The sequence below is a fragment of the Corynebacterium xerosis NBRC 16721 = ATCC 373 genome, from assembly GCF_001552415.1.
GTDB lineage: Bacteria > Actinomycetota > Actinomycetes > Mycobacteriales > Mycobacteriaceae > Corynebacterium > Corynebacterium xerosis.
In genome coordinates this window covers 1-55,419 of sequence record NZ_BCRD01000003.1, presented here as the reverse complement: position 1 = coordinate 55,419, position 55,419 = coordinate 1, and the positions used below count along the sequence as shown (strand labels likewise).

Here is a 55,419-nt window from a genome sequence, read left to right as displayed (position 1 = left end):
TTGATCTTGTTGGAGATGGAGGACAGTGCCTCCATGCCGGTCGCGCACGCCTGCTGGATGTCGTACGCCGGGGTGGTCGGGTCCAGGGCGGAGCCGAGCACGCACTCGCGCACGAGGTTGAAGTCGCGCGAGTGCTTGAGCACCGCGCCGGCGGCGACGGAGCCGAGGCGCTCGCCGGCCAGGCCGTAGCGGGCGACGAGGCCGTCGATGGCGGCGGTGAGCATGTCCTGGTTCGACGCGTTGCTGTATTCCTTGTTGGAGCGCGCGAACGGAATGCGGTTGCCGCCGACGATGACGGCGCGGCGCGGAGCGTTCTGAGTGGGCTGAGTCGTCATGTGACTGGTGCCTTCCTTGATCCCTATGTGTGATCTGAGTAACTAAATGTAGACATTATCCCGGATTGCGACGCATGTCACCCCGTTTCGTAAAACGCCGGGTGGATCGTGCCACCTCCGGTCACACCCGGGGTTAAGGATGCGGGCGTAAGAATGTCCGCGTGGAGATCATCCCCGCCCTTTCCCTGACGGGCCGCGCCGCGCAGGCCGCCGTCGTCGCCGTGCTGCTCGCCGCCCTGTTCCTCATGGCTCGTCCGCCGGCGGGCGCCGACATCGGCCGCCGCGCGCCCCGCGACGGCGGCGTCCTCACCTCCGTTCACCTGGACAACCCCGCCAGCGGATTCGCCGCCCGCGATGCGCAGGTCTACCTGCCCCCGGCGTACTTCGCGCACCCGCGCCCGAAACTGCCCGTCGTGGTCCTGGTGCCGGGGGTGCCCGGCTCCCCGGAGCAATGGTTCGCCGAAGGTCGGGCGGGGCAGGCCCTCGACGCTTTCGCGGAAGACCACCGCGGGCTGGCCCCCACCACCGTCGCCGTCGACGCCAACGGGACGGTGTTCAAGGACACCCTTTGCGTGGACTCCCCGGCCACGGGGGACAAGGTGATGACGTACCTGGCCGAAGACGTGCCGGCGGGCGTCGCAAAGCTCTTCGACGTCGACCCGGACCCCGCGGAAACGGTGGCCACGTACTTCCGCGGGGACGGGAAGGCCTACGACGCCATCGACCCGCTGAAGATCCTGGAAACCGCGCGCTTCGGCCGCGAACTGACCGCCGCAGCCCACGCCGCGGGCGTCGCCGTCGCCTACTCCGAGACGCCCGGCGCCCACACCTGGCGGGCCTGGGCCGCCGGCTTCGCGGAGTCCCTGCCGTGGCTGTCCGCCCGATTGGGGTTGACCGGGGAAGACTCCTAGCCCGGGGTCTATGCTCTATCCCCATGCGACCCGAACTTTCCGCGTACAGCCACCTGACGGCGGGCAAGGTCCGCGAGATCTACGAGATCGACGACGACACCCTTCTCATGGTCGTCTCCGATCGCATCTCCGCGTACGACCACATCCTGGACACGCCGATCCCCGACAAGGGCCGCGTGCTCACCGCGATGAGCGTCTTCTTCTTCGACGAGCTCGACTTCCCCAACCACCTCGCCGGCCCCGCCGACGACGAGCGCATCCCCGCCGAGTCCCTCGGCCGCGCCCTGGTGTGCAAGAAGCTGGAGATGCTGCCCTTCGAGTGCGTCGCCCGCGGCTACCTGACCGGCTCCGGCCTGGCCGAGTACCGTGAATCCGGCACCGTCTGCGGCATCGAGCTGCCGGAGGGACTGGTCGAGGGCTCCAAGCTGCCCGAGCCGATCTTCACCCCGGCCACCAAGGCCGAAATCGGCGACCACGACGAGAACGTGCCGTTCTCCCGCGTCGTCGCCTCGCTGGGCGAGCACCGCGCCAACGAGCTTCGCGACGCCACCCTGTCCATCTACTCCCGCGCCGCCGAGCTGGCGCTGGAGCGCGGCATCATCCTGGCGGACACGAAGTTCGAGTTCGGCCTCGACGCCGACGGCGGCCTGGTGCTCGCCGACGAGGTCCTCACCCCGGACTCCTCCCGCTACTGGCCTGCGGATTCCTACGTGGAGGGCCAGGTCAACCCGTCGTTCGACAAGCAGTACGTGCGCAACTGGCTGACGTCGCCGAAGTCCGGCTGGGACAAGAACGCCGGCACGCCCCCGCCGCCGCTGCCCGGCGGCGTGGTCGAGGCGACCCGCGAGCGCTACATCGAGGCCTACGAGCGCATCTCCGGCCGCCGCTTCTCCGACTGGATCGGCGACCCCGCTTGATGGCCGCGCCCATCGCCGCCCGCCGCCCGCACGTCCGCGCCCATCACGGCCGCGAGTTCGTCGATGACTACGAGTGGCTGCGGGACAAGACCGACCCGGAGGTCATCGCGCACCTCAACGCCGAAAACGCGTACACCGACGCGATGACCGCCGACCTGGGCGACCTGTCCGAGGCGATCTTCGGCGAGATCAAGTCCCGCGTGCAGGAGACCGACATGTCGGTGCCGGTGCGCTCGGGGGACTGGTGGTACTACTCGCGCACCCTGGAGGGGAAGTCCTACGGCCTGTCGTGCCGCATGCGCGCCGACGGCGACGACTGGACCCCGCCGGCGATCCCGGACGCCGCGCCGGGCGAGCCCGTGCCGGGGGAGGAGATCCTCCTCGACCTCAACGAGCTGGCGGAGGGCCACGAGTTCTTCTCGCTGGGCGCCGCGTCGGTCACGGTCGACGGCAATCTGCTCGCGTACTCCGTCGACGTCGTAGGCGACGAGCGCTACACCCTGCGGATCAAGGATCTGCGCACCGGTGAGCTGTACGACGACGTCATCGCCGACATTTCCGCCGGCGCCACCTGGGTGGGTTCGGACCACCTGTTCTATCAGCGCCTGGACGAGGCCTGGCGGCCGGATTCGGTCTGGCGCCATACCGTCGGAAAGCCCGCGTCCGAGGACGTGCGCGTTTTCCACGAACCCGACGAGGCCTACTGGGTCGGCGTGGGCACGACCCGCAGCGAGAAGTACCTGATTTTCGAGGCGGGGTCGAAGATCACGTCGGAGACCTGGTACCTGGAGTGCTCCGACCCGACCGGCGAGCCGGTGTGCGTGCGCCCCCGCGAGCGAGGCGTCGAGTACGACGTCGACCATGCTGTCATCGGCGGGCAGGACGTCTGGCTGGTCACGCACAACATGACGGGGCCGAATTTCGCTCTCGGCGCGGTGCCGGTGGGCACGTTCGATTCGTTCGATGACCTGCGCGAGCTCGTCGCCCATGACCCGAAGGTCCGCGTCGAGGGCATCGATTGCTTCGCCGGCCACCTGGTGCTGGCGTACCGGTCCGGCGGCATCGGCAGGCTCGCCCTGTCGGTGCTCGACGGTTCTCCGCTTGACGACGGTGCCGTGGAGTTTTCCGAGCTGGAGTTCCCGGAGGAGCTGTACACCGCGGCGTCGGCGGGCAACCCGGAGTGGGAGGCGCCGGTGCTGCGGTTCTCCTACGGGTCCTTCACCACGCCGACGGAGGTGTGGCAGCTCGACGTGGCCACGGGCGAGCGCGAGCTGCTCAAGCGCCAGCCGGTGCGCGGCGGCTACGAGCCGTCCGATTACGTGGCCACGCGCCGCTGGGTCGAAGCCCGCGACGGCGCGCTGGTGCCGGTGTCGCTGGTGCACCGCGCGGACCTCGACGTCACGCGCCCGAACCCGCTGCTGCTCTACGGTTACGGGTCCTACGAGGCCCCGATCGACCCGGGCTTCTCCGTCGCGCGCCTGTCGCTGATGGACCGCGGCATGATCTTCGCCATCGCCCACGTCCGCGGCGGCGGCGAAATGGGCCGCGCCTGGTGGGAGCAGGGCCGGGGGCTGACGAAGAAGAACACGTTCACCGACTTCATCGACGTCGCCGACGACCTGCTCGCAGCGGGCCTGACCACCCGGGACCAGATGGTCGCCGACGGCGGTTCGGCCGGCGGCATGCTCATGGGCGCCGTGGCGAACATGGCCGGCGACCGTTTCGCCGGCATCGAGGCCGTGGTCCCGTTCGTCGATCCGCTGACGTCGATGCTCATGCCCGAGCTGCCGCTGACGGTGGTGGAGTGGGACGAGTGGGGCGACCCCTTCCACGAGGAGGAGGTCTACGACTACATGGCCTCCTACGCCCCGTACGAGAACATCGAGGCGAAGAAGTACCCGCAGATCCTCGCGGTGACCAGCCTCAACGACACCCGCGTGCTCTACGTCGAGCCGGCGAAGTGGATAGCCAAGCTGCGCGAGGTCGCCGGCGGTGAGGAGGGTGGGACGAATGGCCCCTTCCTGCTGAAGACCGAGATGAGCGCCGGCCACGGCGGCGTCTCCGGCCGCTACGCCAAGTGGCGCGAGACCGCGTTCCAGTACGCGTGGCTGCTGCGCGTCGCCGGGGCGGCCTGACCGGAAGGGACGGCATGGACATCTACGAGGCCATCGGCCGCCGCCGAGACGTGCGCCGCGAGTTCAGCGGCGAGGTCATCGGCGACGACGCCCTGATGCGCATCCTCGCCGCCGGCCACGCCGCCCCGTCGGTGGGGCTGTCGCAGCCGTGGGATTTCCACGTGGTGCGCCGTCCCGAGCGCCTGCGCGCGTTCGCCGAGCACGTGGCCGGTTGCCGCGACGACTTCGCCGAATCGCTTCCCGACGACCGCCGGGACACCTTCAACCCGATCCGCATCGAGGGCATCGTGGAATCCGGCACCGGCGTCGTGGTGACGTACGACCCGACCCGCGGCGGCCCGAACATCCTCGGCCGGCACACGGTCGACGACACCGGCCTGATGTCCGTGGCGCTGGCCATCGAGAACATGTGGCTGGCGGCCACCGCCGAGGGCGCCGGGATCGGCTGGGTGAGCTTCTACCGGGAGGAATTCCTGGCGGAGTTCATCGGCGTCGAAAAGCCCGTGCGGCCCGTCGCGTGGCTGTGCTTGGGCCCGGTGACCCACCTGGCCGAGGTCCGGGACTTGGAGGCGTTCGGCTGGCGCAAGGGGCTGGAACTCGACGAGGTCGTGCACTGGGACTGAATCGGGTACCGGGGCCGAGCCGTCATCTGGCCTTGACCCGGTGTTCCATCGACCGTCACCGCGAATTCACCCCGTGATGTTCTGATGGCCGCATGACCGCCATCTCTCCCGCTCTCGTGGTGTCGGTGTCGGGTATCCGGGATGACCGGTTGCTCGACGCCGCACGCTTCATCGCCGCCCTCGAATTCCGGGGCATCACCCCGTCGCTGCTGGTCGCCCCGCATCTGGGCGCGGACTGGACCCTGCGCGATTCGCCGGCGGTGCTGGACTGGGTGCGGCGGCGGCGCGACGAGGGGTCGGAGATCCTGCTGGCCGGTTACGACCAATCGGATCGCGGTCGCCGCGGCGAATTCGCGGCGCTCGATTCCCACGAGGCGCGCCTGCGCCTGACGGCGGCCACCCGCCAGATGAAGGCGCTGGAGCTGGAGACCGACATCTTCGCCCCGCCGAAGTGGCTGATGTCGCCGGGCACGCTGGAGGTGCTGCCGGAACTGGGCTTCCGCATCGCCGCCGATCTGCACGGCGTCCACGACCTGGCCACCGGCGCCACCGACCCGACCCGCGTGCTGGCCGTCGGCGAAGGCTTCGGCGCGGCGCGCTGGTGGCGCCGGGCGATGCGCAACTCCGTCAACCGGGCCATCGCCGACGGCCGCCCGATCCGCATCTCGGTGTCGGCGGCCCGGCTGCGCGACGAGAAGGTGCGCCGCGACATCCTCCGCCTGCTCGATCTGGCCATGTCCGCCGGCGTCAGCCCTGCCGGTTACGGTGCGGTGCCCCTACGATGGGCGGCATGAGCGACAGCAACGGCACCCTGTACGACATCCCCGTCACCACCATCGACGGCCGCGAGACCACGCTGGCGGAGTGGGCGGGCCACGTCCTGCTCATCGTCAACGTCGCCAGCGAGTGCGGCCTGACGGAGCAGTACCGCGCCCTGCAGGAGCTGCAGGAGGAGTTCGCCATGCGCGGCTTCTTCGTCCTGGGCTTCCCCTGCAACCAGTTCGGTGGCCAGGAGCCCGGCACCGAGGAGCAGATCGCCGATTTCTGCGACGCCAACTACGGAGTGACGTTCCCCCTGTTCGCCAAGATCGACGTCAACGGCGAGAGTGCCCATCCGCTCTATCGGCGATTGACGCAGGTCGCCGACGCCGACGGCGAGGCCGGCGACGTCGCGTGGAACTTCGAGAAGTTCGTCATCGACGACTCCGGCGAGATCGTGGGCCGTTTCCGCCCCCGCACCGAGCCCGACGACGACGCGATCATCGACCTGATCGAGTAGCACTTGCCGGTGTGACGGTGGGGCGGGGGGCCGACCTCCGGGTCCGGTTCCTCGTCTTCGGGCACGTCGTCGGGATCCAGCGGATCATCCGCCCCGGCGCCCGCCGCTTCCGCCGCAGCCTCCGCCGCGGCCGGGTCCTCCAGCCGCCCGGTGGCGCCCCAGCCCATGATCCCCCCGCGATTGCGCAGGTTCATGCTGGCCAGGCCCACGCCGCCGAGCTCGTCGCCGCCGACGGTGACCACGTCGCCGTGCACGGCCACGACCATGTTGACGTGGTACCCGAACGGCCACGGGTAGTCGTAGAAGACCAGGTCGCCCACCTGCGGCGAAAACTCCGGATCCGCCTCCGCGTCGATGTACGCGCCGCGGTCGGCCATCGCACCGGCCAGCTCCAGCGTGTCGGCGACCAGCCACGCATCCGGGTTCCCCGGCTTCTCCGCGCGCACGGGCAGCCCGGCCTCGCTGAGCACCCACGACACGAATGCCGCGTCCCACGGACCATCGGGATCCGGGGCGGCCCCGTCCTTCGGCGGGATCCCGCTTTCCGACGGCCCGGCGCCCGCGTCCCCGCGCGTGAAGTACCTGGAGCCGTCCGGCTGGTCCTCGTGCTGGACGCGGGTGATCTCGACGATCTTCTGCTGGTACACGGGGCGCTCCGGATCCGGTGCGGGGAAGGTGCCCCCGCGCCAGGCCAGAAGATTGACCGGGCCCCACAGCGTCATCGCCGCCCCGAACACGAAAACGAAGGCCAATAGCAGAATCGGCCACGGCACGGGGCCGAAACGGCGGGGTTCGCGGGCGTCGGTCATGCCGACAGGATAGCGGCGGGTGGGGATCGCCCCGCCGCCTAGTAGAGTTGACCCCGGATATGCGTCCCGCGACCAGGCGGGGCTTCCCACCAAACAACAGGAGCACTTACGTGGCGCGTGTAGTTGTCAATGTGATGCCCAAGGCGGAGATCCTCGACCCGCAGGGCCAGGCCGTCCACCGGGCTCTGGGGCGCATCGGCGTCTCCGGGGTGTCCGACGTTCGCCAGGGCAAGCGATTCGAGCTCGAGGTCGACGATTCGGTCACCGACGAAGATCTCGGCCGGCTGGCGGAGACGCTGCTGGCCAACATGGTCATCGAAGATTTCGAGGTCGTGCGCGGGGAGGGCAAGTGACCGCCAAGATCGGCGTCATCACCTTCCCCGGCACGCTCGATGACGTCGACGCGCTGCGCGCCGCCCGCCTGGCCGGCGCCGAGCCGGTCGAGCTGTGGCACGCCGACGCCGACCTGAAGGGCGTCGACGCCGTCGTCATCCCGGGCGGCTTCTCCTACGGCGACTACCTGCGCACCGGCGCGATCTCGGCGCTGGCGCCCGTCATGCGCTCCGTCATCGACGCCGCCGGCAAGGGCATGCCCGTGCTGGGCATCTGCAACGGTTTCCAGGTGCTCACCGAGTCCGGCCTGCTGCCGGGCGCGCTGACCCGCAACGAGGGCCTGCACTTCGTGTGCCGCGACCTGCACCTGAAGGTCGAGAATTCCGACACCGCCTGGACGTCGTCGCTGTCGGCCGGCCAGGAGATCCTCATCCCCTCGAAGCACGGCGAGGGCCGCTTCCAGGCCGCCCCCGATACCATCCGCGAGCTGGAGGAGGAGGGCCGCGTGGTGTTCCGCTACGTCGAGAACCCCAACGGCTCCATCAACGACATCGCCGGCGTGTGCAGCGCCGACGGCCGCGTCGTGGGCCTCATGCCGCACCCGGAGCACGCCGTCGAGGCGCTGACCGGCCCGTCGCTCGACGGTCTCGAGCTGTTCCTGTCCGCCGTCTCCACCATCGGCGCGTAAAGGGAGGATCGCCATGACCGACATCAACGTCCACGACGACACCGTCGACAACGCCGCCGCCACTCCCGAGCTGGATCAGCCCTGGGCCGAGCTGGGACTGAAGGAGGACGAGTACGCCCGCATCCGCGAGATCCTCGGCCGCCGCCCCACCGACGCCGAGCTGGCCATGTACTCCGTCATGTGGTCCGAGCACTGCTCCTACAAGTCGTCGAAGGTGCACCTGCGCTACTTCGGCGAGACCACGACCGACGCGATGAAGGAGAAGATGCTCGCCGGCATCGGCGAGAACGCCGGCGTCGTCGACATCGGCGACGGCTGGGCCGTCACCTTCAAGGTCGAGTCCCACAACCACCCGTCCTACGTCGAGCCGTATCAGGGCGCCGCCACCGGCGTCGGCGGCATCGTCCGCGACATCATGGCCATGGGCGCCCGCCCGGTCGCCGTGATGGACCAGCTGCGCTTCGGCGCGGCCGACGCCCCGGACACGCAGCGCGTGCTGCCCGGCGTCGTCGCCGGCGTCGGCGGCTACGGCAACTGCCTGGGCCTGCCGAACATCGGCGGCGAGACCGTCTTCGACGAGTCCTACGCCGGCAACCCCCTGGTCAATGCGCTGTGCGTCGGCGTGCTGCCGGTCGAGGACCTGCACCTGGCGTTCGCGTCGGGCACCGGCAACCGCGTCGTGCTCTTCGGCTCCCGCACGGGCCTCGACGGCATCGGCGGCGTGTCGGTGCTGGCGTCGGACACCTTCGAGGAGGGCGCGGAGCGCAAGCTGCCGGCCGTCCAGGTCGGCGACCCGTTCGCCGAGAAGGTGCTCATCGAGTGCTGCCTCGACCTGTACAAGGCCGGCGTCGTCGTCGGCATCCAGGACCTCGGCGGCGCGGGACTGTCTTGCGCCGTGTCGGAGCTGGCGGCCGCCGGCGACGGCGGCATGGAGGTCAACCTGGACAACGTGCACCTGCGCGCGGAGAACATGACCGCCGCGGAGATCCTGTCGTCGGAGTCCCAGGAGCGCATGTGCGCCGTGGTGAAGCCGGAGGACATGGACGAGTTCATGGCCATCTGCGCCAAGTGGGACGTCATCGCGTCCGACATCGGCGTGGTCACCGACGGCACCAACCTGGTCATCACCCACGGCGGCAAGACGGTCGTCGACGCCCCGCCGAAGACCATCGCCGACGAGGGCCCGACCTACCACCGCCCGTACGCCCGCCCGGAGTGGCAGGACGCGCTGCAGGCGGACCCGGAGCTGGCCCGCCCGTCGTCGTCGGACGAGCTGCGCAAGACCGTGCTGGACCTCGCCGCCTCGCCGGCGTTGTGCTCGCGCGCGCACATCACCGAGCAGTACGACCGCTACGTGCGCGGCAACACCGTCGCCGCGAAGCACGCCGACGCCGGCGTGCTGCGCGTCAACGAGGAGACCGGCCGCGGCGTGGCCATCTCCACCGACGCGTCGGGCCGCTACACCAAGCTCGACCCGCGCACGGGCGTCCGACTGGCGCTGGCCGAGGCGCACCGCAACGTGTCCGTCACCGGCGCGATGCCGTACGCGGTGTCGAACTGCCTGAACTTCGGCTCGCCGGAGAACCCGGACGCCATGTGGCAGTTCGCCGAGGCCGTCCGCGGCCTGGCCGACGGCGCCGCCGAGCTGGACGTGCCCGTCACCGGCGGCAACGTGTCGTTCTACAACCAGACCGGCGACGAGCCGATCCTGCCGACCCCGGTCATCGCGGTGCTGGGCATCGTGGAGGACGTGGAAAAGATCATCGGCAACCGCCTCGCGCAGGACGGCGCCGACGACGAGGTCCTGTACCTCCTCGGCGACACCGCCGACGAGCTGGGCGGTTCGATCTGGCAGCAGGTCGCCCACGATGCGCTGGGCGGCATGCCGCCGGCCATCGACCTGGCCGACGAGGACAAGCTGACGCAGTTCTTCCACGGCACCATCGAGTCCCGCGGCGAGCACTTCGCCACCGCCGCGCGCGACCTGTCGGAGGGCGGCCTGTCGCAGGCCGTCGTCGAGGCCGCGGTCCAGTCGGGCGTCGGCATCGAGATTTCGCTTGACGACGTCTCGGCCGACCCGTTCGTGGCCCTGTTCTCCGAGTCGGCGTCCCGCGCCCTCGTGGCCGTCCGAGAGGCCGACGCCGCGGAGCTGGAGGCCCGCGCGGCCGAGGTGGGCGTGCCGTTCGCGAAGATCGGCCGCGTGCTGACGGGCGACGCCGAAAAGGTCATCCGCGTCTCCGGTGGCGAGATCTCCTTCGAGATCCCGCTCGCCGAGGCGGAGTCCGCCTGGCGCGACACCCTGCCGAACCTGTTCGCCCACGCCGTGGGTGCGAACTCGGTGGTCGAGGCGGAGTAGCGACGGCCGTTCGCCGAACCAGTGGGGCCATTCCCGTGAAGGGGGTGGCCCCACTTTCGTGCGCCCGTGGGATACCGTGGGGCGCATTCGAATGATGCAGCGGACGGCGGGGAGATGGCCGTCGCAAAGCAGTACCCGAGCAGTACCCGAGCAGTATCCGAGCAGACACGAAACCGGAGATCCCATGAGCGATACCCCGACCACTCGCCGCAGCAAGGCCGCGCCCGGGATGGTGCCGGCGGTGATCGCGCTGGTGGTGGTCGTTCTGCTGATCATCGGCGTCGGCGGATACATGATGTGGGGCGGCTCGGGATCGGGCTCCGGCTCTGGCTCGGCGAACAGCGCCGCGACCACCGATGCGGGCGGTGATGCGGCATCCGGCCAGGGCGGCACCCCGGATGCGGACGCCGGTTCGGGTGATGAGGGCCTGAGCTTCCTCGCCCGCCGCGACGCCGGCGACCGGATGGCCATGGGCGAGGTGAATGCGCCGGTCGTACTGGTCAATTATTCGGACTGGCGCTGTCCCTTCTGCGCGAAGTTCGCCCGCGACATGGAGCCGGCCCTGGTGCGGGACTACGTCGACACCGGCAAGCTGCGCATCGAGTGGCGCGACATGCCGATCTTCGGCGACGAGTCGATGGTCGCCGCACGTGCCGGCCGGGCCGCCGCAGAGCAGGACAAGTTCCAAGATTTCCACCGCGTCGTCATGGCCGCCGCCCCCGAGCGCGGGCATGCGGACCTCAACGAGCAGACGTTGATGGCCTTCGCCGAGCAGGCCGGCATCCCGGACCTGGAGAAGTTCCGCGGGGACATGCTGTCGGACCGTTTCGACGAGGCGATCGCCAAGGACGCCGAAGAGGGTTCGCTGTACGGCGTGAATTCGACGCCGACGTTCATCGTGGGCGCCGGCGTGATCGTGGGCGCGCAGCCGCTGGAGACGTTCGTCGAAGCCATCGAATCGCAGCTGCCGGAGCACCTGCGGACGCCGGTCGAGCCGGCGGAGTAGCCGCATGGGAGTGGGATCCATCGGCGTCGCGGGCGCATTCTTGGGCGGACTGCTGTCGCTGCTCAGCCCGTGCTCGGCGCTGCTGTTGCCATCGTTTTTCGCCTACGCCTTCGATGGCGTGGGAAAGCTCGTGCAGCGCACGGTCGTGTTTTACCTGGGCATGATCGCCGTGCTGGTGCCGATGGGCGCGGGCATCGGCGCGATCGGGTCGTTGCTGACCATTCATCGGGGGACGGTGACATTGATCGCTGGGCTGGTGGTGATCGCATTGGGCGTGTTCACGGCGCTCGGCGGAGGTTTCCGCGTCGGTGGCGGAGTCGACGGCGGCCGCGTCGGTGGCGCGGCCCGGGGGACCGGGATCCTCAACGTCGCGGTGCTCGGTGCGGTGTACGGGCTGGCGGGGTTCTGTTCGGGGCCGTTGCTCGGAGCGATCCTGACCGTCGCTTTGGCCGGTGGCTCGCCCGTGCAGGGTGGTTTGTTGATGGCCGTGTACGCATTGGGCATGGGGGCGCCCCTTCTGCTCATGGCTCTGCTGTGGGAGAAGTTCGACCTCGGGTCCCGGTCATGGTTGCGCCCGAAGCCCGTGCAGATCGGCCCGGTGCGCACGAATTCGCTGTCGCTCATTGCCGGTGTGGTGCTGGTGATGTTGGGTGTGCTGTTCATCGTCACCGGCGGTACCGCGGGGCTCGGTGGTGCGACGACGGTTGATCAACAATTCGCGATGCAGGAGTGGCTGACCAGCGTGTCGGGTGCGGTAACTGATCTGTGGGTGGTGTTGGGCGTGCTGGTTCTCGTTGCCATTGGTCTGGTCGTGTACCTGCTGCGGGGGAGTGTCTCATCGCGCTCGGCTCGCGAACCTCGGGCCTAGAAGGGGATGTCGGGGTGGGGGCCGAGCGGCGGGGGCGGCTCCGGTGCGGACCCCGGGTCTGCGTCGATCGTCGCACGCCGCCGGTGGGGGCGGCACACGGAGCGGGGGAGGCTGTCCGAGTGCGGATGAAACCTCGAATCGGAGACCGTTCCCGGTTGGGGTTCCGGTGCGGAGCCGGTTTCCGGCCCCACCCCCTCCCATTCGCCGGCGGCGCACTTTCGGTTCCATTCGGTCCATTCGTCGTCGATCATGTCGGGGTTCCTTTTCATCGGCGCACTTGCCCAGATGTCGTCGGTGGTGTCATCGGCGGCGTTTCGGCCATCGCGTCGTTTCATGTCCGAGGTCTCCTTGTCCGGATCCCAGGTCGGATCCCAGGTCGGATCCTCGACGCTCGGCCAACCGTCATCAGCTGCGTCCGCCAGTGCCCGGGCTTCCGCAGCGACTGCGGGATCGGCGGAGTTGAGCGGGCCGGCGGTGAACTCCGCGAGTTCCTCCTCGTACTTCGCGGTCTCGCGGGCATGCCTGCGCAGTGCCGCATCGATGTCCGCCTGCTCCATTGCCTTGGTGGCGTCGGCTTCGGCCTTCATCCGGCGCAGATTGTCGCCGTGGATCGTCGAGGCCAACCGCGTCGCCCGTTGGGCGAACGTCTGACGCTTGATGTGGGCGATCGGCCCGTGCGGCACCGTCGTCGCCTTCGCCTCACCGGTGTGGTCCGACCAGGTCACCGAGCCGTCGGGGTGCATCTGCGCATGCCAGTGCCGGGAAGTTTTGAGGTTGTGGTGGTGCTGGCACAAGCACTGCAAATTCCATGTCGCCGTCACGCCGAGGTTGTTCGCGTCATTGCCGGCGATATACCCCGCACCCGCGCCCTCTGCGGTGCGCATCCCGGGTGTCCCCTTCGGTTGGCCACCGCTCAGCCAATCCAGGTACACGCCCAGCGGAAGGAGGTGCCGGTCGTTGGCGTGGATCAGCGGGTTCTTCGCCGCATCGGGGTTGAAGTTGATCACGTGGTCGACCTGGCACCGGTGGGCGGGCACATCGCACCCCGGGAACCGGCACTGCCCGTCCCGGCCGCGCACACGGGCCTTCTGCGCCTCCGTCGGCGCGTAACCGCCCGTCTGCGAGTCGGCGGAGAGGCGGACAACTGCGGCACGTGCCAGCCATTCCTCGCTGACGTACTTCGGCAACCAGCCGGCGCCATCGAGCCACACTTGGACGTCGTCTTCGTCGGCGTCACCGTCGACGTAGATGTTCATGGTGACCTTGGCTCCCGCGAAGTCGCCACGGGACATCGCGATCATCGCATCGGTGTATGAGCAATCTTCCCCGGCCTTGACCTTGGCGTCCTTGATCGCCCGGACCGTGGCGTCGAATTCGGCCAAACGGTCCTTGCGCATGATGACCTCCATCGACCCGTGATCACCCGGGTACTCGTTGTCGACGCCGTAGGACTCGCCGGTGACGGGTTGGGGCTCATCCTCGTCGGGTGGGGTGGAGATGGGTTCGACGGATTCGACGATGCGGCGGAGCTCCCGGGCGAAGACCCGGGGCCCGGGCAACGCCTGAAAATCCTTCCTGGGGCGCAGGTACCGGAGGAACCTCTTCTCGACTTCCGGAAGGTTGTCGTCGGAGACGGCGACGATGGACTTGGCGATGGTCGACAACCTCTCATGCGGCAGTGCACCGGAGCGGCAGAACTCCAGGATGCGGGGCATGCGACGCAGCATCGTGCCGACATCGCAGTACGCCGTCGCCCGCCCCTTGCTCACGCCGATGCGGGTGCCGACGGAGTTGACGTGCGAATCGACGTCATCGTCGCCGGCGGGCGCGACCGCCAAAGACAAGTGGACGTCCATGATGTTGCGGTGGCGGCCGATGGTGGTCACCGGTTCGTCGCGCTCGGTGGCCCACCGTTTGCGCGGCGGGGCCTTCTCGTCTCGGTTGCCGTCGTGGTCGGGCTGGTTGTTTTCTTCGGATGCGTCATGGTCGATGGCCATGTCGATTCCCCCGGTGGTGCGATGCTGATGAAGAGCGGTCCTGCATGTGATCGCTGACGCCGATCTGCCCCGAAACCAGGCCATTCCCCCGGCCTTGCTTCACCATTTATGGTACATGCGTTCGATTCAATTCCATCGAACATGAGGCAACATTTCGGACTCTTTTCGCACCATCTGAAACGTCAACACCGTCCAATGTTCCATGAGGTGAGATGGAACAAGAAGGCGAACCATGTCGACGGTGATTGGCGGCGGGCGATGTCGGCGCCTGCCGTCGTCAAGCCTGAGCCGATGGCCGGGCCCTTAAAACTCCAGCGCCGCTCGCAACGGTGCAAAACCCGCGGGCAGGAGGCGGTAGTGGGCCCAGCGGCCGCGGCGCTCGACGGCGACCATGCCCGCGTCGACGAGCTTCTTCATGTGGTGGCTGATGGTGGCGGGGGTGAGCTCGAGGGCGTCGGAAAGGTCGCAGGCGCAGACGTCATCGCACTCGCGCCCGGCGAGGATGCCCAACAGCTTCAGGCGGGTGGGGTCGCCGAGGAGTCGGAACCCGGCGGCGAGGCCATCTGCCCCGGACTCTCCGGCGCCGGGCAGGCCGGTGCCGGAGCAGCACTGATCGGATGTCATGGCCCCACCGTAGCCCCGGAAAAGCAGTTCGACGGCCATCTAACCCCCGCGTAATCTGGGGCGCGCGGGCGCCCGCGCGGCGGGCCCGAGTATCAGCGACCCCACCCCGAATGGAGCGGCCATGTCCGACACGCCCACCGTCTACTTCCTCTGCAACTCCAACGGCGGCAAGTCCCAGATGGCCGAAGCCATCATGCGCCTGCGCGCCGACGAAGCCGGCCGCGACGTCGAGGTCCTCTCCGCCGGCGTCAAGCCCGGTTCGAAGATCAACGCCGGCTCCGCCGCCTCGCTGTCCGAGATCGGCGCCGACATGACCGGCGGCACGCCCAAGGCCATCGACGACGCCGTCATGCGCGGCGCCGACCGCGTCATCGTCGTCGGCGGCGCCGAGATCCCCGCATTCGACGGCATGAAGACTGACGTCGAGCGCTGGGAGGTCGACGAGCCCAGCCTCCGCGGCATCGAGGGGGAGGAGCGCATGAACCTCATCCGCGACGAGATCGATCAGCGCGTCAAGAAGCTTCTCGACGAGCTGTAGAACCCGCGGACGTCACCGCGACGGCGACCGTCACGATGACCACCGCGGCGACGGACAGTGAGAGGCGCTGCCACAGGCCGAGCCACAGGTTCGGGCCGCCGACCTCGTGGAGCCCGGACGTCACGGCCACCATGGCCAGCAATGCCAGGAACACTCCGGCCAGCATGCGGCCGGCGCGGTCGCGGGCGAGCAACCACAGCCCGCGCCGACCAGCGCCATGCCCACGGCCGCCGTCGACGAGCAGAGCGAATGCACCAGCACCGCCGACTTCTCGGCCTCCGTCAGCGCCGCCGACGCCCCCGGGCCGACGGTGGTGACCATGGGCATGCGGAAAAACGAATCGGCCACGGTCGCGCCACCCCACAGCACCAACCCGGCCGGGATCAGCCGTCCCCGGCGCGACCACAACCACAGCAGCGCCCCCAGCGCCACCAGCAGCGTCCCCGACGCGGTGTCGGCGCGCGCGAACAGCGTGCCATGCGGCTCCGCCACCGCCGCGAGCTCCGACGCGTACGAGCGCAGCGGATCCACCCCGCCCGGCAGGAACCACTCCAGCACCCACGAGGAATAGGCCACCGCCGCCGCGACGGCGACGGCGAACACGGCGACGCGGGCCGTCGTCAAGCGAGGAACCGGCAAGCTACACGCGACCCAGCGGGCCGACCAACGGCAGCGGCTTGTGCGAGTCGCGCAGCTCCTTCAGCGACAGATCGTGCGCGGCGAGGCGCTTGTCCTCGTCGGTCGTCGGCTGGAAATGGGGGACCGGCTGCGGCTTGAAATCGTCGTCGATGGCCACGTACGTCATCGACGAATGCAGCGCCAGCTCCAGCCCGCCGCGGCCCTTGCGCGGATGGCCCGAATGGACGTGGACGCTCATGTGCATCGACGTGGTGCCCGTGCGCAGGATGCGGGCGCGGACCTCCACCAGATCGCCGATGTGGATGGGCTTGTAGAACCGCACGCCGCCCGCGTACACCGCGATCGTCTGGCGGCCGGCCCAGTTCATGGTGCACGCCGACGCGGCCTCGTCGATCCACTCCATCGCCGTGCCGCCGTGGACGTTGCCGCCCCAGTTGACGTCCGACGGCTTGGCAAGGAAACGCGTGGTCAGCTCCGGGGCCGACGACTCCGCCGTGTACACCTGCGCCCGCATCGACGCCTCGATGTCTCGGCGCAAATCCACGCGCGACAGGGCGGCCTCCATGATCCGCTTCTCCTCGTCCGTCGTCGGCTCCCACACGGGCACCGGCGTCGGCTTCCGGTTCTCGTCCATGGCCACGAAAATGACCAGGCAATCCGCCGCGCGCGTGAACTCGCCGTCGCGCGGATCGCGGGACAGCACCTCGTTGACGATGTGCATCGACGTCCGGCCCGTGTACGCGATCTTCGACCGCACCTCCACCATGTGCCCCGACGGGATCGGCCGGTCGAAGTGGATGTGGCCGAAGTACGCGGTCACGCAGTACTGGCCCGACCACCCGGTCGCGCAGGCGTAGGCCGCCTTGTCGATCCACTGCAGCACGCGGCCGCCGTGAACGCTGTTGGAGCCGGCCATGAGCACGTCAGTGGGCGCGGCGAGGAATCGGAGGGTCACCGAAGGCGAAGGCATGGCGTCAACCATAATGCGGTCATGTCCAAGAAGGTCGACCCAGTCGAAGTTCGCGAGGCACTCGCCGCCGTCGCGGACTGGTTGCTTGACGACGGCCCGGCGCCCGTCCGGCCCGGCCGCGCCGCAGTGGCCAGGGCCGTGCGCCTGTCCGCCCGGATGCTGGCGCAGGAGGCCCCCGGGCACAGCGTCGAACTGCGCGTGCCCCCGTTCGTGGCGGTCCAATGCGTCGACGGGCCCCGGCACACCCGCGGCACGCCGCCCAACGTCGTCGAAACCGATCCGGAAACGTGGTTGCGCCTCGCGTTGGGGCTGCTCGGGTTCGAGGAGGCGCGGCAGGCGGGCGGCGGCGTCATGGAGGTGTCGGGGACGCGGGCGGGGGAGCTGGCCAAGCAGCTGCCGGTGGTCCGGCTGGGGTGAGGCCCGCCGACCGGTTTGGTCTGCGGACCGGCGGCGCGACTATCCTTGTCGGCGTGGCCGATACCCTGAACTACGGTTCCCCCGTCCCGGCGTCATCCCAGTCACCCGCGTCCCCGCTCGACGATCTCGGGGAGCAGTCGCCCCGCGAAGAGTGCGGCGTGTTCGGAGTCTGGGCGCCCGGCGAAGACGTCTCCAAGCTCACCTATTACGGGCTGTTCGCCCTGCAGCACCGCGGCCAGGAAGCCGCGGGCATCGCGGTGGGCGACGGCGACCAGATCCTGGTCTTCAAGGACCTGGGCCTGGTGTCGCAGGTCTTCGACGAACAGTCGCTCGACGCCCTCAAGGGGCACATCGCGGTGGGGCACACCCGATACACCACGGCCGGCGCGCCGTCGTGGGAGAACGCCCAGCCCATGTTCCGCATGGCGCCGGACGGCACGGACATCGCCCTGGGGCACAACGGCAATCTGATCAACCACGTCGCGCTGGCGGAGGAAGCCGCGGGACACGGCCTCGTCGACCTCTCCGATCACCTGCCCAGCGACTCCGACATCATGTGCGCGCTGCTGGCGCACGAGACCGGCCTCATCGCCGCCGAGCGCGATGCCGCCGGCAAGGGGCAGCACGCCCCGACCGGCACCAAGGTCGAGGACGCGGCCCTGCGCCTGCTGCCGCGCCTCGAAGGCGCGTTCTGCCTGACCTTCACCGACGGCGAGACCCTGTACGCCGCCCGTGATCGCCACGGCGTGCGCCCCTTGGTTCTGGGCCGGCTGGCCAACGGCTGGGTCGTCGCCTCCGAGACCTGCGCGCTGGACATCGTCGGCGCCTCCTTCGTCCGCGAGATCCAGCCGGGCGAGCTGGTGGCCATCGACGCCTCCGGCGTGCGCTCCAGCCGCTTCGCGGACACCGCGCACAAGGGCTGCATCTTCGAGTACGTCTACCTGGCGCGACCGGACTCCGTCATCCGCGGGCGTTCCGTCAACGCGGTGCGCCTGGAGCTCGGCCGCCAGCTGGCGCGCGAATTCCCGGCCGAGGGCGACCTGGTCATCCCGGTGCCGGACTCCGGCACCCCCGCCGCGGTGGGTTACGCCCAGGAATCCGGCATCCCCTTCGGGCAGGGCCTGACCAAGAACGCCTACGTCGGCCGCACGTTCATCCAGCCGTCGCAGACCATCCGCCAGCTGGGCATCCGCCTGAAGCTCAACCCGCTGAAGGAGGTCATCGCCGGCAAGCGGCTGGTCATCGTCGACGACTCCATCGTCCGCGGCAACACGCAGCGCGCGCTGATCCGCATGCTGCGCGAGGCCGGGGCGGCGGAAGTGCACGTGCGCATCGCGTCGCCGCCGGTGAAGTGGCCGTGCTTCTACGGCATCGACTTCGCCTCGCCGGGCGAGCTGATCGCCAACGGTCTGCCCGAGGGCGACATCGTCGAGGGCATCGCCACGGCCATCGGCGCCGACACGCTCGGCTTCGTGTCCGTCGAGGGCATGACCGAGGCGTCCGAGCAGGCGCCGGCGGACCTGTGCCGGGCGTGCTTCGACGGCGCGTATCCGCTGGGGCTGCCCGCCGGGGACGCCAACGCGGAAGCCGTGGCGCGCATGCAGGCCGCCCAGGCCTGAAGCGGGCCGGATACGCTGGACGGCGCATCCGGGTCCTTCACCACGAACACCCAAGCACCACCCAATCAACACCGACCGACATTTCTAGCGGGAGACGAGAAGCGGACATGACCGACAACCAGAACACCGGCGCGTCCTACGCCGCAGCGGGCGTGGACATCGAGGCGGGCGATCGCGCCGTCGAGCTGTTCGCCCCGATCGCCAAGAAGGCGACGCGGCCCGAGGTGCGCGGCGGGCTCGGCGGGTTCGCCGGACTCTTCGCGCTCGGCGACTACAAGAAGCCGCTGCTGGCGGCCGCCTCCGACGGCGTCGGCACCAAGCTGGCCGTCGCGCAGGCGATGGGCAAGCACGACACCATCGGCCGCGACCTGGTGGCCATGGTCGTCGACGACCTGGTCGTCTGCGGCGCCGAGCCGCTGTTCCTGCAGGACTACATCGCCATCGGCAAGGTCGTGCCCGAGCACGTCGCGCAGATCGTCTCCGGCATCGCCGAGGGCTGCATCGACGCCGGTTGCGCCCTGCTGGGCGGCGAGACCGCCGAGCACCCGGGCGTCATGGAGCCCGACGAGTACGACGTCTCCGCCACCGGCGTCGGCGTCGTCGAGGAGGACAAGCTCCTCGGCCCCGACCGCGTCCGCGAGGGCGACGTCATCATCGCCATGGCCTCCTCCGGCCTGCACTCCAACGGCTACTCGCTGGCCCGCCACGTCCTGCTCGAGCACGCGGCCCTGCCGCTCGACGAGCACATGGAGGACTTCGGCCGCACCCTCGGCGAGGAGCTGCTGGAGCCGACCCGCATCTACGCCAAGGACTGCCTGGCGCTGATGGCCGAGTCCGAGGTCCGCACCTTCTGCCACGTCACCGGCGGCGGCCTGGCGGGCAACATGGCCCGCATCATGCCGGAGGGCCTCGTCGCGGACATGGACCGCGCCACCTGGACCCCGGGCCCGATCTTCCGCACCATCGCCGAGCTGGGCCGCGTGTCCCGCGAGGAAATGGAGAAGACCTTCAACATGGGCGTCGGCATGGTCGCCGTCGTCGCGCCGGAGGACCGCGACCGCGCCCTGGCCATGCTCACCGCCCGCCACATCGGCGCGTGGGAGCTCGGCGTCGTCCGCGCCGCCGAGGGCGACGAGGAGCGCGCCACGCTGCGCGGCGACCACCCGCGCTTCTAGAACCCCCGCGAACGCCCCAAAAGGGGGCGGGCCCGGCCAAATCGGCCGGGGCCCGCCCCCTTTTGCGATGGAACGTCCCGAAAGTCAGCGGCTGTCGCCGCTGTTCCAGTCTTCCCAGTCGGAGTAGTCATCGTAAGCTCCGTCGTCATCCGACTTGCTCACGAGCTCCCGCTGGAGCCGCTCCAGATCCATATCCGGAGTGTCGTACTTCAGCTGACGAGCAACCTTCGCCTGCTTTGCCTTGGCACGGCCGCGACCCATGGCCTGACCCCCTATGTTTAGGTTCGGGGCGCGGCACGGGGATTCGGCCGCCCCTCCATCATCTAATGCGTCAATTCCTGAGTGACACCATAGCCCATCCGGGGACGCGACGTTGACGCCCGCCCGGCAAGTCATGGCCAACGCCGGCGGGACGGGAGGGGTTCGGGGCTCTGACCTGGGTTTAGATCGCCCGACTAAATCTCATCGCCCCCGCAGCTTGTCGACGGCCGCCCGTCCCGGCCGCACCGCCTCGTCGCGGTCCACCGTCGACGGGTCCACGGCCACGGCCACGCCCCCGGCGGTGAGTTCGACGCCTTCCTGCGACGAGCGTTTGACCAGCGCCAGCGCGATCGGGCCGTACTCGTGGTGGTCGACGACCGTGCCGATGCGCCCCACCGTCCGCTTGCCTGCCACCACCGGGTCCCCGGTCTCCGGGGAGGCGGAATCGGAACCGTCGATGTGCAGCAGCACGAGGGTGCGCGGCGGGCGGCCCAAGTTGTGCACGCGGGAAACGGTCTCCTGGCCCCGGTAGCACCCCTTCTCCAGGTGCACCGCGGAGCCGATCCAGGCGGGGGACTCGTGGGGGATCATCTTCTCGTCGACGTCCAGGCCCGGCTCCGGGCGCAGGGCGGCCACGCGCTCGGCCTCCCACGCCATCAGGCCGGTCGGCTTCGCGCCCGCGGCGACCAGGCGGTCCCAGGCGGCGGTCACCGACTCCCGCGCCGCGAACACGTCGCGGGCGCCGTCGGCCGGCCACGCGGTTCCGCGCACCACCGTGCCGTCGTCGGCCACCGCCACCGCGCCGGCGCCCGGGTCGGGCAGGCCGGCCGCGGCGAGGACCTCGCCGGAGCCCGGGCCGACGACCGAGAGCATCGCCAGATCGGCGTGCTCGACGGTGACGTCGGAGCGGAAGATCATCATGGTCAGGAACCGGTGCAGGGACTCCGCGCCGAGCGGGGAGACGTCGAGAAGCACCGAATCGCCGAGGACCGAGACGCCCATGTGGTGCAGGATGCGCCCCTGCGGATCCAGGTCGAGAGCCTCCGAGGCGAATCCCGGCACGGCGTCGTCGAGCTTCTGCGAGAACAGGGTGTTCAGCCACTCGAGGCGGTCGGGGCCGGAAATCCGCAGCACCCGCCGGTGGGAACGGTCGACCAGCGCGGCGGAATCCACCATGGCGCGCTGTTCGACCAGGGGGGAGCCATAATGCCACGCGACGCCCGCGCGGCCACCGGGATCCCTCTCCGGGACGGCGACCGCCCCTGAAACGTGTTGGACGATCGGACTCAACTCATCGAAGGCCACGCTCGCCATGGTAACGCGACCGCCGGGGAATAAGCTATGGGGCATGACAGCCCCCCAGCACGACATCATCCTCGTCGACGTCCTCTCGGAAGACGCGCCCCGTATCGCGGACGCCTCCGAACCCTTCCTCTACCCGGACGACCTCGGCGCGGTGCGCGGCGACGGGGTCTTCGAAACGCTGCTGGTCAGGGATGGCCACGCCTGCAACGTGGCGCGCCACGAAAACCGATTCCTGTCCTCGGCCGAGATGCTCCAGCTGCCCGCCCCGGACCTGGACCGCTGGCGCGCGGCATCGGGGTTGGCGGTCGACGAATGGAACTCCCGGGCGCTCGACCGCGCCGCTTCCGACGGCGCGTCGGCCGACGGATCGGTCACCCACCGCGATGCCTCCATGCGCTGGGTGTACTCCCGGGGCCGCGAATCCACCGGCCTGCCCACCGGCTACATCATGATCACCCCGGCCGCCGGCGCCGCCGAAGCCCGCGAGCGCGGCGTGCGCGTCATGCTCGCCGAGCGCGGTTTCGAACTGGACCTGGGCAACCGGGCGCCGTGGGCCCTCATCGGCGCCAAGACGCTGTCCTACGCCGCGAACATGGCCGCCCTGCGGTACGCCAAGGAACACGGCTTCGACGACGTCATCTTCACCTCCTCGGAGGGCAACCTCCTGGAGGGGCCGACGTCGACGATCATCCTGGTGCGCGGCCGTCGGCTGCTCACCCCGAACCCCGGCGAAGGCGTGCTGCCCGGCACCACCCAGGCCGCGCTGTTCGACCTCGCCGCGGAGCAGGGCTGGGAGTGCGTCCCCGCGCAACTGACCCCCGAGGACCTGCGCACCGCCGACGCAGTGTGGCTGGTGTCCTCGGTGCGCATCGCGGTGCGCGTGACCTCCCTGGACGGCGAAGAGCTCCCGTCGCCCGGCGTCGCAGCGGAGGCCGAGTTCGGGGAGCTCTGCGAGCAGGCGCTCGCGCGTTAGGCGGGACGCGCTATCCGGCCCAGCGCTTCAGCTGGGCGGACATGCGCGGGAAGAAGTCGTCGCCGCGCAGGCGCTCGTCGACCCACCCGAGGTCGTTGTTCGGCATCAGGCCGTACAGGCGCTTGCCCGGGCCGAGGGAAGCAGGTCCCGTGGCGGTGACCATGGTCGACGCCGCCTGCACCTCCCACGCGCGCTCGGTGACGGGCTTGCCGTAGTAGATCTCCACCACGCCGGTCGAGTGCGTGCACAGGAACTCGATCTCGTCATCGTCGTTGATGCGCCAGAATCCGGTCTCGCGCAGGTCGGGGCCGATGACGTTGTCGTCCTCGTCGATCTTCCAGAACCGCGACTCGTAGCTGAGGTAGTTCTCGCCGTCGTGGCTGAAGATGATCTGCTGGCCGAAGCGGTACTGGCCGTCGACGACGGTGTCCGCCTGGCCCTCGCCGCGCCACACGCCGACCAGCGGCAGCAGCGCCAGCAGTCCGTCGTGCAGGTTGGGGCCGTGGCGCAGGTTCGCCGTGTCGTCGGCGATGGGGAGTCCGGGCAGGTCCGTGATGTTGCGCCCGCCGGTGGACTCGGACTGCTGCGCGGCCCGGTCGATGGCCTCGTTGCCGTCGAGGCGGCGGGGAACGTCGCCCGTGGTGTCGTTGGTGTCGTTCATGCCTCCGACACTACTGGGAAGCGCCGTCGCCCCGGGCCGTCTCCCCGCCCAGTTCGGGTTCGGGCGTGGCCACCGGCAGGAAATCCTCCGGGGACACCAGGCGGTACAGTTCGTCGCCCTCGATGAAGATCGATCCGCCCGAGACATAGATGCGCGTCGGCCGCTGGCGCAGCGGCAGTTCGGCGCCCGTCAGGACCAGTTCGAAGGCCGGAAGAATCTCCGCGGCGGCGTCGTCGGAAAGCTCGTCGCCCCGGAGGACGTCCTCGGACTCCGCGTCCGCCGGCCCGGAGAGGACCTCCACGGGAATGAACTTCGCGTCGCCGTCGAGGATCCGCAGCTTGACGACGACCTCCGCGGGAGCGGACCAGCCCGGGGGAGTGGCCTCGAAGATCGCCTCGGTTTCCCAGCCGCCGGCGGGGGAGATGTCCTCGTGATTCTGGATGGCCAGGTCCGTGAAACCGAACTGCCGGCCCAGCGAAAGGCCGTCGAGCTGCAGTTTGGTGTGGTAACGCTCGGTGAACGCGGAATCGAAGTCGCCCGACCACACCGACGACTTCGGGACCTCGACGTCGACGGCCCCCGACTCGACGGACACCAGGCCGAATCCCTCGATCTCCAGGTCGCGGGCGCGGACCTGGATGGAGCTCCAGTGGCCGGTGAAAAACGAGGACGAATACGCGACGCCGCCCAGGCTGACGTACGGGTCGGCCGGCAGGTTCATCTCTTCGCGGATCTGGTTGGCCAAATTGCGCTCCGCGTGAATGGCCAGGCCGAGATCCGCGCCGACGGCCAACAGCGCGATGGCGCCGACGGCGGCGGAAATGCGTTTGACCGGGCGGGAAATGCTCACCCCCCATTAGTACCGCATCGGTGCCCGTCCGCAGATCGAGGCCTATTAAGATCGACCAAGTAAACGACCCCGAAGAAGCGGAGTGTGCGCCCGTGCGCCTGGCTATCGTCAGCAACGACCCTCAGGTTCGGGAACGCGTGCCCAACATCGGGTTGCTCAACCACGACATCATCCGGCTGCCCGCCACCGAGGCGTCGGCGACGCTGATGGAGGACGTGACCGTGGCGATCATCGACGCCACCGGCCCGAACCTGCTGGCCGCCCGCGAGCTGTGCCGCCACATCGCGGGCGCCAACCCGGATCTGCCCGTGGCCGTGCTGGCGGCGGACACTGCACTGATCGCCATCGACGGGTCGTGGGCCATCGACGATTTCCTGTTGCCGGGCGCCACCCCGGCCGAGATCGACGCCCGCCTGCGCCTGCTCCTGTCGCGCCGCCCGGTGCCGGTGACGGAGCCGGAGGAGAGCCCCGTGCTGGTCCTCGGCGACCTGGTCGTCGACGAGCACACGTACACCGCCCGCCTGGGCGGCACCCCCATGGATCTGACGTTCAAGGAATTCGAGCTGCTGCGGTTCCTCACCCGCAACGCCGGCCGAGTGTTCACCCGCGAACAGCTGCTCCAGGACGTGTGGGGATACGACTACTACGGCGGAACCCGTACCGTGGACGTCCACGTCCGGCGTTTGCGCGCGAAACTCGGCCACCGGCACGAAGGGCTGATCGCGACCGTGCGCAACGTCGGCTACAAGGCGATCGAACCGGAAGAGGTTGCGCAGGCATGACTTTCACCATCGAGATCGGGGCCCCCGAGCCGGCCGCCGCGCGGGCGCTGCTGGAGTCCGTCGCAGCGGCCGACGGGGTCGAGCCCTTCGGCGAGGCGTTCGTCCGGGGCCTCGAGGACGAGGAGGCCGGCCACCGGCACGTGCAGGTGCTTGACGACGGCGCACTGTGCGGATTGGCCGGCGTGGCCGAAGATTCCGCCGAATTGGCGGTGTCGCCGGACGCGCGGTGCCGTGGCGGGGGAAAGGCGCTGCTCGACGCGGTCGACGGGCTCGTCGGAAAGCAACTTCCCGTGTGGGCGCACGGTGACGTGGCGGGTGCGGCCGAGCTGGCCGCCGCGACCGGCCGGAAGGTCGTGCGCGAACTGCTGCAGATGACCGCGGGTGGGGAGGCCATCGCGCAGCTCGCCGGCGACGAGCCCGCGCCGCGGGGCATCCGGCTGGAGAACCTGCCGGCGGCGCGGGAGCGCATGGGGGACGGCGCCGTCGACGAGGCCTGGCTGGCGGTCAACAACGAGGCGTTCGACTGGCACCCCGAACAGGGCGGATGGGATGCCGGGCGGCTGCGCCGGGCCCGCCGCGTGGAATGGTTCGACCCGGCGGGCGTGCTCTTCGCCGTCGACGCGGAATCGGGGGAGATCCTCGGATTCCACTGGACCAAATGGCACGGCGGCGGGGTCGGCGAGGTGTACGTCATCGGTCTGGCCGGGGCGGCGCGCGGGCGCGGGGTCGGCGGGTGGCTGACGCGCGCGGGAATGCGGCATCTCCGCGATCGCGGCGCGGATCGGGTAATCCTGTACGTGGAGGGGGACAACGAACCGGCCGTGCGGACGTACGAGCGAACCGGTTTCGACGTGACGCGGCGCGACGTCATGTACGGGGTGTGATCGACATCTCCGGGTAGGTGGCGGAAGTACGTCTCGCGTTCACTTTGCGTTCATCTTCTGCATGGGATCCGGCAACCATCGGTCGATACGTTTCCCAATCAGCGGAGTCCGACCGGACTTCGAAGGTTGTTATGGGGCGTGCTCTTCAACGGCACGGCCCGGACGAATCGAAAACGACAGCCCCGTCGGGCACTTGCCCGAAACCGAGAATTCTCCCGGAGGAACACCCGTGCTGAAGAACACCCGCCGCCGCGCCACCATCCTCGGCCTGACCGCCGTCGCCGGCCTGACCCTGTCCGCCTGCTCCGAGACCGGTTCCACCGGCGAGTCCCAGGTCGAGGGCCTCTCCGAGACCACCGGCGAGCTGCAGGGCGAGGGCGCCACCTCCCAGCAGCGCGCGATGGACCTGTTCGCGACCCTCTTCGAGTCCAACTCACCGGGTTCGACCCTGTCCTACAACGCCACGGGCTCCGGCTCTGGCCAGTCGCAGTTCATCGCCAACACCGTCGCGTTCGCCGGCTCCGACTCGCCGCTGAAGGACGAGCAGATCGCTGACGCCGCCGAGCGCTGCGGCGGCAACGACGCCTGGCACCTGCCCATGGTCATCGGCCCCGTCGCCATCGCCTACAACCTCGAGGGCATCGACGTCTCCCTCACCCCGGCCCTGACCGCGCAGATCTTCGACGGCAAGATCACCAAGTGGAACGACCCGGCCATCGCCGAGGTCAACGAGGGCGTCGAGCTGCCCGACACCGACATCTCGGTCGTCTACCGCTCCGAGGAGTCGGGCACCACCGACAACTTCATGAAGTTCCTGACCTCGGCCGCCCCGGAGGACTGGGAGCACGAGGCCTCCAAGTCCTTCCCGACCGCCAACGGCCAGGGCGCCAACGGCTCCGCGGGCGTCGTCGACCAGGTCGCCCAGGTTCCGGGCGCCATCACCTACGTCGAGGCCGGCTTCGCCAAGGACAAGGACCTGGGCATCGCCAAGATGGACTTCGGCAACGGCCCGGTCGAGCTCAACGCCGACACCGTGGGCACCGCGCTCGACCAGGTCGAGTTCTCCGGCGAGGGCAACGACATGGTCGTCGACTCCGAGGCCCTGTTCGCCATGGACGCCGAGGGTGCCTACCCGCTGGTGCTGACGACCTACGAGATCGTCTGCTCCGCCGGCTACGACGAGACCACCCGCGACCTGGTCAAGAACTTCTTCAAGATCGTCCTGGAGGAGGGCCAGTCGCAGGAGCTCGAGGACCTCGGCTACATCCCGGTCCAGGGCGAGTTCAAGCAGAAGCTCGTCGACGCCGTCGACGCCATCCAGTAAGACGGTTCGACCGCGGTGAGCCGTGGCGCGCCCGGGACCCCCGGGCCGCGTCGCCTCCCCGCACCACCTCATCTGCACCGCGGCCGACGGGCCCGATCCGCGCGATAACCGCGTGCGATCAGGGCCGTCGGCCAGTGGCACGTGATGGGGACCCGCAACACCAGGCTAACCCAGCTAAGGAAACACCAATGACTTCCTCCACCTCCGCGAAAGGGGATTCGGCGATGACCGAGCAGGACCAGGCGGCACACGACGCCTCCACCCTGTCGAACGCGCCGCGCCTCGGCGTGGACGGCGGCCCGGCCGGCGACGAGCCGGTCGTGGCCAAGGGCGTCGTGCGCCCCGGCGACCGGATCTTCCGGACCCTGTCGGTCGGCGCCGCGTCCCTCGTCACCGCGTCGATCATCGCGATCGCCGTCTTCCTGATCCTCCGCGCCGTTCCGTCGATGCGGAACAACGAGGCGAACTTCTTCACCTATGACGAGCGGTGGAACCTCGCCGACACGTCGGCGATGTACTTCGGCATCCCGAACCTGTTCATGGTGACCGTCGCCGTCTCGGTGCTGGCGCTGATCATCGCGATGCCCATCGCCCTGGGCATCGCGATCTTCCTGACCAGCTACGCGCCGAAGAAGCTGGTCAAGCCGCTGGGTTACCTGGTGGACCTGCTCGCCGCGGTGCCGTCGATCGTCTACGGCCTGTGGGGCTTCATGGCCCTCGGCCCGTTCCTCGGCGGCTTCTACACGTGGGGGGCCGAGAACCTCTCGGGCATCTTCCTGTTCAGCACCTACGCCAACTCGCCGGCGTTCGAAACCGGCCGCAACCTCTTCACCGGTGGCGTGGTCCTGGCCATCATGATTCTGCCGGTCATCGCGGCGACCACCCGCGAGGTGTTCGTCCAGACCCCGCGCGGCCACATCGAGGCGTCCCTGGCGCTCGGCGCGACCCGCTGGGAGACCGTCAAGCTGGCCGTGCTGCCCTTCGGCAAGTCCGGTTACATCTCCGGTTCGATGCTGGGCCTGGGCCGCGCCCTCGGCGAGACGATGGCGCTGTACATGGTCATTTCTCCGTCGGACGCGTTCCGCGGTTCGTTCTTCGACGGCGGCACGACCTTCGCCACGGCCATCGCCAACGCGGCACCGGAGTTCAACGACGACCTGAAGGCGGGCGCGTACATGTCCGCCGGTCTGGTCCTGTTCTTCCTGACCTTCGTGGTCAACTCCGCCGCCCGAATCATCGCCAAGAAGTAGGGAGCAGACAATGGCCACCGACAATCAGGCGGTCCTGGACAAGGACCCCACCGCCAAGGTTTCCACGACCGATTCCGCGTTCACCCCGATCAAGGGTTCGCGCAAGGCGTCCGACAAGGTCGCTTCCTTCTTCATCTACGCGTGCATGGCGCTCGCGCTGGTCCCGCTGATCTGGGTGCTGTTCGAGGTGATCACCCGCGGCGCGCCGATGATCCTCTCCGCCGAGTGGTGGACGACGTCGCAGCTCGGCGTCACCGTCGGCTCCCAGAGCGGCGGCGTCGCCCACGCCATCATCGGCACCATCGTGCAGGCGCTGGTGACCTCGCTGATAACCGTCCCGTTCGGCATCTTCGTCGCGATCTACCTGGTGGAGTACGCCGGCAACTCGCGCCTGGGCAAGATCACCACCTTCATGGTGGACATCCTTTCCGGCGTCCCGTCGATCGTCGCCTCGCTGTTCATCTACTCGATGTGGGTCGTCATGTTCGGCATGAGCCGCTCCGGCTTCGCGGTGTCGCTGGCCCTGGTGCTGCTCATGCTGCCGATCGTCGTCCGCAACACCGAGGAAATGCTCCGCGTCGTCCCCGCCGACCTGCGCGAGGCGTCCTACGCCCTGGGCGTGCCCAAGTGGAAGACGATCGCGAAGATCGTCCTGCCGACCGCGCTGTCGGGCATCGTCACCGGCATCATGCTCGCCGTCGCCCGCGTCATGGGCGAGTCGGCGCCGATGCTGATCCTGGTCGCGACGTCGCGAATCATCACCTGGAACCCGTTCGGCCAGTCGCAGTCCTCGCTGCCGCTGTTCATGCTCGACATGTACAAGGCCGGCAACACCGGCGCCGCGTTCGACAAGATGTGGGGCGCCGCGCTGACGCTGGTGCTCATCATCGCGCTGATCAACATCGTCGCGCGCGTCATCTCCGCCAAGTTCTCCGTCAAGCAGTAGCGGCCGCAGGCCCTTTTCAAGGAAAGAGACAACAAGTCATGGCCAAGCGCCTCGATCTCAACAACGTCGACATCTTCTACGGCGACTTCCACGCCGTGAAGGACGTCAACCTCCACGTCCCGCCGCGTTCCGTCACCGCCTTCATCGGCCCCTCCGGCTGCGGCAAGTCCACCGTGCTCCGCTCGCTCAACCGCATGCACGAGGTCATCCCCGGCGCGTACGTCAAGGGCGAGGTCCTTCTGGACGGCGAGAACATCTACGGCCCGAAGATCGACCCGGTGTCGGTCCGCAACACCATCGGCATGGTGTTCCAGCGCCCCAACCCGTTCCCGACCATGTCCATCGAGGACAACGTCGTCGCCGGCCTGAAGCTGTCGGGCAAGAAGAACAAGAAGAAGCTCAAGGAGGTCGCCGAGAAGTCCCTGCGTTCGGCGAACCTCTGGGACGAGGTCAAGGACCGCCTGGACAAGCCGGGCGGCGGACTCTCCGGCGGCCAGCAGCAGCGCCTGTGCATCGCCCGCGCCATCGCGGTCGAGCCGGAGGTCCTGCTCATGGACGAGCCCTGCTCGGCCCTGGACCCCATCTCCACGCTGGCGATCGAGGACTTGATCCACGAGCTGAAGGAAGACTTCACCATCGTCATCGTCACGCACAACATGCAGCAGGCCGCGCGCGTCTCCGACCAGACCGCGTTCTACTCGCTCGAGGCGACCGGCAAGCCCGGCCAGCTCGTCGAGGTCGGCCCGACGAAGAAGATCTTCGAGAACCCGGACAAGAAGGAGACCGAGGACTACATCTCGGGCCGCTTCGGCTAAGCCGCGCAGTCTTCCCCGGCTTCTCCGCTTCACGACGAACCCCGCTTCCCGCCATCACGGCGGGGAGCGGGGTTTTTCGCGTGCCTGCGGTGCAGGACCCCGAAACGCCGGAACCCGCCCCACACGGCGTGCGGGGCGGGTTCCTCGATGGCGCAACCGTAGGGCGGGTTGGCCGCGCTTACATGTTGAAGTGGCGCTCCAGGTCCGACAGGCGCTTGGTGATCGAGGCCCGGCGCTCCTCGGTGTCCAGCTCGCGCATGTAGTCCTCCTGCTTGTAGCCGGTGGCCAGGTAGACGATGCGGGCGGCGACGGCGACGCCGTGGTCGGCGTAGCGCTCGAAGTAGCGGCTCAGCAGCGTCACGTCGACGGTCTCGGCCGACGTGTGCTCCCACTCGGGCGCGGTGGTCAGGGTGAAGAGGTGGCTGTGGATGTCGTCGATCGCATCGTCTTCGTCGTTGATGCGCAGGGCGCTGGCGACGTCGTAGTCGATGAGGACCTGACGGGTGTCGTGGGTGATCTTGTCGGACACCGCGGCCATTTCGCGGAAGAAACCCTCGACCTGCTCGGGCAGGGCCTTGCCCGGGTGACGGCGGCGGGCGGTGTTGGCGATGTGGACCGACAGGGCGCCCATGCGGGCCATGTCCTCGACGATGTAGATGCCGGAGACGATCTGGCGCAGATCGCGGGCCACGGGGGCCTCGCGGGCGAGCAGCTCGAAGGCCCGGTCCTCCGCGGAGATCCGGAATTCGTCGAGCTTGTCGAGCGAGCTGAGGACCGACTCGGCGGCCTCGAGGTCGGCATCGAAAAGCGCCTTGCAAGCGGCGCGGTGCATGCCATGGACGTGGTCGCACATGACGATCAGTCCGTGGGCGAGGTTGTCCATCTGTTCGCGGTAAACGGTGCGCATGGGCACCAATAGTAGGACCTTCGGCGACTATTCGCCTGTTGAGACCGGCCGAGGGTTCCCAGCCACCGGTTTCGCCCCCGATTGAGGGGCGGTTAACCGCCGGAATGCATCAAATCCGCTCCCTCGGGCACGGTTTCATCCTCGGGGTCATCGAGCCAGCCTTCCGGGAGGACCACCTTGCCCGGCGAGCCCTGCCGACCCCGGGCGCCATCGGCGTCGTCGGGCAGGGCGCCGGCGTGGGGGCCGTCGGCAAGCGGGGCCAGGACTTCGTCGAGCTCCGCGAGCGTGGCCACCCGCGCCAGGGAGGAGCGGACCTCCGAACCGGCGGGATAGCCGCGCAGGTACCAGCCGACGTGCTTGCGCAGGTCACGGCAGCCCTTGCGCTCGCCCTCGTGCTCGACCAGAAGGCCCGCGTGGCGGCGGATGATGGCGGCGACCTCCGCCAGCGTCGGGGGAGCGGGCACGGGCAGGCCGCGCAGCTCCGCAGACAGCTCCGCGAACAACCACGGGCGGCCCAGGCAGCCGCGGCCGACGACGACGCCGTCGCAGCCGGTCTCGGCCATCATGCGGCGGGCGTCGCCGGCGGCGAAGATGTCGCCGTTGCCCAACACCGGGACGCTCGCGTGCCCCGAGTCGACCATGTGCTCCTTCAGCCGGGCGATCTGCGACCAATCGGCCTGCCCGGAATAGCGCTGCGACGCCGTGCGGGCGTGCAAGGCCACGGCGACGGCACCCTGGTCCGCGGCGATGCGGCCGGCGTCGAGGTGCGTGTGGTGGTCGTCGTCGATGCCGACGCGGAACTTCACGGTGACGGGGATGTCGGTGCCCTCGGTGGCGCGCACGGCGGCGGCGACGATGTTGCCGAACAACCGCCGCTTGTACGGCAGGGCGGAACCGCCGCCGCGCCGGGTCACCTTGGGCACCGGGCAGCCGAAGTTCATGTCGATGTGGTCGGCGAGGTTCTCGTCGACGATCATCTTCGCGGCCTCGTAGGTCCACTCGGGATCCGTGGTGTACAGCTGCAGGCTGCGCGGGTCCTCGTCGTCGGCGAACGTGGTCATGTGCATGGTCTTTTCGTTGCGCTCCACCAGGGCGCGCGCCGTGACCATCTCGCAGACGTAGAGGCCGGCGACGGTGCCCATGCGCTCGCGCTCCTGCTCGCGGCACAGCGTGCGGAACGCCACGTTGGTCACGCCCGCCATGGGGGCGAGCACGACGGGCGAGGCGAGCTGGTGGGGTCCGATGCGCAGGTCAGTCACGCCCGCATTGTCGCACCGGCGGCGGCGTCGCGGAAATCGCGTTGCGGTGCCGGCGGCGGGCGAACACCGTCCCCCGGGGGTGGTTTGTATCTCAATCCAATGTTTATTGTGTGAAAGGTCATTAACTCAACGGAAGGATCCCCCGTGCACGACCATCTCGATCTGGCCCCCGAGGCGCTGCTGGAGCACATCAAGCCCGGCACGAAAATCCTCGTGCCCGTCGCCGCCTGCGAGCCGTCCGCACTGCTGGACATGCTCGAGGCCCACGCCGAGCAGTTCGAGGACGTCCACGTCTATCAGATGTGCACCGAGTCGACGCGGCCGTATCAGATGGGGGAGTACCCGGGGAAGCTCACGCACCACGAGTTCTTCCTCGGCGGCGGGTCCCGCAAGGGCCACTCCAACGGCACGACCGAGCTGTACCCGGTGAGCTTCTCCATGATCCCGGAGCTCGTCCGCGACCACGTCAAGCCGGACATCCTCATCGCGTCCGTGTCCGAGCCCGACGAGCACGGCTACATGGCCATAGGCCTCGGCGCCGACTACTCAGTCCAGTTCATCGGCAACCTGCCGATCTTCGGCGAGATCAACGCGAAGGTCCCGCACTCGCTGGGGCAGAACCAGATCCACGCCCGCCAGATGGTCGGCGCCACGCGTTCCGACGCCGATCTGCTCGAAGTCCCGCCGACCCTGCCGGAGGTCGGCTCGGCCGACCACCGGATCGCCGAGTTCATCGCGCCGGAGATCCAGGACCGCGATTGCCTGCAGCTGGGCATCGGCCGCCTGCCCAACGCCATCCTGGCGATGCTCAAGGACCGCAAGGACCTGGGCGTGCACACCGAGCTGATGTCCGACGGCGTCATGGACCTGGTCGAATGCGGTGCGGTGACCGGCCGGTTCAAGCGCTCGCACCAGCGCCAGTGCGTGGCCACCTTCATCATGGGCACCCGCAAGCTCTACGACTGGGTCGACCGCAACCCAGCGGTGTACCTGGATTCCGTCGAGCGGACCAACGACCCCTTCCTCATCGGCCTGGAGCCGAACATGGTCAGCGTCAACGCCACCACCGAGGTCGACCTGCTCGGCCAGGCAGCCTCGGAGACCGTCGCCGGCCGGTTCTACTCCGGTTCCGGCGGGCAGCTGGACTTCGCCATCGGCGCGCGCCGTTCCCCGGGCGGGCGCGGCTACATCGTGTGCCCGTCCGTCACCCGCGACGGCACGAGCAAGATCAAGGTCAAGCTCGGCCCGAACTCGCCCGTGACCACGCACAAGAACTACATCGACAACGTCGTCACCGAACACGGCATCGCCCGGCTGCGCGGCACGGACTACTCGACCCGGGCCCAGCGCCTCATCGAGGTCGCCCACCCCGACCATCGCGAGGACCTCTACCGCGAGGCGCGCGAGCTCAACATCATCTCGCGGCTGTCGGCGAAGTAGGCGCGGCGGCCGCTGACCGGCCGTCGTAAAGCGAAAGGACCCGCCCCGAAAGCAATCGGGGCGGGTCCTGGCGTGTCCGGGGACGGGTAAGGCGGGCTAGTAGTTGGCCGGCGGATCGCTGGCGGGGAAGGTCTCCTCCAGCTCCTGGTCGATCTCCTGCTCGGACGGCTGGGAGTCGCCCGGGTTCTCGGTGGCGTCGTCCTTCGGGTCGTGGTCGCGGTCGTTGCGCGGGTCGGTCATCGTGCCCCTCCTTCGGGTGGCTGCAAACATGCTTCCGGCGTGAATGCCGTGACTGAAGTGTACGCCGTGAACCAAAGGGGCGAAAGGGAAAATGTGATCCGCGACATGCCCCGCGATTGACGGGTCGGGGCGAAGTGTCGCGGATACGGTGGCCCCAACGGGCCGCGAGGGCCGGCCCACCAGAGGATCAGGGGACCCCGCATGAAACTGAAGAAGAGCGCGTCGCTCATCGCCGCGATCGCCGCCGCAACCGCCACCATCGCCGTTCCGGCCGCGAATTCCGTCACCGTCGGGCCCGGCAGTCCGATCCGCATGCCGGAGCCGGGCGCCGCCGTCGACGACGGCCGCCACGTCAAGACGGGCATGTGCTCGACCGGCGTGCCGGGCACCGTCACCGACGCCGACGGCGTGCAGCACCGCGTGATCATTACAGCCGGCCACTGCGTCAACCCCGACGGCAACCCGCAGCTTCCCCAGTCCACCGGCGAGATCTTCGCCCCGACCCACGACGGCAACGTGCGCATCGGCGAGGTCGGCCCGGCCGGCTTCCCCCTCATGGACGAAAACGACCCCGCCGCCGGGGACCTCGGCGCCGTCCTCGACTCCTCGTTCAACGGCTCGGACTACGCCTTCATCGTCGTCGACGAGGGCGTCGGAACCACCTCGGTCAGCCAGTCCGTCGACGAAAACGGCGTCGCCGGCGGCAACGGCGGCCGCATCGTCGGCGCCGACGGCGTCCCCATGACCGGCGTCGTCGACTACCGCGAGCTCAAGCCGGGCGAGGTGTCCGTGGACAACTTCGGCCGCCCCATCTGCTCCGACGGCTCGCGCACCGGCCGCAACTGCGGCGTCCAGGTCTTCCGCGTCCGCAACGGCGTCTGGGCGGTCTCGTACCTGGGCAAGGGCGACTCCGGCGGCAACGCCTACGACCCGATCACCAACCAGGCGATCGGCGTGAACTCGATGGCCATCGGCCCCGTCGCCCGCTACCAGCCGGTCGACCAGGCTATCCAGGACGCCTACGGCGTCGAGGACGGCAAGGTCAACGAGCACTTCGCCGTCGAGGAATCCACCGCACCGCAGAGCGACTTCCGCACCATCGGCCAGGACGTCGCCGCCGACCAGGCGTGGATCGCCGAGAACGAGCCCGCGCCCGAGCCCGGCGCCGGTTCCCTGATCCCGGGCCTGCCGGAGCTGCCGGAGCTGCCGCTGCCGCAGTTGCCGTCGCTGCAGCTCCAGTAGCCGGGCCAGCCCGGATCAGCGCGGGTGCTCGACGACCACGACGGTCCGCTCGGCGCGCGCGCCGGGCAGGTCGGGGGCGTCGAGGATCGCGCGCAGTTCGGCCGCCCCGGCGTCGTCGAGGTGCTCGAAGGGTTCGTCGAGCAGCAAGATCGGCGCGTCGGTGAGCAGCGCCCGCGCCAGCAGCAATCGCCGCCGTTGGCCGCCGGACAGGTCGGCGGCGCCGGAGGGCAGGACGGTGGACAAGCCGTCGGGAAGCCCCTCGGCCCAGGTGCCGAGACCGACCGCGTGCAGGGTCGCCGACATCAGTTCATCGGTGGCGCGCGGGGCGCCGACGGCGAGGTTGTCCCGCACGGTCGTGGCGAACACGTGCCCGTCCTCGGCCACGAACAAGGCGCCGTCTGCGCGGAACTCGCCGCCGCGGGGCGGCAGCAGGCCGGCGAGCGTCATCAGCAGCGTGGTCTTGCCGGATCCCGACGGTCCGACGATGGTGTGGCGCGCGCCAAAGGGCAGGTCCAGATCCGCGGCGCCGACGTCGCGGCCATGGCCGTAGCGCAGGCCGCGAGCGCGGAGCATGGGGCGGGCGGGGCCCGGCTCGCGTGTCGACGGCTCATCGACATCCGATTCGGCCGCGCCGGCGAGTTCCGCGAGTCGGCGTGCGGCCCCCGCGGCGCCGGTGACCGCGACCGCCGCGCCGGGCAGAGCGGCGACGGATTCGAAGGCGGCCAACGGCAGCAGTGCGAGCACGCCGAGCCATTGCGGGGAATGATCTGGCGCGGCCAGGCCCGCGACCACGAGCACGGCGACGACCGTCAGCGCCGACGCGAGGACCGAGACGGCGGCTCCGGCGGCGTCGGCGGGTGCGGCGGATTCGTCCGCGGCGGCCAACGTGCGGGCGGCGCGGTCCGCGTCGGCGAGCGCCCCGTCGATCTCTCCGCGCACGCGCAGGGCGGGGGCGTCGGCGAGCACGCGGTCCACGGCGGTGACGTGGCCTTCCAGAGCTCTGGCACGTTCGGCGGCGGCGGTCCTCGTCGCCCGGGCCGCCGCCCACGGCGCGGCGGTGCCGGCGATGATCAGCCCCACCGCCAGCACGATCGCGGCGGTGGGGGAGAGCAGGGCGGTGAACGCCACCGCCGCCACCGACGTCACCGCCGCGACGCCGGCGGGCACGAGGGCGCGGACCACGACGTCCGACACGAGGTCGACGTCGTCGCCCAGGCGGGTGAGCAAGTCGCCGCGGCCCAGGCGCAGGGCGCGGGACGGCGGACCATCGGCGAGCATCCGATAGGCGTTGGCGCGGGTGCGGGCCGCGCAGGTCAGGGCCAGATCGTGGGAGACCACGCGGTCGACGTAGCGGAACACGGCCCGCGAGATGCCCAGGGCGCGCACGGCGGTCACGGCGACGGTGAGGTCCATGACGCTCGGCTGCTGCCACGCCTTCGTGATCAGCCACGCCGACACGATGGTCAGCGCCAGCGCCGACAGCAGCGTCACCGACCCGGCGGCGACGGGGGCGATGAGCTCGCGCCACGTCAGCCCGGTCAGCGGGCGCGCGGAACGCAGGGCGCGGACGTCGGCGGACAGGCTCATGGGGTCACCTCGATCACGGCGTCCGCGGCGGCGAGCACGAGCGGATCGTGCGAGGCGACCAGGACGGTCGCCCCGGCGTTCGCCCGGTCGCGCAACAGGGCGAGCATCTCGGCGGCGTTGGCCTCGTCAAGGTGGGCGGTCGGCTCGTCGAGGATGAGCAGCTCCCGGCCCCGCAGCAGTTCCGCGCCGACGGCGACCCGCTGGCGTTCGCCGAGCGACAGTCCCGACGCATCGCCGACGAGCGCAGCATCGAGCACCGGGCGCTGCGGGACGTAAGAGGTCCGCCGCCACAGGTCCTCGCCGGCGATCGCGCCGTCCGGGGCGACGGCGGCCGCGGATCCGGTCACGCCGTCGGTGACGATGCCGAGCAGCGCCAGCAGCGCCGTCGACTTGCCCGAGCCGTTCTCGCCGGCCAGCACCGTGACCGCGCCGGGCTCGGCGACGCCGGCCAGGTCGCGCGGCCGGTCGCCGTCGCGGCCGGAGGCGGTGAGGCCGTCGAAGATCACCCGGATGCCGTCCCCGGCATGCCCTTGCATTGCGACGGACGACGGGGGCGCGGGATCGTCGTCAAGCGAAAAGACGGCGTCGATGGCCGCCAACCCGTCCTGGGCGTCGTGGAAACGCACGCCGACGTCGCGGACCGGGCCGTAGACCTCCGGGACGATGATGAGCACCGTCAGCCCCGCCGCCAACGTCATGCCGCCGTCGAGGAGACGGAAGCCGATGCCGACCGCGACGAGGGCCACCGACAGCGTCGCCAGGAACTCGAGGACGAACCCCGACAGGAACGCGATGCGCAGCACGGACATCGTGGAGGAGCGGTGGGCCTCCGACAGGCGGCGGATTTCGGCGGCCGGTGCGCGCCGGCGGCCGAAGGCGCGCAGCGTGGGCAGGCCCGCGACCAAGTCGAGCATCTGGTCCGACAGCACCCCCAAGTCGCGCAGGCGGCGGGCCGTGCGGCCGGCGGTGAGCGTGCCCACCAGCCACATGAAGATGGGGATGAGCGGCAACGTGACCAGCGCGATCAACGCCGATCCGGGGTCGAACCACCACACCGCGGCCAGTGCGGCCGGGGTGGCGATGACCGTGGAGGCCAGAGCCGGCAGGTACCCGGCGACGTATGGGCCCACGCCCTCGATGCCCTCGCCGAGCAGGGTGCGCCACGACGCGCGGTCAAGGTGGCGCGGATCGGCGACGGCCAGGCGGGCCAGCGTTCGGGAGCGCAGATCGGCGACGACCTCGGCACCCGCGCGGCGGCCGAAGCGGGCCTCCGCCCACGCGATGGCCGCGCGGGTCACGGCGATGACGGAGAGGGCGAAGAGATGCCCGGCGTAATCGGCGACCGTGCCGTCACCGACGATGAGGCCCGCGGCGACCGTGCCGACGAGGACGCCGAATGCCAGCACGCCCACGACCCGCAGCGCCGCCAGCAGCGCGGCCACGGCGATCCACCGCCGGGCCGGCGCGGACAGCCTGGCCAGTCGGGGATCGACGGGGCCGCGGCGGGTCATGCGGTGACCGGCTCCGCGGTGATGCGCTTGCGGAACACCCAATACGTCCAGCCCTGGTACGCGATGACCAGCGGGGTGATGAACAGCGCCGCCCACGTCATGATGGTCAGCGTGTACGGGTTCGACGAGGCGTTCCAGACGTCGAGGCCCGCGCCGTCGGCCAGCGTGGTGGGCATGAGCCACGGGAACAGCGAGCCGAAGATGAGCGCGGTCACGGCGATGACGGCGGCCGACGTCGCGGCGAACGCGATGCCGTCGCGGCCCCGCAGGACCATGGCCACCCCGCCGACGACCCCGAGCAGCGCGATGGCGGTGACCGCCCACGTCCACGGCTTGCCGTGCGCCAGCTGCGTCCACAGCACGAACGCCGCGCCGAGGACCGTGGCCGCCGCGGCGACCGGCAGAAGAACGCGGTGGGCGGATTCGCGGAGCTCGCCGGCGGTCTTCAGCCGCAGGAACGTCAGCCCATGCAGCACGAACACCGCCGTCAGCGCCGCACCGCCGAGCAACGCGTAGGGGTTGAGCAGGCCGAGCAGGACGTCGGGGCCGCTGGACATGCCGTGGTCGGCGTCGAGCGGCACGCCCCGGACCAGGTTGGCCACCGCCACGCCCCACAGGGTCGGCGGCAACCACGAGCCGGCGATGATCGCGGCGTCGCAGCGGCGCCGCCACACGGGATCGTCGACCTTCTTGCGCCACTCCAGGCCGACGATGCGGACGATGAGCGCCAGCAGAATGAGGAACAGGGGCAGATAGAAGCCGGAGAACATGGTGGCGTACCACTCGGGGAACGCCGCGAACAGCGCACCGCCGGCCGTGATCAGCCACACCTCGTTGCCGTCCCACACGGGGCCGATGGTGCGCAGCATGGCGCTGCGGCGGGCCTCGTCGCGGCCGAGGATCGGCAGCAGGATGCCGATGCCGAAGTCGAATCCCTCCAACAGGAAGTACCCGGCGAACAGGAACGCCACCAGGATGAACCACAACACGGGCAGGTCGATTCCGAACATGTCGCTCACGCGTCCTTTCCGGCCGGTGCGGCCTCGGCGGTGAACCGGACCGGGGCGGCCGCGCCGACGGTGGCCGACGGGCCTTCGCCGGTGGCGGCCGGCCCCGATTCGGGCGGTGGCCCGGCGACGACCACCCGTTGGATGAGCCGGAACCACACGATCGCGAGGATCAGGTAGATGAGCGTGAAGCCGATCAGCGTCAGCAGCACGAGCCAGGGCGCGTGATCGGAAACGCCCATGTCGACCGTCATCCGGATCAGTTCCGTCCGCGGATCGCCGAAGGATTCCGGATGCGGGTGCACCACCCAGGGCTGCCGGCCCATCTCGGTGAAGATCCAGCCGGCCGAGTTGGCCAGGAACGGGAACGGGATCGCGGCCAGCGAACCCCACGCGAACCAGGTCGCCCACTTGCCCTGCGGCAGACGGCCGCCGCGGGTGAACAGCCAGCTGAAGAAGGCGATGGCCAGCGAGCCCACCATCAGGCCGATCATCGCGCGGAAGGACCAGTAGGTGACGAACAGGTTCGGTTGGTAATTTCCCGGGCCGAACATCATCTCGTAGCGCTGCTGCAGATCGAGCACGCCTTCGAGGGTCACGCCGGAGAACTTCCCCTCAGCCAGGAAGGGCAGCACCCACGGCACGTCCAGCACGTGGATGACGGATTCGCAGTTGTTGTGCGTGCCGATGGACAGGACGGAGAAGTTCGGGTCCACTTCCGTGGAGCACAGCGACTCCGCCGACGCCATCTTCATCGGCTGCTGCACGAACATGAGCTTCGCCTGGACGTCGCCGGTGAACGCCACCCCGATCGAAGAGAGCACCACCGTCCACCAGGCCATTCGGTGCGCGGGACGGTGGGCGTCGTGGCGGGAGACGTCGTCAAGCGAATCCTTGCCCGGCCGTGCCGCCCGTACCATCCACCATCCCGTCACGCCGAGCACGAAAGTGCCGGCCGTGAGGAAGGCGCCCGCCACCGCGTGCGGGAACGCCGCCAGCGCCGTCGGGTTGGTCAGCAGCGCGACGATGTCCGTCAGCTCCGCGCGGCCGGTCTCCGGGTTGTACTCCGCGCCGACCGGGTGCTGCATGAAGGAATTGGCCACGATGATGAAGTACGCCGACAAATTCACCGCCACCGCGACGACCCAGATCGACGCCGTGTGCAGCCAACCGGGGATGCGGCCCCAGCCGAAGATCCACAGGCCCAGGAACGTCGACTCGAGGAAGAACGCGATCAGGCCCTCCAGGGCCAACGGCCCGCCGAAGACGTCGCCGACCATCCGCGAATACTCCGACCAGTTCATGCCGAACTGGAACTCCTGCACGATGCCCGTGGCCACGCCCATGGCGAAGTTGATCAGGAACACCGTGCCGAAGAAACGGGTCGCCCGGTACCAATGGGCCTTCCCCGTCGTCTGCCACATCGTCTGCATCAGCGCGACCATCGGCGCCAAACCGATGGTCAGCGGCACGAAAATGAAGTGGTAGACGGTGGTGATGCCGAACTGCCACCGTGACACGTCCACGACGTCCATGAACTCTCCTCAGCGAAAAGCGGGCCGTAGAAAAAGGGTGCGCGAAGGTCCGCGGGCAAGAACCTCGCACCGTGTCAGTCGTCCCAGGGGCTCGGTTGGTTCCCGGCGTCGATAGGGGAGGGGGTAATCGAAGTGCGTTAATGCCCGCTTGACGACGGCCTGTCGTGATACCCGACGGGGGTGAACATTTGTGACCCAAGTGATTCCCGGCACGGCGTGGGTGAGGGCGTTTTCGTCGCCCCGGGGGCGGGGCGGTAGGATTCTCACGTCGTCGCGTCGGGCCGCAGGTGCCGGCGTGGCAAGGGCCTCTAGCTCAGTTGGTAGAGCTGCGGACTTTTAATCCGTAGGTCGTGGGTTCGAGCCCCACGGGGCCCACTACGGGCGAAATCGCCCCGAATCACCCCGTCCCATGTGGCGGGGTTTGTTCGTGCGCAGTGTGGCCGGGGGCGGACGAGAGCGTCCGTGGTGCAACTCAGAGGTTCGCGATGGCGTACTGGGTAACCTGCGGCGAGAACTACGCGCCGTATTCGGAGGTCGGCTGATCGTGGAGGTCGGCCTTCCGAAGTGCGGACTTGAACTCCGCGGGAACACCTTCACCGGTGGGCGCCTTTTCCTCCGGCGGAGCCTCCTCGGCGGGGGCTTCGGGGGCGGCTGCGGCTGGGTGCCGTACTGGCTCGGGGGTGGGTTCGGTGGCGCATTGCCGTCGCCCCACTGGTTGCGAGGGGAACCGTATGGGTTGGGCTGGCCGCCGTTCGGCGGGGGGAGGATTCGTCATCGTGTACTCCGGGCGGCCATTCGGGAATGCGGATCGAATTGTTTTCAAACATTCAATCCTCGGCCAAATCGCATGTGTTTCATGGGGGTGGAGTGCCGGAGGTGAAAGCTCTGTCCGTGGCGCAATTGCGCAAAGCCGGTTTACAGGTGTAAAAAGTTTACATGCGTAAAATCCTGAGTTCGCCACGTCCGTGGTCACGGTCGCGTGACAAGCTGCGCGCGGCCGCCGCCGTCCTGTTGGACCAGCGGGACCCCGTGGACATCACCATCACCGACCTGGCCAACGAAGCCGGCGTGAGCCGCCCGACCTTCTACGCCGTCTACGGCGACCTTTCCGAGGCCTGGGCCGACGCCGCGGTCCTCCGGCTGGAGCAGGCCTTCGAAGGATTGGACCCCGTCGCCGACGGATTCGACTCCGGCGATTCCGGGAAGATCCTCGAGGTCATCGGCATCGCCGTCGAAAAGCTCGAGCCCCACGTTGACTTCATGCACCGCGTCCTCGCCGGCCCGGGCGGCCCCGAAGTTCTCCGCCAGTCCATCGACTATCTGGCGGGACGGATCCTCGCCGCCCCGACCCTCGGCGCAAGTCTCGCAGCAGGGCCGCTGGCACCGGAAACCGCCGCTCGTGGCGTCGCCGCCTCCATCGCGTGGACCGCGGCGCAGTGGGTGAGCGACGACGACCGTGGCCCGCTCGACGAGCTCGTCTCCGACCTCGGAGTCCTGCTCGTCCGGGGCGTCGACGGTGGATTGGGGGTGGCGCGATGAGCACCCGCGACCCCCGCCGGACACTGGCGTTCTGGTTGGCGCCGACCCTCGCCGTCGCCCTGCTGACGATCTTCTTCGGCGGCGCCTATCTCACCGGCAACGTCAACCCCAAAAAGAACCTCCATGAATTTCCGATCGCCATCGTCAACGCCGACCGCGGCGCGGGCACCCTCGACGGCGCCGAGTTGAGGGCGGGCGACCAGGTCGTCGAAGGCCTCGTCGACGGCATCGACGACGAGCAATTCGACCTCCGCCAGCTCAGCGGCCAAGAGGCCATCGAACAAATGTCGCGCGGCGAACTCTACGGCGCGATCGTCATCCCCGAGAACTTCAGTTCCCGCCTCAACGCCTGGGGCATCGGCACCATGGTCGACAACGAGGTCGTCGCCCCGGACATCCGCATCATCTCCAACCCTGCGGCCGGTCTGGGCGCGTCGACCATCGTCAAGGAGGTCGGCTTCCAAGTTCGCACGCAGGTCGACGAGGCCGTCGGCGAGCAATTGATGGAGAAAGTCGAAGCCGCGGCCGCGGACGCACCGGAAGGGGAAGGGCCGACAGGCACCGCCCTGGCCGCCGCGGCGCACCCGGTCGACTTCAAATTCGAGGACTTCCACCCGCTTCCCGACGGCACCGGCAACGGCCTGTCCGCGTTCTACTGGACGCTCCTCATCGTTCTCGCCGGCTTCACCGGCGCAATGGTGACGGGCCAGATCGTCGACAACCGTCTGGGAATCCACTCGCTGGAGTGGGGCCCGATCTTCGTGAGGCACGACCACCATCCCGTGTCGCGGCTGTCGACCCTCGTTGTGAAGTTCGGCATGTCCGCCACCCAGGCCGCCCTCGTCGCGGCGCTGTACGTGGCCATCGGCTCGATGGTCGGAATGCCCCTGCACAAGCCGTTCGCCCTGTGGGGCTTTACCGCCGCGATGATCCTCGCCGTCGGCTGGGTCAGTCACGCCATCAACGCGCTGCTGGGCAACCCGGGTCTGGTGGTCAACCTCATCGCGTTCATCGTCCTGGGTCTGCCGTCGGCCGGCGGCACCCTGCCGCTGGAGGCGGTGCCGGAGTTCTTCCGGCTGCTGGGGCTGATCTCGCCGATGCACCAGATCTACCTCGGCTCGCGGTCGATGCTCTACCTCGGCGGCACGTGGGAGTCGGGCGTCGGCAACGCGCTGATTTACGCCGGCGTCTCCGTGCTCGTCGCGGTCATCGTCGGGGTGGCCGCAGCGGTGTGGTTCGACCGCAGGGGCTGGCGGCGGGCCCCGTCTCCGGAGCCGGTGACGGAAGCGGCCTGACCTGGGGAGATAAATCGCCGGGAACTCTCGGGGTCATGGATTCGACTAATCGACATTCGGCCGAATGATCCCAGTCGCATCCCGCTTCACTCCCGAGGAGTTTTCACCCCATGCCCGAAACTTCCGCGGATCGTCGCGCCATTCGCGACCGGCCCGCGCGTTTCCTCCATCGCCTGCACTTCTACGCGGGCTTGATGGTCGGCCCGTTTCTGCTGGTCGCGGCCATTTCCGGCGCGTTCTACGCGCTGGCGCCGACGGTCGAGAAAGTCGTCTACGCCGATCTGCTCACCGTCGACGCCGCCCCGCACTCGGTCTCCGTCGGTGAGCAGGTGGAGGCCGCCGCAGCCACGAGCCCCGGTTCGTCGGTCGCCCAGATCTGGCCCGCCCACGATCCCGGCGACACCACCAGGGTGCTTTTCGACGACCCGTCGTCCACCGACAAGACCCTGCCCGCCGCATTCGTCGACCCGGCGACCGCCGCCGTCGTCGGCGAGGAGCGCACCTATTCCGGGCTCGGCGAACTGCCATTGCGCCGGTGGCTGTCCGGCCTGCATCAGCACCCGCACCTGGGCGAACCCGGCGAGCTCTACGCAGAGCTGGCAGCATCGTGGGTGTGGGTCCTGGCGCTGGGCGGCCTGTACCTGTGGTGGCGCCGCGTGTCGGCCGCCCGCCGCCGCGATCCCGGCACCCGAAACCGCCTGTGGCGCGCCGCCCCCGCTCCGCGGGGAGACGCGGGCCGCCGCCGGCGCTCGCTCAATCTCCACGCCGTCCTCGGCGTGTGGCTGATGGTCGCCATCCTCGGCCTGTCCGTCACCGGCATCACGTGGTCGCAGAAGCCCGGTGCGAACGTCGACGCCGTCGTCACCGCGCTGGACTGGAAGGCGCCGAAGGTTGACGCGGCGCTGCCGCCGGGATCCCCGGGCGCCGTGCGGGCGGACTCATCCGCCTCTGCCGTGTCCGCGCAGTCCGATCGCGTCATCGCCGCCGCCCGCGCCGAGGGATTGACCGGTCCGCTGGTGCTGCGCCCGCCGGCCGAGGCGGGGGAGGGGTGGCGGGTGTCCGAGCGCTGGGTGGCGTGGCGCACCGCGTCGGACTCCATCGTCGTCGACGGCGCGGACGGCCGCGTCGCCTCCCGCCAGCCGTTCGCCGAGCTTCCCTTCTTCTCTAAGTTGTCGTCGTGGGGCATCTACCTCCACATGGGCATCATGTTCGGACTTCCCCTCCAGTTGGCGCTGTTCGCCGCCGGCGCGGGCATCGCGGTGATCATCGTGCTGGGCTACCGCATGTGGTGGCTGCGCCGGCCCACCGTGCGCGGCACCTCGGTGCCGGGCCTGCCGGATTCGCCGTCGTGGCGCATCGTCGCCGGGGTAGTCGTCTTCGCCGCGACGGTGGGCGCGTTCCTGCCTCTCCTCGGCATCTCGCTGATCGGTTTCCTGCTGCTCGATCTCGTGCTCATCGGCCGCTCCAGGGTGCGCCGACGGACCGTCGAAAAGCAGCTTGAAGCTGCGGTTTTGCCGGGCGGGACGCCGTAGGCTAATCTTTCATACGTTGCCGCGGGGGTCCGCTCCCGCGCTCAACGCGAAGACGAGCTCCCTTCGTCTAGCGGCCTAGGACACCGCCCTTTCAAGGCGGCAGCGCGGGTTCGAATCCCGTAGGGAGTACCACTCCCCGAATGGGAGCACAACAGAACATGGCCCTGTGGCGCAGTTGGTTAGCGCGCCGCCCTGTCACGGCGGAGGTCGCGGGTTCAAGTCCCGTCAGGGTCGCCATTTTTCTGGCGAAGGCGGTCATCCACTTCATGTGGGTGGCCGCCTTTCGCGTTCGTTGGGGGAGGGCTTATGCCTTGCTTTGCGACGCCCCCGGGCAGGCTGGCCGACGGGGTGTTTCGAATTGTGTGTTTTTGCCGCCCCACCTGCGGATTTGTGCCCCATATGAGGCGCTGTGTAGAGTAACAACTCGTGCACGGACGGAGTTCGTGTGCGGCATAAGGCCCTGTGGCGCAGTTGGTTAGCGCGCCGCCCTGTCACGGCGGAGGTCGCGGGTTCAAGTCCCGTCAGGGTCGCCGACATTCCCTTCGGGGATTGTTCGGCCAGATAGCTCAGTTGGTAGAGCGTCCGCCTGAAAAGTGGAAGGTCAGCGGTTCGATCCCGCTTCTGGCCACAATCGCATGACCGGGAGTCCGCCGAAAGGCGGGCTCCCGGTTTTTTCGTTATCCCGCCCTCTCGCCTCCGGGGGCGGGGACCGCCGGTAAGGTGATTTCCCATGACTACCGAATACGCATCGGCGGGAACGATGTCCGGCGATGAGTCGCTGCCGTCGGTCATCCGCATCTTCCTCTTCACCGACGCCGATGGCCGCGCCACTGCCGCGGATGACGTCCGCCGGGCCCTCGACGAGTTCGTCCCCGGCACCGGCGCCCGGGTGTACGAGGACGTCATGCCCGACGGCGACCAGGGATCGTCCATGCAGGACGAGTGGCGCGAAGCCAACCCCGGCGCCGAGGTCGGCGACCGTGCCCGCCAGCGCATCACCGTCGTGGTGCCCGGCCTGTCGCATGCGGAGCTGGCGGACCTCTCCGGGCCGCTGGCGGACGTCGTCAGCCCCGGCTGGGGAGCCGGCGACGCCGCCGAGCGCGCCCACGGCGAAGGCTCCGTGCCCTGCCGCGTGGCCGTCGGCCGCGCCGACGAGCAGCCCGGCACGCCGCCGGCCGCCGTCGACCACCGATCCGTCTGACGCGCGCACCGGCTGCGCGTACCCTGTGGGAAAGCGACGCCGACCAAAGGAGATTGACCATGGCACACACCATCGACCACGACGAGGCCGGCCACCGCTACGTCATCGTCGTCGACGGCGAAGAGGCCGGCTTCGCGGCGTACGAACCCGCGGAAGGCGCCCTCGACTTCAACCACACCGTCGTCTACGAGCAGTTCCAGGGCCAGGGCCTGTCCAAGCCGCTGATCAAGGCGGCCCTCGACGATGTGCGCCTCAACGGCGGCAACGTCATCCCGACCTGCTCGGCGGTCTCCGGCTTCATCTCGAAGAACCCCGACTACGCGGACCTCGTCGCCTAGGCGCGAACGCCCCCGGACGACGCGAAACCGGCCCCCACGGCATGAACTGCCGGGAGGGCCGGTTTCGCGTTGCGCGGGAGCGTCGCAAAGCACGGGACCTAAATGAAGTCGCCGTCGCCCTGGACGTACACCGCCGGATCGTAGAGCGGCTTGTGCTCGTCCTTCTTGCGCGGCCGGGCCTCGCCCGGGATGCCCACGACGATGGAATCCGGCGGGCAATCCCGCGTGACCACCGCATTGGCGCCGATCGCCGAGCCCGCGCCGATGACCACCGGGCCGAGCACCTTCGCACCCGCGCCGACGACCACACCATCTTCCAGCGTGGGGTGGCGCTTGATCTTCGCCAGGCTGCGGCCGCCGAGCGTGACGCCGTGGTACAGCATCACGCCGTCGCCGATCTCCGCCGTCTCGCCGATGACCACGCCCATGCCGTGGTCGATGAAGAACCGGCGGCCGATGGTGGCGCCCGGGTGGATCTCGATGCCCGTGAGGAAACGGGTGAACTGCGACAGGACGCGGGCCAGGCCCTTCGCGGCGCCGCCCTTCACCCACAGCGCATGGGCCGCGCGATGCGCCCAGATGGCGTGCAGGCCCGAGTAGACCAGGGCGTTTTCCACATCGCCGCGGGCGGCCGGATCGTGCTCGCGGGCGTTGTCCAGGTCCTCCTTGAGGAGCCTCAGGAACGAGTTCATGGTGACCAACTTTACATAGCGCACCGCCGACGCCCCGTGGTGAGGGGGCGTCGGCGGCAACGGGCGGAAACTAGTCGCGCAGGTCCTCGTAAAGGACGGAGGAGACGTAGCGCTCGCCGAAGTCCGGGATGATGACCACGATGGTCTTGCCCTCGGCCTCGGGGCGCGCGGCGACCTCGAGGGCGGCCTTGACGTTGGCGCCGGCCGAGATGCCGCCGAGGATGCCTTCCTTCGCGGCGAGCTCGCGGGACACCGCGATGGCGTCCTCGTTGGTGACGGTGAGGACCTCGTCAAGGGTGTCCTGGTCGAGCACCTCGGGGATGAAGTTGGCGCCGAGGCCCTGGATCTTGTGCGGGCCGGCCTTGCCCTCGGTCAGCAGCGGCGACGCGGCCGGCTCGACGGCGACGAGCTTGACGTCGGCGTTGTGCTTCTTCAGCGTGCGGCCGGCGCCCGTGATGGTGCCGCCGGTGCCGATGCCGGCCACGAGGTAATCGACGTTGCCGTCGGTGTCGGCCCAGATCTCCTCGCCGGTGGTGGCGGCGTGGACCTCCGGGTTGGCCTTGTTCGCGAACTGCGAGGCCAGGATGGCGTTGTCGGTCGACTCGACGATCTCGTTCGCCTTGTTCACCGCGCCCTTCATGCCCTCGGCACCCGGGGTGAGCACCAGCTCGGCGCCAAAGGCGCGCAGCACCACGCGGCGCTCCTGGCTCATGGTGTCCGGCATGGTGAGGATGACCTTGTAACCGCGGGCGGCGCCGACGAGCGCCAGGGCGATGCCGGTGTTGCCCGACGTGCCCTCGACGATCGTGCCGCCCGGCTTCAGCTCGCCCGACGCCTCGGCGGCGTCGATGATGGCCTTGCCGATGCGGTCCTTGACGCTGTTGGCCGGGTTGTAGAACTCCAGCTTGGCGACGACCGTGCCGGGCAGGCCCTCGGTGAGGCGGTTGAGCTTGACCAGCGGGGTGCCGCCGATGAGATCGGTGATGTTGTCGTGGATGGTCATCCAGTCGGTTCCTTTCGTGTTTCTTTCGTCGGTCGGCGAGTCTACGCGCGGACGCCGATTTTGTACAGACAGGTTCGTCTAGTCTGCGTTCGGGTGCACCTGCCGCCGCGTGACCAGGGGGGAGTGGCCGCCCCCCGGAGGATTGATCGGTGGAGCGGCGGTTTAAGATAGGCCCTGATCTTCGGTGGACGGGAACGCCCTGCAAATGGGCGGCGGCCCTCGCCACTGTGATCGGGGTGACCCCGGGCCGGCACACGCCACCGGATCGCCCCGCGGCCGATGGAAAGGCCGCGGGCGATGCGGGAAGGCGCCGGACCGGACGCCGCGCCGTCGTCGACGGTGCGGCTGCCCCGTCAGCCAGGAGACCGGCCGGGGATCGCCCCGGCGCCGTGCGGCGTCGGGCGGTACTGTGCGCCATCCGCGAGGTGTCGGGGGCGCGTGAGGAAAATTCAACATGCATATCGCAGAGGGCTTCCTGCCCGTCGGCCATGCGGTGGGATGGACGGTGGCCGCGGCCCCGTTCGTCGTCCACGGCGCATGGCGAGTCAACAAGCTGCTCAAGGAGAAGCCGGGGGCGGGACTGCTCCTGGGAGCCGCCGGCGCGTTCACGTTCGTGCTGTCGGCCCTGAAGATCCCGTCGGTGACCGGTTCGACGTCGCACCCCACCGGAACGGGCCTGGGCACGGTGCTGTTCCGGCCGCCGGTGATGGCCGTGCTGGCCTCCATCGTCCTGCTCTTCCAGGCCCTGCTGCTGGCCCACGGCGGCATCACCACGCTCGGCGCGAACGTGTTCTCCATGGGCATCGTCGGCCCGTGGGTCGCGTGGGGCGGGTACGTCCTGACCAGGCGACTGGGCGGCGGACTGCTGCCGGCCGTCTTCGTGGCGGCGTTCCTGGCGGACCTGTCCACCTACGTGGTCACCGCCACCCAGCTGGCGCTGGCGCACCCCGCCGATCCGGGCGGGTTCGGCGGCGCGCTGGCGACGTTCCTGTCGCTGTTCGCCATCACCCAGATCCCGCTGGCCGTCATCGAGGCGCTGCTGACGGTGCTGGTGGTCAAGGCCCTGCGCACCGTCGCGGAGAAGGAGCTCTTCTCGCTGGGCGTGCTGAAGAAGAAGGAGCTTTCCGACGTCTCGATCGCCGTGGAGGCCGAGACCGAAGCCGCGACCGAGAACAAGGAGGCCGTGCGATGACCGCATCGGTGAACGACGAGCAATCCCGCACGGCCCCGAAGCGCTCCGGCGCGGGCGTGACCTTCGGCATCATCGTCCTGGTGATCGTCATCGCGGCCTTCCCCATGTTCTTCAACCTGGGCGACCCGAACGAGGAGGAGCCCTTCGGCGGCGCCGATGGTGCGGCCACCGAGGTGATCGAGGAGGGCAACCCGGATTACGAGCCGTGGTTCGAGCCGATCATCGGCGAGCTGCCGGGCGAGGTCGAGTCCGGCATCTTCGCCCTGCAGGCGGGCCTGGGCGCGGGCGTGCTCGGCTATGCGCTGGGCTTCTACCGCGGCCGGGACAAGGGGCGCGGGGAAACCCGGGCGTGAACGCGCTGGAAGCGGCCGCCGCGCGCAGCCGGTGGGCCCGCCGCAACGTCGGCGACAAGGCGATGCTGTGCGGCGGGCTGCTGTTGGCGGCGATTTCGCTGCCCCCGTGGCCGGCGGCCGCGCTGATCATCCTCGCGGTGGCGGCCTCGGCCGTCGCGGCGCGGGTGCCGGCGGGACTGTTCCTGGCCCTGTGGACGACCCCCGCCGCATTCGTGGCGGTGGGGATCCTCCCGCTGCTGTTCTCGGTCTCCACGGACGGACTGGTCTGGTCGCCGTCGGGGCCGCAGCGGGCGGCGGAGGTCGTCGCCCGCGCGACGGCGGCCATCGGCTGCACGATGCTCTTCACCGTGACCACCCCGCTGTCCGAGGTCCTCGCCTGGGCGGCCCGCTCGGGCATCCCGCGCACGCTGACGCATCTGGCGGAATTGATCTACCGGATGATCGGCACGCTGGCGGGCACGGCGAAGATGATGCACGAGGCGCAGGCCCAGCGTCTGGGGCACGTGACCCGCAGGGGATTGCTCACCGGCGTCGCCGCGCAGTCGGCGAACCTGTTCGTGCTGTCCTTCCAGCGGGCCCGTCGCCTCGGCGAGGGGTTGGAGTTGCGGGCCGAGCCGGGCGCGTCCGACGTCCTGGCCGTCGACCGGCCCCGCGACGGCCGCTTCCTCGTGTCCGCGTTCATGCTGGTCATCGCGGTCGTCGCCGCCACTGCCGCGGTGCGGGGGTGGTTGCCATGAGCATCCTCGCCGCGCGCGGCATCGGTTTCCGGCACCCCGGGGTGCAGGTGCTTTCCGACGTCGACCTCGAAGTGTTCGCCGGGGAGCGTTTGGCTTTGCTGGGCGCCAACGGGTCGGGCAAGTCGACTCTGCTGCGCCTGCTGGCCGGTGCGATCCGGCCGACGTCGGGCCACCTCGAGTTCGACGGTTCCCCGTGTTCCTACGGGCGCCGGGGCCGCAACCACCTGCGCCGGCGCGTGCAGCTGGTGCTGCAGGATCCCGATGATCAGCTCTTCGCCACCTCCGTCGCCGCCGACGTCTCCTACGGGCCCGTCAATCAAGGGCTGCCGGAGGGCGAGGTCCGTGTCCGCGTCGACGAGGCCATGGCGGCCGCCGAGGTCGCCGACCTCGCCGACCGGGTCCCGCACCAGCTGTCCTACGGCCAGCGCAAGCGGGTAGCGCTGGCCGGGGCGCTGGCCATGCGGCCGGACGTCCTGCTTCTCGACGAGCCGACCGCCGGACTCGATCCGGTCGCGACGCGCAATCTGCTGGGGACCCTCGCGGGCCTTCACGATCGCGGCGTCGCGGTGGTGATGGCCACCCACGACGTCGACGTCGCCTGGGCCTTCGCGGCCCGGGCCGCCGTCCTCGTCGACGGGGGAGCGGTCACCGGCGACGCCGCCGACGTGCTGCTGGATCCGGTGTTGGCGCAGCGTGCCCGACTGTCGCTGCCCTGGGCTCCGATGGTGGCCCGGGCGCTGGGCCGGGACCCCGCGACCATCCACGGCCCGGACGGCCTCCTGGATCCGTGACGGGCACGGTGGCGGCCGTCATCGTGGCCCAGCTCACCCCGTAAGTGAATTCGCAGAATCCGTCTCATTCGGCGGTTTCGGCTGCGCGTGGGCGTCGTAAAGCGGTCTTTTGCTGGTAATTCGACTGCTGGTGAGGGGTCGCTTGTTGTGAATGCTTCATTCGCAAACATGACAAGTTAACCCCGCTTCGCTGTTTCGTTTCGGCATGGGGTGGATTTCGTGACGGCCGTCACATAGATTTTCGGTTAGCGATCATTAACCGAAACGTGACGGGCCGACGCCCGCGACGAAGGGAACACCTGGCATGAGCATCCGCATCCCCCACATCATCGGCGGCGAAGAAGTCCACGGCGACGGCGACGTCATGGACGTCACCATCCCGTCGACCGGGGCCGTCCGCGGCACCGTCGGCCTGGCGGACAAGGCGCTCGTCGACCGCGCCGTCGCCAACGCCAAGGAAGCGCAGAAGGAATGGGGGGCCTGGAGCCCGCTGAAGCGCACCCGCGTCCTCAACGAATGGATCCGCCTCATCCGCGCCAACGCCGACGACATCGCCCGCGACCTGTCGCTCGAGCACGGCAAGACCTTCCCCGACGCCCACGGCGACCTGCAGCGCGGCCTCGAGGTCGTCGAGTTCTCCCTCGGCGCCCCGCACCTGCTCAAGGGCGAATTCTCCGAGTCCGTCGGCACCGGCGTCGACGTCCACTCCGTCCGCCAGCCGCTCGGCGTCGTCGCCGGCATCACCCCGTTCAACTTCCCGGCCATGATCCCGCTGTGGAAGGCCGGCCCCGCACTGGCCGCCGGCAACGCCTTCATTCTCAAGCCCTCCGAGCAGGACCCGTCGGTGCCCGTCACCCTGGCCAAGCTCTTCCTCGAGGCCGGCGGCCCGGCCGGCGTGCTCAACGTCGTCCACGGCGCCCATGACGCCGTCAACGGCCTGCTCGAGCACCCCGACGTCAAGGCCATCGGCTTCGTCGGCTCGACCCCCGTCGCCGAGCACGTCTACGTCACCTCCGCGAAGCTGGGCAAGCGCGCCCAGTGCTTCGGCGGCGCCAAGAACCACATGATCATCATGCCGGACGCCGACCTCGAGCGCGTCGTCGACGCCCTCATCGGCGCAGCGTATGGCTCCGCCGGCGAGCGCTGCATGGCCATCTCCGTCGCCGTGCCCATCGGCGACGAGGTCGCCGACGCCCTGCGCGACGCCCTCGTCGAGCGCATCAAGGAACTCAAGGTCGGCCACTCGCTCGACCCGGACGCCTCCTACGGCCCGCTGATCACCCCGCAGGCTCTCGAGCGCGTCCGCGACATCGTCGGCTCCGCCGAGGGCGAAGGCGCGACCCTGGTCATCGACGGCCGCGAGGTCGGCGCCACCGACGACGAGTTCGAGGGCGAGTCCCTCGCCGACGGCCTGTTCATCGGCCCGTCGCTGATCGACGACGTCAAGCCCGGCATGCGCTGCTACGACGAGGAGATCTTCGGCCCCGTGCTGTGCATCGCCCGCGCCAAGGACTACGAGGAGGCGCTGGCCCTGCCCAACGAGCACGAGTACGGCAACGGCGTGGCCATCTTCACCCGCGACGGCGACGCCGCCCGCGACTTCGCCTCCCGCGTCGAGGTCGGCATGGTCGGCGTCAACGTGCCGATCCCGGTCCCGGTGGCGTTCCACACCTTCGGCGGCTGGAAGCGCTCCGGCTTCGGCGACCTCAACCAGCACGGCCCGGACGCGTTCCGCTTCTACACCCGCACCAAGACCATCACCACCACCTGGCCCAAGGGCCCGCGCGAAGGCGCGTCGTTCAACATGCCGGTCCTGGGCGCGTAACCCCGCCCCGGCACCGCCAGCGCCAGAAGCAGCCCGCAGGAACCACAGGAAGAGCAGGAAAACCGCCGCCATGACCTGGATCACCGAAGACCAGAAGATGCTCGCCGACACCATCGACGCGTACGTCGCCAAGCACATTGCGCCGAACGCCGCCGAATGGGACGCCACCCACCATTTCCCCGTCGACGAGATGCGCGGCCTGGCCGAGCTCGGCGTCGGCGCCCTCTACTGCTCCGAGGACCACGGGGGCACCGGCCTGACCCGATCCGACGGCGTCGTGGTGTTCAACCGCATCGCCCGCGGCTGCCCGGTCACCTCGGCCTTCCTGTCCATCCACAACATGGTCACGTGGATGGTCGACGAGTTCGGCACCGAGGAGCAGCGCGCCGAGTTCATCCCGCGGCTGGCCGCGATGGAGATCATGGGCTCCTACTGCCTCACCGAGCCCGACGCCGGCTCCGACGCCGCCAACCTGTCGACCCGCGCGGTCAAGGACGGCGACGAGTGGGTGCTCGACGGGGTGAAGCAGTTCATCTCCGGCGCCGGCGCCTCCGACGTCTACCTGGTCATGGCCCGCACCGGCGCCGAGGGCGCCAAGGGCATCTCCGCTTTCCTGGTGGACAAGGGCACCCCAGGCCTGTCCTTCGGCCCGAACGAGAAGAAGATGGGCTGGCGCAACCAGCCGACCGCGCAGGTCATGTTCGACGGCGTGCGCGTCCCGGCCGACCGTCTCATCGGCGGCGAGGAGGGCCTGGGCAAGGGCTTCACCATGGCGATGCGCGGCCTCAACGGCGGCCGCATCAACATCGCGGCCTGCGCACTGGGCGGCGCGGAGTTCGCCTTCGGCCGCGCGGTGTCCTACCTGAAGGACCGCAAGGCCTTCGGCGGCACGCTCATCGACAACGACGCGCTGCGCCACCGCATCGCCGACATGGCCGCCGGCCTGCAATCGTCGCGCCTGATGCTCTCGCACGCCGCCAACGCCCTGGACTCCAAGGCCCCCGGCTACCCCGAGGCCTGCGCGATGGCCAAGCTGCACGTGACCGAGACCTGCTTCCACATCGCCGACGAGGCGCTGCAGCTCCACGGCGGCTACGGCTACCTGGAGGAGTACGACGTCGAGCGCATCGTCCGCGACCTCCGCGTCATGCGCATCCTCGAAGGAACCAACGAGATCATGCGCATGATGGTCGGCCGCGCCGCCGCCAAGGGCGCGCTGACCTTCTAGCCGCGAGCGGCTTCACGACGGCCCGCGCGGGTTAACACACGACAAGCAACGAGGAAGCGAAGAACAGATGAGCACCACCGACATCCGCACCGTGGCCGTCATCGGCCTGGGCAACATGGGCGGCCCGATGGCCGCCAACCTGGCCAAGGCCGGGCTGACCGTGCACGGGTCCGACCCGTCGCCCGAGGCGCGCCAGACGGCGGCCGACGCGGGCGTCACCGTCCACGAATCCGCCGTCGACGCCGTCACCGCCGCCGACGCGGTGGTGACCATGCTGCCCAACGGCAAGATCGTCGGCGCCGTCTACGACGAGCTGCTGCCCGCCGCCCCCGGCGGCGCACTGTTCATCGATTCGTCGACCATCGCCGTCGACGACGCCCGCGAGCTCGCCGCCCGCGTCGCCGCGGCCGGGCACCGCCACGTCGACGCCCCGGTCTCCGGCGGCGTCACCGGCGCGGCCGCCGGCACCCTGGCCTTCATGGTCGGCGGCGAAGAGGCCGACGTCGAGCGGGCGCGCCCGATCCTCGAGCACATGGGCCGCTCCATCGTCCACTGCGGTGCGTCGGGCGCCGGCCAGGCCGCGAAGGTCTGCAACAACATGGTGCTGGCCATCCAACAGATCGCCATCGGCGAGGCGATGGTCCTGGGCGAGAAGCTCGGCCTGGCCCCGGAGGC

At 69.6% G+C, this 55,419-nt stretch carries 55 protein-coding genes, 5 tRNA genes, 1 pseudogene and 1 riboswitch (1 of these 62 only partly in view); of the genes and pseudogenes, 41 read left to right on the top strand and 20 right to left on the bottom strand.

The features are described from left to right. Positions 1-335, bottom strand: the start of a protein-coding gene (locus tag CX1_RS05850) for an acetyl-CoA C-acetyltransferase (protein WP_046650223.1). It extends 988 nt beyond the left edge of the window; the window shows 335 of its 1,323 coding nt (coding positions 1-335); its start codon is at positions 333-335; the stop codon falls past the left edge of the window. 161 nt (positions 336-496) lie between these two features. On the opposite strand from CX1_RS05850, the gene CX1_RS05845 reads away from it, so the two are divergent. From CX1_RS05845 to CX1_RS12025, 6 genes are all read left to right on the top strand, one after another. After that, positions 497-1,246, top strand: a complete 750-nt coding sequence (locus tag CX1_RS05845; protein ID WP_046650222.1) for an alpha/beta hydrolase-fold protein — start codon at positions 497-499, stop codon at positions 1,244-1,246. Between the two features lie 23 nt (positions 1,247-1,269). Then, positions 1,270-2,163 (top strand): phosphoribosylaminoimidazolesuccinocarboxamide synthase, encoded by an 894-nt coding sequence (locus CX1_RS05840; protein ID WP_046650221.1) that lies wholly within the window; start codon positions 1,270-1,272, stop codon positions 2,161-2,163. Beyond that, the gene (locus CX1_RS05835) at positions 2,163-4,298 is read left to right on the top strand and encodes a S9 family peptidase (RefSeq protein WP_046650220.1); all 2,136 of its coding nucleotides are present in this window, start codon (positions 2,163-2,165) and stop codon (positions 4,296-4,298) included. Before CX1_RS05840 ends, CX1_RS05835 begins: the two co-directional genes overlap by 1 nt. 14 nt (positions 4,299-4,312) lie before the next feature. After that, positions 4,313-4,921, top strand: a complete 609-nt coding sequence (gene bluB, locus CX1_RS05830; protein WP_060925397.1) for a 5,6-dimethylbenzimidazole synthase — start codon at positions 4,313-4,315, stop codon at positions 4,919-4,921. Positions 4,922-5,013: 92 nt separating this feature from the next. Continuing rightward, positions 5,014-5,715: a DUF2334 domain-containing protein gene (locus CX1_RS05825; protein ID WP_046650219.1), complete on the top strand. Its 702-nt coding sequence runs from the start codon at positions 5,014-5,016 to the stop codon at positions 5,713-5,715. Then, entirely contained in the window at positions 5,712-6,200 is a 489-nt protein-coding gene (locus CX1_RS12025; protein WP_244465447.1) for a glutathione peroxidase, read from the top strand. The genes CX1_RS05825 and CX1_RS12025 overlap by 4 nt, the downstream gene beginning before the upstream one ends. A 239-nt stretch (positions 6,201-6,439) precedes the next feature. Here CX1_RS12025 and CX1_RS05820 read toward each other — a convergent pair. Next, positions 6,440-6,922 (bottom strand): annotated as a pseudogene (locus CX1_RS05820) (CHAP domain-containing protein); the annotation flags it as partial. A 197-nt stretch (positions 6,923-7,119) separates the two neighbouring features. Between CX1_RS05820 and purS the strand changes: the two are divergent. The 5 genes from purS (at position 7,120) to CX1_RS05795 (ending at position 12,260) form a co-directional block, all read left to right on the top strand. Continuing rightward, positions 7,120-7,362, top strand: a complete 243-nt coding sequence (gene purS / locus CX1_RS05815) for a phosphoribosylformylglycinamidine synthase subunit PurS (RefSeq protein ID WP_082719157.1) — start codon at positions 7,120-7,122, stop codon at positions 7,360-7,362. Further along, complete coding sequence (gene purQ, locus CX1_RS05810; RefSeq protein WP_046650216.1) at positions 7,359-8,030, top strand: phosphoribosylformylglycinamidine synthase subunit PurQ; 672 nt, start codon at positions 7,359-7,361, stop codon at positions 8,028-8,030. Before purS ends, purQ begins: the two co-directional genes overlap by 4 nt. A 13-nt stretch (positions 8,031-8,043) precedes the next feature. Then, a complete protein-coding gene (gene purL, locus CX1_RS05805; protein ID WP_060925396.1) occupies positions 8,044-10,386 on the top strand; it encodes a phosphoribosylformylglycinamidine synthase subunit PurL in 2,343 nt (780 codons plus the stop codon). A 184-nt stretch (positions 10,387-10,570) separates the two neighbouring features. Then, positions 10,571-11,392 (top strand): DsbA family protein, encoded by an 822-nt coding sequence (locus CX1_RS05800; protein ID WP_052753151.1) that lies wholly within the window; start codon positions 10,571-10,573, stop codon positions 11,390-11,392. Positions 11,393-11,396: 4 nt separating this feature from the next. After that, complete coding sequence (locus CX1_RS05795; protein ID WP_060925395.1) at positions 11,397-12,260, top strand: cytochrome c biogenesis CcdA family protein; 864 nt, start codon at positions 11,397-11,399, stop codon at positions 12,258-12,260. Here CX1_RS05795 and CX1_RS05790 read toward each other — a convergent pair. Both CX1_RS05790 and CX1_RS05785 read right to left on the bottom strand, forming a co-directional pair. After that, complete coding sequence (locus CX1_RS05790) at positions 12,257-14,257, bottom strand: HNH endonuclease signature motif containing protein (protein ID WP_046650214.1); 2,001 nt, start codon at positions 14,255-14,257, stop codon at positions 12,257-12,259. The genes CX1_RS05795 and CX1_RS05790 overlap by 4 nt on opposite strands. Before the next feature lie 303 nt (positions 14,258-14,560). Next, positions 14,561-14,881: an ArsR/SmtB family transcription factor gene (locus CX1_RS05785; RefSeq protein WP_211255207.1), complete on the bottom strand. Its 321-nt coding sequence runs from the start codon at positions 14,879-14,881 to the stop codon at positions 14,561-14,563. 121 nt (positions 14,882-15,002) lie between these two features. Here CX1_RS05785 and CX1_RS05780 point away from each other — a divergent pair, with 121 nt between their 5' ends. Further along, positions 15,003-15,419: an arsenate-mycothiol transferase ArsC gene (locus CX1_RS05780; protein ID WP_046650211.1), complete on the top strand. Its 417-nt coding sequence runs from the start codon at positions 15,003-15,005 to the stop codon at positions 15,417-15,419. Here CX1_RS05780 and CX1_RS12360 read toward each other — a convergent pair. From CX1_RS12360 to CX1_RS05770, 3 genes are read right to left on the bottom strand one after another with little or no spacing between them, the layout of a single operon-like run. After that, entirely contained in the window at positions 15,394-15,573 is a 180-nt protein-coding gene (locus tag CX1_RS12360; protein ID WP_146780722.1) for a hypothetical protein, read from the bottom strand. The two genes, CX1_RS05780 and CX1_RS12360, sit on opposite strands and share 26 nt — an antisense overlap. Next, a complete protein-coding gene (locus tag CX1_RS05775) occupies positions 15,540-16,043 on the bottom strand; it encodes a DUF998 domain-containing protein (RefSeq protein WP_060925394.1) in 504 nt (167 codons plus the stop codon). The genes CX1_RS12360 and CX1_RS05775 overlap by 34 nt, the downstream gene beginning before the upstream one ends. 16 nt (positions 16,044-16,059) lie before the next feature. Further along, a complete protein-coding gene (locus CX1_RS05770) occupies positions 16,060-17,028 on the bottom strand; it encodes an acyl-CoA thioesterase (RefSeq protein ID WP_240941732.1) in 969 nt (322 codons plus the stop codon). Positions 17,029-17,049: 21 nt separating this feature from the next. On the opposite strand from CX1_RS05770, the gene CX1_RS05765 reads away from it, so the two are divergent. From CX1_RS05765 to purM, 3 genes are all read left to right on the top strand, one after another. Continuing rightward, entirely contained in the window at positions 17,050-17,445 is a 396-nt protein-coding gene (locus tag CX1_RS05765) for a sterol carrier family protein (protein WP_046650208.1), read from the top strand. Between the two features lie 53 nt (positions 17,446-17,498). Further along, positions 17,499-19,064: an amidophosphoribosyltransferase gene (purF, locus tag CX1_RS05760; protein ID WP_060925393.1), complete on the top strand. Its 1,566-nt coding sequence runs from the start codon at positions 17,499-17,501 to the stop codon at positions 19,062-19,064. Between the two features lie 107 nt (positions 19,065-19,171). After that, positions 19,172-20,239 (top strand): phosphoribosylformylglycinamidine cyclo-ligase, encoded by a 1,068-nt coding sequence (gene purM / locus CX1_RS05755; RefSeq protein ID WP_046650206.1) that lies wholly within the window; start codon positions 19,172-19,174, stop codon positions 20,237-20,239. An 84-nt stretch (positions 20,240-20,323) separates the two neighbouring features. On the opposite strand, the gene CX1_RS12020 is transcribed toward purM, so the two are convergent. Continuing rightward, the gene (locus CX1_RS12020) at positions 20,324-20,500 is read right to left on the bottom strand and encodes a DUF3073 domain-containing protein (protein ID WP_082719155.1); all 177 of its coding nucleotides are present in this window, start codon (positions 20,498-20,500) and stop codon (positions 20,324-20,326) included. 201 nt (positions 20,501-20,701) lie between these two features. Further along, entirely contained in the window at positions 20,702-21,814 is a 1,113-nt protein-coding gene (gene ygfZ / locus CX1_RS05750; protein ID WP_060925392.1) for a CAF17-like 4Fe-4S cluster assembly/insertion protein YgfZ, read from the bottom strand. Between the two features lie 34 nt (positions 21,815-21,848). Here ygfZ and CX1_RS05745 point away from each other — a divergent pair, with 34 nt between their 5' ends. Next, the gene (locus CX1_RS05745) at positions 21,849-22,778 is read left to right on the top strand and encodes an aminodeoxychorismate lyase (RefSeq protein WP_046650205.1); all 930 of its coding nucleotides are present in this window, start codon (positions 21,849-21,851) and stop codon (positions 22,776-22,778) included. Positions 22,779-22,788: 10 nt separating this feature from the next. On the opposite strand, the gene CX1_RS05740 is transcribed toward CX1_RS05745, so the two are convergent. Continuing rightward, a complete protein-coding gene (locus CX1_RS05740) occupies positions 22,789-23,439 on the bottom strand; it encodes a heme-binding beta-barrel domain-containing protein (RefSeq protein ID WP_046650204.1) in 651 nt (216 codons plus the stop codon). 10 nt (positions 23,440-23,449) lie between these two features. Continuing rightward, positions 23,450-24,289, bottom strand: coding sequence for an LmeA family phospholipid-binding protein (locus CX1_RS05735; protein ID WP_046650203.1), 840 nt, complete (start codon positions 24,287-24,289; stop codon positions 23,450-23,452). A gap of 92 nt (positions 24,290-24,381) precedes the next feature. Between CX1_RS05735 and CX1_RS05730 the strand changes: the two genes are divergently transcribed. The 6 genes from CX1_RS05730 (at position 24,382) to pstB (ending at position 30,290) form a co-directional block, all read left to right on the top strand. Continuing rightward, positions 24,382-25,071, top strand: a complete 690-nt coding sequence (locus tag CX1_RS05730; RefSeq protein WP_046650202.1) for a response regulator transcription factor — start codon at positions 24,382-24,384, stop codon at positions 25,069-25,071. Beyond that, positions 25,068-25,955, top strand: a complete 888-nt coding sequence (gene mshD / locus CX1_RS05725) for a mycothiol synthase (RefSeq protein WP_046650201.1) — start codon at positions 25,068-25,070, stop codon at positions 25,953-25,955. Before CX1_RS05730 ends, mshD begins: the two co-directional genes overlap by 4 nt. A gap of 229 nt (positions 25,956-26,184) precedes the next feature. Next, positions 26,185-27,279, top strand: a complete 1,095-nt coding sequence (pstS, locus tag CX1_RS05720) for a phosphate ABC transporter substrate-binding protein PstS (RefSeq protein ID WP_060925391.1) — start codon at positions 26,185-26,187, stop codon at positions 27,277-27,279. Positions 27,280-27,467: 188 nt separating this feature from the next. Then, complete coding sequence (gene pstC, locus CX1_RS05715; RefSeq protein WP_046650200.1) at positions 27,468-28,529, top strand: phosphate ABC transporter permease subunit PstC; 1,062 nt, start codon at positions 27,468-27,470, stop codon at positions 28,527-28,529. Between the two features lie 10 nt (positions 28,530-28,539). After that, entirely contained in the window at positions 28,540-29,475 is a 936-nt protein-coding gene (gene pstA, locus CX1_RS05710) for a phosphate ABC transporter permease PstA (protein ID WP_046650199.1), read from the top strand. Between the two features lie 38 nt (positions 29,476-29,513). Further along, the gene (pstB, locus tag CX1_RS05705; protein ID WP_046650198.1) at positions 29,514-30,290 is read left to right on the top strand and encodes a phosphate ABC transporter ATP-binding protein PstB; all 777 of its coding nucleotides are present in this window, start codon (positions 29,514-29,516) and stop codon (positions 30,288-30,290) included. A 178-nt stretch (positions 30,291-30,468) separates the two neighbouring features. Here the strand turns inward: pstB and phoU are convergent, their stop codons facing one another. Next, complete coding sequence (phoU, locus tag CX1_RS05700) at positions 30,469-31,197, bottom strand: phosphate signaling complex protein PhoU (protein WP_046650197.1); 729 nt, start codon at positions 31,195-31,197, stop codon at positions 30,469-30,471. Between the two features lie 92 nt (positions 31,198-31,289). Continuing rightward, positions 31,290-32,399 carry a tRNA dihydrouridine synthase DusB gene (dusB, locus tag CX1_RS05695; RefSeq protein WP_244465451.1) on the bottom strand — a complete coding sequence of 370 codons (1,110 nt, stop codon included), beginning with the start codon at positions 32,397-32,399 and terminating at the stop codon, positions 31,290-31,292. 201 nt (positions 32,400-32,600) lie between these two features. Between dusB and CX1_RS05690 the strand changes: the two genes are divergently transcribed. Continuing rightward, on the top strand, positions 32,601-33,896 hold the full coding sequence (locus CX1_RS05690) for an acetyl-CoA hydrolase/transferase family protein (RefSeq protein WP_052753149.1): 1,296 nt from the start codon (positions 32,601-32,603) through the stop codon (positions 33,894-33,896). 96 nt (positions 33,897-33,992) lie between these two features. Here the strand turns inward: CX1_RS05690 and CX1_RS12355 are convergent, their stop codons facing one another. Further along, positions 33,993-34,136, bottom strand: a complete 144-nt coding sequence (locus tag CX1_RS12355) for a hypothetical protein (RefSeq protein WP_155868014.1) — start codon at positions 34,134-34,136, stop codon at positions 33,993-33,995. A 201-nt stretch (positions 34,137-34,337) separates the two neighbouring features. Here CX1_RS12355 and CX1_RS05685 point away from each other — a divergent pair, with 201 nt between their 5' ends. Next, a complete protein-coding gene (locus tag CX1_RS05685; RefSeq protein ID WP_046650196.1) occupies positions 34,338-35,378 on the top strand; it encodes a chymotrypsin family serine protease in 1,041 nt (346 codons plus the stop codon). 15 nt (positions 35,379-35,393) lie between these two features. Here CX1_RS05685 and cydC read toward each other — a convergent pair whose 3' ends face one another. Genes cydC through CX1_RS05665 form a run of 4 tightly spaced genes read right to left on the bottom strand, consistent with a single transcriptional unit; the run spans position 35,394 to position 41,018 of the window. Then, positions 35,394-36,965 (bottom strand): thiol reductant ABC exporter subunit CydC, encoded by a 1,572-nt coding sequence (gene cydC / locus CX1_RS05680; protein ID WP_060925390.1) that lies wholly within the window; start codon positions 36,963-36,965, stop codon positions 35,394-35,396. Next, the gene (locus CX1_RS05675; RefSeq protein ID WP_082719153.1) at positions 36,962-38,476 is read right to left on the bottom strand and encodes an ABC transporter ATP-binding protein/permease; all 1,515 of its coding nucleotides are present in this window, start codon (positions 38,474-38,476) and stop codon (positions 36,962-36,964) included. The genes cydC and CX1_RS05675 overlap by 4 nt, the downstream gene beginning before the upstream one ends. Beyond that, positions 38,473-39,477: a cytochrome d ubiquinol oxidase subunit II gene (gene cydB, locus CX1_RS05670; RefSeq protein ID WP_046650243.1), complete on the bottom strand. Its 1,005-nt coding sequence runs from the start codon at positions 39,475-39,477 to the stop codon at positions 38,473-38,475. The genes CX1_RS05675 and cydB overlap by 4 nt, the downstream gene beginning before the upstream one ends. Before the next feature lie 14 nt (positions 39,478-39,491). Next, positions 39,492-41,018 (bottom strand): cytochrome ubiquinol oxidase subunit I, encoded by a 1,527-nt coding sequence (locus CX1_RS05665; protein WP_046650195.1) that lies wholly within the window; start codon positions 41,016-41,018, stop codon positions 39,492-39,494. Positions 41,019-41,320: 302 nt separating this feature from the next. Here CX1_RS05665 and CX1_RS05660 point away from each other — a divergent pair. The 10 genes from CX1_RS05660 to CX1_RS05615 all read left to right on the top strand — a co-directional run bounded on the left by CX1_RS05660 (position 41,321) and on the right by CX1_RS05615 (position 46,923). Then, positions 41,321-41,393: transfer RNA gene (locus CX1_RS05660), tRNA-Lys, on the top strand. Positions 41,394-42,047: 654 nt separating this feature from the next. Beyond that, positions 42,048-42,557: a TetR/AcrR family transcriptional regulator gene (locus CX1_RS05655; RefSeq protein WP_046650194.1), complete on the top strand. Its 510-nt coding sequence runs from the start codon at positions 42,048-42,050 to the stop codon at positions 42,555-42,557. Beyond that, positions 42,554-43,852, top strand: coding sequence for a YhgE/Pip domain-containing protein (locus CX1_RS05650; RefSeq protein WP_046650193.1), 1,299 nt, complete (start codon positions 42,554-42,556; stop codon positions 43,850-43,852). Before CX1_RS05655 ends, CX1_RS05650 begins: the two co-directional genes overlap by 4 nt. A 110-nt stretch (positions 43,853-43,962) precedes the next feature. Beyond that, a complete protein-coding gene (locus CX1_RS05645) occupies positions 43,963-45,384 on the top strand; it encodes a PepSY-associated TM helix domain-containing protein (RefSeq protein WP_046650192.1) in 1,422 nt (473 codons plus the stop codon). Between the two features lie 56 nt (positions 45,385-45,440). Next, a tRNA-Glu gene (locus CX1_RS05640) sits at positions 45,441-45,516 on the top strand. Positions 45,517-45,544: 28 nt separating this feature from the next. Continuing rightward, a tRNA-Asp gene (locus tag CX1_RS05635) sits at positions 45,545-45,621 on the top strand. Positions 45,622-45,840: 219 nt separating this feature from the next. Continuing rightward, positions 45,841-45,914 (top strand) — tRNA-Asp (locus CX1_RS05630). A 25-nt stretch (positions 45,915-45,939) separates the two neighbouring features. Further along, positions 45,940-46,012: transfer RNA gene (locus CX1_RS05625), tRNA-Phe, on the top strand. Between the two features lie 102 nt (positions 46,013-46,114). Continuing rightward, positions 46,115-46,585 carry an Hsp15 family protein gene (locus CX1_RS05620; RefSeq protein ID WP_046650191.1) on the top strand — a complete coding sequence of 157 codons (471 nt, stop codon included), beginning with the start codon at positions 46,115-46,117 and terminating at the stop codon, positions 46,583-46,585. A gap of 59 nt (positions 46,586-46,644) precedes the next feature. Beyond that, positions 46,645-46,923, top strand: a complete 279-nt coding sequence (locus tag CX1_RS05615) for a GNAT family N-acetyltransferase (RefSeq protein WP_046650190.1) — start codon at positions 46,645-46,647, stop codon at positions 46,921-46,923. A 98-nt stretch (positions 46,924-47,021) separates the two neighbouring features. On the opposite strand, the gene epsC is transcribed toward CX1_RS05615, so the two are convergent. Continuing rightward, positions 47,022-47,615: a serine O-acetyltransferase EpsC gene (epsC, locus tag CX1_RS05610; protein ID WP_046650189.1), complete on the bottom strand. Its 594-nt coding sequence runs from the start codon at positions 47,613-47,615 to the stop codon at positions 47,022-47,024. 70 nt (positions 47,616-47,685) lie between these two features. Continuing rightward, positions 47,686-48,618 (bottom strand): cysteine synthase A, encoded by a 933-nt coding sequence (gene cysK, locus CX1_RS05605; RefSeq protein ID WP_046650187.1) that lies wholly within the window; start codon positions 48,616-48,618, stop codon positions 47,686-47,688. Between the two features lie 141 nt (positions 48,619-48,759). Beyond that, positions 48,760-49,006, top strand: a riboswitch (cobalamin riboswitch). A 66-nt stretch (positions 49,007-49,072) separates the two neighbouring features. On the opposite strand from cysK, the gene CX1_RS05600 reads away from it, so the two are divergent. The 7 genes from CX1_RS05600 to CX1_RS05570 all read left to right on the top strand — a co-directional run. Then, the gene (locus tag CX1_RS05600) at positions 49,073-49,810 is read left to right on the top strand and encodes an energy-coupling factor ABC transporter permease (protein WP_046650186.1); all 738 of its coding nucleotides are present in this window, start codon (positions 49,073-49,075) and stop codon (positions 49,808-49,810) included. Continuing rightward, positions 49,807-50,163 (top strand): energy-coupling factor ABC transporter substrate-binding protein, encoded by a 357-nt coding sequence (locus CX1_RS05595; protein WP_046650184.1) that lies wholly within the window; start codon positions 49,807-49,809, stop codon positions 50,161-50,163. The genes CX1_RS05600 and CX1_RS05595 overlap by 4 nt, the downstream gene beginning before the upstream one ends. After that, the gene (locus CX1_RS05590; RefSeq protein ID WP_046650182.1) at positions 50,160-50,900 is read left to right on the top strand and encodes a CbiQ family ECF transporter T component; all 741 of its coding nucleotides are present in this window, start codon (positions 50,160-50,162) and stop codon (positions 50,898-50,900) included. Before CX1_RS05595 ends, CX1_RS05590 begins: the two co-directional genes overlap by 4 nt. Next, positions 50,897-51,691, top strand: coding sequence for an energy-coupling factor ABC transporter ATP-binding protein (locus CX1_RS05585; RefSeq protein ID WP_046650181.1), 795 nt, complete (start codon positions 50,897-50,899; stop codon positions 51,689-51,691). The genes CX1_RS05590 and CX1_RS05585 overlap by 4 nt, the downstream gene beginning before the upstream one ends. Before the next feature lie 304 nt (positions 51,692-51,995). After that, a complete protein-coding gene (locus CX1_RS05580; protein WP_046650180.1) occupies positions 51,996-53,516 on the top strand; it encodes a CoA-acylating methylmalonate-semialdehyde dehydrogenase in 1,521 nt (506 codons plus the stop codon). A 70-nt stretch (positions 53,517-53,586) separates the two neighbouring features. Next, positions 53,587-54,744, top strand: coding sequence for an acyl-CoA dehydrogenase family protein (locus tag CX1_RS05575; RefSeq protein WP_046650179.1), 1,158 nt, complete (start codon positions 53,587-53,589; stop codon positions 54,742-54,744). 67 nt (positions 54,745-54,811) lie between these two features. Continuing rightward, positions 54,812-55,419 (top strand): NAD(P)-dependent oxidoreductase (locus CX1_RS05570; RefSeq protein ID WP_060925389.1); only part of this gene is annotated, 608 nt, incomplete at its 3' end.

Bases quoted from the DNA above. Each gene is read 5' to 3' on its own strand.
- CX1_RS05840 (WP_046650221.1), top strand. From the start codon at position 1,270: ATGCGACCCGAACTTTCCGCGTACAGCCACCTGACGGCGGGCAAGGTC.
- CX1_RS05835 (WP_046650220.1), top strand. From the start codon at position 2,163: ATGGCCGCGCCCATCGCCGCCCGCCGCCCGCACGTCCGCGCCCATCAC.
- bluB (WP_060925397.1), top strand. From the start codon at position 4,313: ATGGACATCTACGAGGCCATCGGCCGCCGCCGAGACGTGCGCCGCGAG.
- CX1_RS05825 (WP_046650219.1), top strand. From the start codon at position 5,014: ATGACCGCCATCTCTCCCGCTCTCGTGGTGTCGGTGTCGGGTATCCGG.
- CX1_RS12025 (WP_244465447.1), top strand. From the start codon at position 5,712: ATGAGCGACAGCAACGGCACCCTGTACGACATCCCCGTCACCACCATC.
- purL (WP_060925396.1), top strand. From the start codon at position 8,044: ATGACCGACATCAACGTCCACGACGACACCGTCGACAACGCCGCCGCC.
- CX1_RS05800 (WP_052753151.1), top strand. From the start codon at position 10,571: ATGAGCGATACCCCGACCACTCGCCGCAGCAAGGCCGCGCCCGGGATG.
- CX1_RS05795 (WP_060925395.1), top strand. From the start codon at position 11,397: ATGGGAGTGGGATCCATCGGCGTCGCGGGCGCATTCTTGGGCGGACTG.
- CX1_RS05790 (WP_046650214.1), bottom strand. From the start codon at position 14,257: ATGGCCATCGACCATGACGCATCCGAAGAAAACAACCAGCCCGACCAC.
- CX1_RS05785 (WP_211255207.1), bottom strand. From the start codon at position 14,881: ATGACATCCGATCAGTGCTGCTCCGGCACCGGCCTGCCCGGCGCCGGA.
- CX1_RS05780 (WP_046650211.1), top strand. From the start codon at position 15,003: ATGTCCGACACGCCCACCGTCTACTTCCTCTGCAACTCCAACGGCGGC.
- CX1_RS05770 (WP_240941732.1), bottom strand. From the start codon at position 17,028: ATGCCTTCGCCTTCGGTGACCCTCCGATTCCTCGCCGCGCCCACTGAC.
- CX1_RS05765 (WP_046650208.1), top strand. From the start codon at position 17,050: ATGTCCAAGAAGGTCGACCCAGTCGAAGTTCGCGAGGCACTCGCCGCC.
- purM (WP_046650206.1), top strand. From the start codon at position 19,172: ATGACCGACAACCAGAACACCGGCGCGTCCTACGCCGCAGCGGGCGTG.
- CX1_RS12020 (WP_082719155.1), bottom strand. From the start codon at position 20,500: ATGGGTCGCGGCCGTGCCAAGGCAAAGCAGGCGAAGGTTGCTCGTCAG.
- ygfZ (WP_060925392.1), bottom strand. From the start codon at position 21,814: ATGGCGAGCGTGGCCTTCGATGAGTTGAGTCCGATCGTCCAACACGTT.
- CX1_RS05745 (WP_046650205.1), top strand. From the start codon at position 21,849: ATGACAGCCCCCCAGCACGACATCATCCTCGTCGACGTCCTCTCGGAA.
- CX1_RS05740 (WP_046650204.1), bottom strand. From the start codon at position 23,439: ATGAACGACACCAACGACACCACGGGCGACGTTCCCCGCCGCCTCGAC.
- mshD (WP_046650201.1), top strand. From the start codon at position 25,068: ATGACTTTCACCATCGAGATCGGGGCCCCCGAGCCGGCCGCCGCGCGG.
- pstC (WP_046650200.1), top strand. From the start codon at position 27,468: ATGACTTCCTCCACCTCCGCGAAAGGGGATTCGGCGATGACCGAGCAG.
- pstA (WP_046650199.1), top strand. From the start codon at position 28,540: ATGGCCACCGACAATCAGGCGGTCCTGGACAAGGACCCCACCGCCAAG.
- pstB (WP_046650198.1), top strand. From the start codon at position 29,514: ATGGCCAAGCGCCTCGATCTCAACAACGTCGACATCTTCTACGGCGAC.
- phoU (WP_046650197.1), bottom strand. From the start codon at position 31,197: ATGCGCACCGTTTACCGCGAACAGATGGACAACCTCGCCCACGGACTG.
- dusB (WP_244465451.1), bottom strand. From the start codon at position 32,399: ATGGCGGGCGTGACCAACGTGGCGTTCCGCACGCTGTGCCGCGAGCAG.
- CX1_RS12355 (WP_155868014.1), bottom strand. From the start codon at position 34,136: ATGACCGACCCGCGCAACGACCGCGACCACGACCCGAAGGACGACGCC.
- CX1_RS05685 (WP_046650196.1), top strand. From the start codon at position 34,338: ATGAAACTGAAGAAGAGCGCGTCGCTCATCGCCGCGATCGCCGCCGCA.
- cydC (WP_060925390.1), bottom strand. From the start codon at position 36,965: ATGAGCCTGTCCGCCGACGTCCGCGCCCTGCGTTCCGCGCGCCCGCTG.
- CX1_RS05675 (WP_082719153.1), bottom strand. From the start codon at position 38,476: ATGACCCGCCGCGGCCCCGTCGATCCCCGACTGGCCAGGCTGTCCGCG.
- CX1_RS05665 (WP_046650195.1), bottom strand. From the start codon at position 41,018: ATGGACGTCGTGGACGTGTCACGGTGGCAGTTCGGCATCACCACCGTC.
- CX1_RS05650 (WP_046650193.1), top strand. From the start codon at position 42,554: ATGAGCACCCGCGACCCCCGCCGGACACTGGCGTTCTGGTTGGCGCCG.
- CX1_RS05645 (WP_046650192.1), top strand. From the start codon at position 43,963: ATGCCCGAAACTTCCGCGGATCGTCGCGCCATTCGCGACCGGCCCGCG.
- CX1_RS05620 (WP_046650191.1), top strand. From the start codon at position 46,115: ATGACTACCGAATACGCATCGGCGGGAACGATGTCCGGCGATGAGTCG.
- CX1_RS05615 (WP_046650190.1), top strand. From the start codon at position 46,645: ATGGCACACACCATCGACCACGACGAGGCCGGCCACCGCTACGTCATC.
- epsC (WP_046650189.1), bottom strand. From the start codon at position 47,615: ATGAACTCGTTCCTGAGGCTCCTCAAGGAGGACCTGGACAACGCCCGC.
- cysK (WP_046650187.1), bottom strand. From the start codon at position 48,618: ATGACCATCCACGACAACATCACCGATCTCATCGGCGGCACCCCGCTG.
- CX1_RS05600 (WP_046650186.1), top strand. From the start codon at position 49,073: ATGCATATCGCAGAGGGCTTCCTGCCCGTCGGCCATGCGGTGGGATGG.
- CX1_RS05595 (WP_046650184.1), top strand. From the start codon at position 49,807: ATGACCGCATCGGTGAACGACGAGCAATCCCGCACGGCCCCGAAGCGC.
- CX1_RS05585 (WP_046650181.1), top strand. From the start codon at position 50,897: ATGAGCATCCTCGCCGCGCGCGGCATCGGTTTCCGGCACCCCGGGGTG.
- CX1_RS05580 (WP_046650180.1), top strand. From the start codon at position 51,996: ATGAGCATCCGCATCCCCCACATCATCGGCGGCGAAGAAGTCCACGGC.
- CX1_RS05575 (WP_046650179.1), top strand. From the start codon at position 53,587: ATGACCTGGATCACCGAAGACCAGAAGATGCTCGCCGACACCATCGAC.